We start from the raw sequence: 56,093 nt of genomic DNA on the forward strand, positions 1-56,093 counted from the left end.
AGACGGCGACACGCTGACACTGCGCGGCAGCGCAAAGGGAGACGGCTATACCATCGGCTTCGGCGACTGCATCGGAACCGTCCAACCACCGATCGAAAACCCGTTCAAACGGTGATGGAAATGGGCCAAGGCGTATCGTATGTCGGATACATCGCAATGAGCCTCGACGGGTTCATCGCAAATGAGAACGGCAGCGTCGACTGGCTCAACCCTTTCAACGAGAAGCTGGCCGCCGACGGGGACGACGGCGGCTATGGTGACTTCATCAGCGGAATTGACGCGCTGATCATGGGCCGGTCAACCTATGAGCAAGTGCTTGGCTGGGGCTGGCCCTACGAAGACCGCGCTGGATACGTGCTGACGCGGCAAATGGGTTATCAGGGAAAGCACGTTGCTGCTGCAGGGAATATCGATGCGCTGCGAAATGCCATTGAACAGGCCGGGCATCAGCGCGTCTGGGTTATGGGCGGCGGTGAAACGCAACGTGCGGCTCTGGAAGCCGGGATGTTCGATAAAGTGCGTGTTTTCATTATGCCTATCCTTTTGGGTCGGGGTCTTCCCTGCTTTGCGCCCGGAGATCAGCGATATCTGGATCTGAACGAAGTCTCGCAACACCCAGGCGGCATTTTACAAATCGACTACAGCATCAAGCATTGAACTGAATGGCCAATACCTGTGCGTCCCAGTGGCGGGGACATGTAGGAAAAGACAGTCTTTTTTTTCGAAATCGGCAGCGGGCAGTTCGTCGATTGGTGTAATCAAAAACACGCGCGACTTCGTAGACAGCACCTATCGGCTGGTGCGATCCCGAGATGTGGGAGGCCCTGCACGGCTGAAGAAGTCGTGTAAACTTGATCCAGATCGTTTTGCGCCGCGGAAATAGGTGGAATCATGACCTGAAGCCCTCGGCATGACCATGCCGAAGGACAGGATCGTGTGCGCCGTCGGCGCCAGAGTATCGGGGGAGAACCCATGAACAAGATCTTCGAAGTTCCACTCTATGCCTATGAACGCAGCCCGGATCAGGATGCGGCAAGCTCGGTGCGGCACAAAGTGATCGTGATCGGTGCGGGGCCAATTGGCCTGGCCGCGGCAATCGATCTGGCCCAGCAAGGGGTCGAGGTCGTTGTGCTGGACGACAATGACAAGGTCAGTTTCGGCAGCCGCGCGATCTGCTTCTCGCAACGCACGCTTGACATCGCAGACCGTCTGGGCGCGGGCCAGCCGATGGTCGAAAAAGGCGTATTCTGGGATGCCGGAAAGGTCTATTTCGACGACCGGCAGGTCTATGAATTCAACCTGCAACCGGACACGGGCTACGCCAACCCGGCTTTCATAAACCTGCAGCAGTATTACTTCGAAAAAGCCCTCGTCGATCGTATTCGGGAATTGCAGGCCGAGGGCGCGCCTGTTGAAATCCGCGGACGCAACAAGGTCGAAGCCATTGGCACCCACGACGACCACGTCAAGCTTGAAGTCCAAACGCCAGAAGGCCCTTACAACATTGAAGCTGATTGGCTGATCGCCTGCGACGGAGCGAATTCGCCGACCCGCCGCATGCTGGGTCTGGATTTCGAAGGCCGCGTGTTCGAAGACAATTTCCTGATCGCCGATGTGGTGATGGAGGCCGATTTCCCAAGCGAGCGCTGGTTCTGGTTCGATCCGCCTTTCAACCGGGGACAATCCGCATTGCTGCACAAACAGCCTGACAATGTCTGGCGCATCGATCTGCAATTGGGCTGGGACATCGACAAAGAGCAGGAAAAGCGGCCCGAAAATGTCATCCCCCGCCTCAAGGCGATGCTGGGCGAAGACGTCAAGTTCGATCTGGAATGGGTGTCGATCTACACCTTCCAATGCCGCCGGATGGAACGGTTCCGTTACGGGCGTGTGCTGTTCGCCGGTGACAGCGCCCATCAGGTCAGCCCGTTCGGGGCCCGTGGCGCCAATTCCGGACTGCAGGACACGGACAACCTCTGTTGGAAGCTGAAACTTGTAATCGACGGACAAGCGCCCGAGCTTTTGCTGGATAGCTACAGCCGCGAGAGGGTGGAGGCCGCAGATGAGAACATCCGCATGTCCACACGCTCGACCGAGTTCATCACGCCGAAATCCGATATGTCCCGTCTGTTGCGCGACGCGGTTCTGGACCTCAGCGAACATTACGAATTTGCGCGACCGCTGGTAAATTCAGGCCGGCTAAGCACCCCTTGCGCCTATAGCGCATCGTCGCTCAGCTCGGCGGATGCGTTGAACGGGCCGGACATCACGCGCCCCGGCTCGGCCTGCCCGGACGCGCCGTTGGGCGATGAGTTCCTGTTGCCGAAACTGGCGGGTAAATTCACGCTGCTGACAATTGATGCGGATGCTCCGGACAGCATCGAAGAAGGCGGGATCAAGGCCACGCGTCTGGCGCTCTCGGTCAAAGACGATCCGACGCTGGAACTGAAACGCCGATATCTGGGTGATGCTACCAGCGCGGTTTATCTGATCCGTCCGGATCAACACGTTGCCGCGCGGCGTGACACGTTCGAGGAAAACGCATTCCGGCAGGCAATCCGCCGGGCAACCGGTAAGGAGTAAGCGACATGACCGATCTGATCCTCACCCCCAATCTGGACAATGCCGATGGGTTCTATGCCGATCTGGTAGCAGCCCATGAGGGGCTGGACAGGCCTGAAAGCGACGCCCTGAATGCGCGTCTGGTGCTGATCCTGGCCAATCACATCGGCAACGAGGACGTCTTGTCACAAGCTCTGAAAGCCGCCACGCTGAAAGACAGCTGATGGATTAAGGAGAACGGCCTGGGTGGCGTGGTGCTGTATGATTTCTGGCGGTCATCGGCCAGTTACCGGGTCCGAATTGCGCGAAACATCCTGCCTTTATCGCAGCACACCCAGATGCCAATGCACCGCCTTGAACAACGCACAGCGTCTGTGTTTGGGCGCAAGTGGTAATGCCCGTCGTACCAGCCTAAATTCGTCGAAACGAAGGCAGGAGGTCTTTATGCCTGAAATCACCGGCTATCACGCCCACATCTATTTCGACGCCGAAACTCAGGACATCGCCCAGCAGGTCTGCGAAGAGGCGGCGCGCCAGTTTCCCGTGCAAATGGGACGGATGCACGCCCGCAATGTCGGTCCGCATCCCCGGTGGAGTTGCCAACTGGGCTTTGGCCCAGACGCATTCGATCAGGTGATTCCGTGGTTGATGCTGAACCGGCAGGGCCTGACAATCTTCACCCACCCGGAAACCGGCGACCATCTTGCGGATCACCGGGATCGGGCCATCTGGATGGGTGAAATGCTGGAACTTGATCTGTCGATCTTTGACAAGTTGGGCGCTTAAGTCAGCGCCCGCGCCTGATCCCGCAGTTTGAATTTTTGAATCTTACCGGTCGAGGTCTTAGGCAAAGGTCCGAACACCACCGTTTTTGGGGCCTTGAAATGGGCCATGTTATCCCGGCAGAACGCGATGATCTCAGCATCGGTCGCCTGCGCATTTGGCTTTAACTCGATGAACGCACAGGGCGTTTCGCCCCATTTCTCATCCGGACGCGCGACCACGGCGGCTTCCATCACGGCAGGATGCTTATAAAGAATATCCTCGACCTCGACCGATGAGATATTCTCGCCCCCCGAGATGATGATGTCCTTTGAGCGATCCTTAAGCGCGATATAGCCGTCCGGGTGCATCACACCCAGGTCGCCCGACGCAAACCAGCCGCCCCTGAATGCCTTGTCCGTGGCATCGGCATTCTTCAGGTAGCCTTTCATGACGACGTTGCCCTGCATGAAAATCTCACCCATCGTCTCGCCATCCGCGGGCACAGGTTCGAGCGTGTCCGGATCGGCAACCATCAGCCCTGACAAAGCCGTGTAACGAACGCCCTGACGGACCTTTAGCGCAGCGCGTTCTTCGGCCGCTTTGTCGTTCCACTCGTCTTTCCAAGCGCAGACGACGGAGGGACCATACGTCTCGGTCAGACCGTAAACGTGCGTGACCTCTACGCCCATGTTCTCCATGCTTTCGATAACGGCTGCGGGCGGAGGGGCACCGGCTGTCATCACTTTGATCTCATGATCGAAATCCTTGAGGTGATCGGGCGCATTTGCCAACATGTTCAGCACGATCGGCGCACCGCAGAAATGGGTCACTTTCTCGTCCCGGAACGCCGCATAAATCGGCTCGTCCCGAACGGCTCGCAGACAGACCGAAACGCCGGCGTTCGCGGCCATCGCCCACGGGAAACACCAACCATTGCAATGGAACATCGGCAGCGTCCATAGGTAGACCGAGTGCTTCGGCATGTTCCAGTCCAGTAGGTCCGACTGCGCATTCAACGTGGCCCCCCTGTGGTGGTACACGACTCCCTTCGGGTTGCCTGTGGTGCCGGACGTGTAGTTCAGCGTGATTGCGTCCCACTCATCCTTGGGAAGGGACCAGTTGAACTCAGGGTCGCCTTCGGCCAGCAACGCGTCATAGGTCAGGTTGCCGAGCCTCTCGCCTCCGTCAAAGCTTGGGTCCTCAATATCGATAACCAACAGGTCGTGATCGACCTGTACCAGCGCCTCTTTTACCACCCCTGAAAACTCGGGATCGACGAACAGAATCTTTGATTCTGCGTGATTCAGGATGAAGGCAATGATAGGTGCGTCCAATCGGGTGTTGATGGCATTCAGAACAGCACCTGCCATCGGCACTCCAAAATGCGCCTCATACATTTCCGGAATGTTGGCCGCGATAATTGAAACCGTGTCGCCCGCGCTGATTCCACGTGCGGACAATGCGCCTGCTAGTCGGCGACAGCGGGCATAGGTTTCAGCCCATGTATAGCGACGCGCGCCGTAAACCACGGAAGGATAATCCGGGTAAATGTGCGCGGTCCGCTCGATAAAACTCAGCGGCGACAGCGGCGTGTAATTTGCCCGGCATTTGTCCAAATGACGCTCATAGATGTTGGCTAGTGTCATTTGCTGATCCTCCCTCTTCAATTCCGGCGAATTGAGCACAAAGTCGTTCATCTGACAAACCCGTAAAAATACGTCGCGGCCATGGACTGGAATTACGGGATGGTGCAATCTGGCCCTATCTCCGACAGTGCTTTCGCGGTGATCTGAGCCATCGAAAACAAAAGGCCGGGACCGCCGATTTATGGCAACCCGCGCACCAGCCATTCTGAAAGGACATGTCATGGACGGCACGTTCAACGAAAACGATCTTTCCCACGTAGTCGAAGCAGACCGCGCCCATATCTGGCACCACCTGCTGCAGCATAAGCCATTGGAAACCAATGATCCGAAGATCATTGTTGAAGGCAAAGGCATGCGTGTCTGGGACCAGAACGGCAAAGAGCACCTGGATGCCGTGTCCGGTGGTGTCTGGACCGTAAACGTCGGCTATGGCCGCGAATCGATCTGTAAGGCGGTTCACGACCAGCTGATGAAACTGTGCTATTTCGCCAATACCGCGGGTTCGATCCCTGGTTCGATCTTTGCTGAAAAGCTGATCGACAAGATGCCGGGCATGAGCCGGGTGTACTACACCAACTCCGGTTCTGAAGCCAACGAGAAGGCCTTCAAGATGGTTCGCCAGATCGCGCACAAGCGCTATGGCGGCAAGAAAACCAAGATCCTGTATCGTGACCGCGACTATCACGGCTCGACCCTGGCAACCATGTCGGCAGGCGGTCAGGACGAGCGTACGGCGCAGTATGGCCCCTTCGCACCCGACTTCGTCCGCGTTCCGCACTGCATGGAATACCGCAAGCACGAGCTGGGTATGGAAGACCTGTCCGGCGAGGCATTCGGCAAAGCAGCCGCTGACGCCATCGAAGAGGTGATCCTGCGCGAAGGTCCGGAAACCGTTGGTGCGCTGTGCCTTGAGCCGGTAACCGCAGGCGGCGGCGTGATTGAAGCGCCAGCAGGCTACTGGGAGCGGGTACAAGAGATCTGCAAAAAGTACGACATCCTGCTGCACATCGATGAAGTTGTTTGCGGCGTGGGTCGTACCGGCACGTGGTTCGGCTATCAGCAGTACGGCATCAAGCCCGACTTCGTGACCATGGCCAAAGGCGTTGCCTCGGGCTATGCCGCAATCGCCGTTATGGTCACCACCGAAGAAGTCTTTGACATGTTCAAAGACGACATGTCGGATCCGCTGAGCTATTTCCGCGACATCTCGACCTTTGGTGGCTGCACCGCCGGTCCGGCTGCCGCGATCGAGAACATGCGTATCATCGAAGACGAAAATCTGCTGCAGAACTGCACCGACATGGGCAATCGCATGATGGGCAACCTGCAGGCGCTGATGGAAAAGCACAAAGTCATCGGCGACGTGCGCGGCAAGGGTCTGTTCCTGGGCGCAGAACTGGTCGCTGACCGTGCCACCAAAGAGCCGATGGACGAGAAAAAGGTTCAGGCGGTTGTGGCTGACTGTATGGCGCAGGGCGTCATCATCGGAGCCACCAACCGCTCGATCCCAAGCCGCAATAACACGCTGTGCTTCTCGCCTGCGCTGATCGCCACTGCGGACGATATCGACCAGATCACCGACGCGGTCGATGGCGCACTGGGTCGCGTATTCGGCTGAACCTAACTGAATACATCTGCCACCACTCACGCACTTCCGGCAGATGAACTTGAACCGGCGCGCCCACCGCGCCGGTTTTTTTGTGTTTTCTGACACGGGTTTGCCAATTCCCACACCTCGAGTACCCTATACCGACCACACCCCATGCAGGAGACGTGTCCAATGGTACTCAATCTAATCCGGAGCCTTGCCACCCTTGCCCTTATCGCGGTCGCCGCCCCAGCCAGCGCCGATGATGGCAGTGGCTTCCCCCAGATCGTCGGCACTTGGCACGGCACTTACCTGGTGGCCTTCGCCAAATCGAACCCGAACCACGAGAAAGGTCTGTTGAAGACAGAAATGGAGCTGGAGATCACCAAACTGGACGGCAACCTGATCACCGCCACCAACCGCTGGCGGCGGATTGGCGACACGGAATGGATTGTGGAAGAAGCCATGGGTACGTTCAGCCTGGACGAACCGACCCGCTTTGTGTTGGCCGAAGCTGGGATTTCAGGCGAGGACGTTTCGGCCGGGATTTTCAACGGCGTTTATCTGGATGACGTGATCATGGGCACCTATGCCGGACCGGGAACCGGCGTGTCCTTCGCTGCGCAGTTGGTGAAGAAAGGCGCGGATCAGTAATCCGTCTTGACGAAACACATCAGTTTGAACAGATCACGGCAGCGCGTCAGACGCTTGATAGAATACAGTTTAACCCTGGATTTAGCCCGCAGCAGCGACGGCTGACTATTGAGTGATTGGCGTTTCCACCGCTTCACCGGCGCCCCGAATTGCCTCCAACGCCTGTTGATAGGCTGGTTGATCTCTGATCACATCCATATAGGTCTCGCCCAAAACCTGGCCGGAAACAACGTCCATAGGATAGTGCACGCCTCCGATAACACGTCCGTAACCGATTTCGCGTCCTAGCTTCTCAAGCGTCTCTGAATGCTCGGGGAAGACATCCGAGAGGACCGACGTATAGACAATGGCGCGGATTGTATGCCCGCTGGGATATGACGTGACCGGGAATGCCGTAGCGACAGGTTCAACAGCGTCGTTGATCACGAAAGGCCGCGGTATGTCATATGTCGCCTTAACCAAGTTGTAGTCGTCACGAACTTCATTGATAATTTGATCCAGCGTCTCACTCAAAAGCTGTGTGTCGACGTCCAAAAGTCCCGTTGCAACGATGGATGCAAAGCGCTCCAGATCTACCGATTGTTGGACAAAGTCAATTTGTTCGGCCGTCCGGCTTTCCTGCAGCCACATGACGGTGAACATTTCCTTTTCGAACGCCGGCGAGCCGGGTTCGGCAGGCGGGCCAATCAGCCCCACGGTATCGACGCTGTTCGCAGGGTAGAACTCGCCTGATATGGCGGGGCCGGACAGGGCAACGAACGCAACTACTGCAATAGTACTCTTGAACATCGTTACTTCCCCCTCAGGCTAAACAACGCGTACATCTGAAAAAGTATCAGGCTTCGGCGATCAGGGTTCCCCAGACCGAGGTTTCACCGCCCGTTTCACAGATGATTGTCTCCATACCTGTCACTTCATCAGTTCCGAAAGTACAGGCTGCAGACGCAGGGTTGCTTAGAAAAGCTAAATTTAGGGCCACAAGGCCCAAAGCAGCGGTGCGTATCATCACATCAACTCCAGATAGGTGACCTTCACGTGTTGATGGATTCTGGCTTCAAAAACTGTGCTTCGATTAAGTTTGCTTAACGTACTGATCGTCAGCCCGACTTAGCGTGTAACCAAGAACCCAACCTGCAGGGCCGGATGTCGGGAACAAGCAGGCGAAAGTACAAAAGCCCACGACAGATACACACAACAAAAAAGCCGCCCCAAGCGGGACGGCCCTTCTTTCACTGTCTCTTTTCAGAGGATCAGGCAGTCAGAGCAGCCTGAGCTTTGGCGACGATCGCGCCGAACGCTTCCGGTTCGTGCACGGCCAGATCGGCCAGAACTTTGCGGTCCACTTCGATACCGGCCAGGTTCAGGCCGTTGATGAAGCGGGAATATGTCAGTGCTTCGTCATGCGAACGGACAGCAGCGTTGATACGCTGGATCCACAGCGCGCGGAAGTTGCGCTTGCGGTTCTTACGGTCGCGGGTTGCGTACTGATTGGCCTTGTCGACGGCCTGACGGGCAACCTTGAAGGTGCTCTTGCGGCGGCCATAGTAACCTTTGGCGGCCTTGATGACCTTCTTGTGACGGGCGTGAGTTACGGTTCCACCTTTAACGCGGGACATCTCTTAATCTCCTCTTAGCGGTCGTAGGGCATGTAGCCCTTGACGATCTTGGCGTCGGGGGCGGACAGGGTGGTGTTGCCACGGGCATCGCGGATGAACTTCTTGGTCCGCTTGATCATGCCGTGCCGTTTGCCGGCTTGGCCAGCAAGGACCTTACCGGTCGCAGTCACCTTAAAGCGCTTCTTGGCGCTCGACTTGGTCTTCATCTTAGGCATTTCCGTCTCCTTTCAGGGTTCGGTACTAAACGCGACTCGGCATGCCATCTCGGCCGGTCACGCGATCAGAAGCGCCGTTTACGCAAGTTCAGTCATACTGGCAAGGGGGTTTGGACCAGAATCTGCGCTTTTCGCAGCTTGGTCTGGCACCGGGGCGACATCGCCGCCCCGGTGGATTGGTTTAATGTTCGAATTTGCGGATTTCACCGCTCTTCAGCCGCGATGCGTAAGATGCCAGTTCTTCGCGTACCACTTTCATCAGGAAGTAGAGCGCAAAGACATTCACGACAGCCATCGCAAAGATCGCCGCATCCGAGAAGTCGATGACCGGGCCGAGGTTGGCGGCCGCGCCGATGACAACGAAAATGCAGAAGATCACCTTGAACACCAGCTCCTTGGTGTGACCTTCGCCGAACAGGTAGGTCCAGGCCTTGAGGCCATAGTAGGACCAGCTGATCATGGTCGAGAAGGCAAACAAGACCACCGCAATCGCCAGCACATATGGGAACCAGCTAAAGGCGCTGGCAAAGGCCGCCGAGGTCAGGCTGACGCCCGAGTTACCGTCGACAGTTGCAATCGCGCTGCCATCTTCGGTCAGCATGTAGAGACCGGTTTCCGGATCGATGATCAACTGCTGGGTGATGATGATCACCAGTGCGGTCATGGTACAGATCACGACCGTATCGATGAACGGTTCCAGCAGGGACACAAAGCCTTCTGTGATCGGCTCACTGGTCCGCACGGCCGAGTGCGCGATCGCCGCAGAACCCACGCCCGCTTCGTTCGAGAATGCCGCACGACGGAAGCCTTGGATCAGCGCGCCGACCATACCGCCAGCCACGCCAAGCCCCGTGAAGGCGCCCTCGAAAATCTGACCAAAGGCCCAGCCGATCTGGTCTGCGTGCATGATGATAATCACCAAAGCGGCCAGCACGTACATGACGCCCATGAACGGAACGACCTTTTCGGTCACGCGTGCGATGGACTTCAGGCCACCGACGATCACTGCAAACACGATACCGGCGAAGACAAGGCCTGTGATCCAGCCGGGATAGTCGCCGGTGATACCCGCGATCTGCTGGTGCGCCTGATTGGCCTGGAACATGTTGCCGCCGCCCAGCGCGCCAAGGATACAGAAGATCGAGAACAGAACCGCCAGAATCTTACCGCCCGGCAGGCCCAGTTCTTTAAACCCTTTGGACATATAATACATCGGGCCACCCGAAACGGTGCCATCCTCGTATTCATTTCGATATTTCACACCCAGCGTACATTCGGTGAATTTCGACGCCATGCCCAACAGGCCGGCGACGATCATCCAGAAGGTCGCGCCTGGCCCGCCGATACCGACGGCCACCGCCACGCCGGCGATGTTGCCCAGGCCGACCGTACCCGACAGCGCCGTGGCCAGAGCCTGAAAGTGGCTGACCTCTCCCGCGTCGTTGGGATCAGAATAATCACCTTTCACAAGGCTGATTGCGTGGCCAAAGAACCTAAGCTGCACAAAGGCAAAATATAACGTGAAAACAGAAGCGGCGATCACCAGCCAACACACGATCCACGGCACGCTGGTGCCGGGAAACGGGGCAAAGATGAAACTGACGAACGGCCCGGTGAAGTCGGCGAATGCCTGATTGATTTTGTCGTCCAGACCGACGGCCTCTTGTGCCATTGCGGGGCTGGTAAACAGGGCGGCCGCCGCAGCCAGACCAAGATGTTTAAGCATGTTCATTCTTGTCCCTCCCCTCAGTTGACGACGGTGACCGGCACGTCGGCGTGCATGACCAGATTCTGGGTCGAGCTGCCAAACAGGCGTTTTTTGAATCCATCCGCCGAGGCGCGCCCGACGATGATCTGCGAACCGCCGTTGTCGACCGTGATCGTGTTTAAGGTTTCAGCGACGTCGCCGTGGCGCACTATGCCCTTTGCCGTAAACCCGTCCGCAGTCAGCCCATCGACGACAGGAGTGACGATGCGGTTGGTCGCCAAGGCGACCTCTTCTTCACGCCGCTTGTGCCGAAGCGCGTTTTCTTCCGGCGTCTGAAATGTGAATGGGGACCATTCGATGACGTAGACCACCAGCAATTCACACGTTCCGATGCGTTTTGCCAGATCCTTGGCGAAGGCAACGGCGCGTTCGCCGGTTTCTGTCCCGTCCAGTCCAATGACAATTTTTGTTGTCATGTCGTTCCTCCAATATTTTTTTGGTTGTCCGGGGCCCGTGCCCCCGGCAGGGCAGCCGGAACCTGGAACTTATTGAGTAGACCGCCCTGTGGTTAAGTATCCCGGAAAAACACGAAAAAATAGAGGGTTATCTTCCAAATTCAACCAAGAATTCGGTTTTACTTTGAAATTATTGTATATTTTCTGCGTAAAAAATAGGCGCGCCATTAAAGGCACAGGCTTGTGGCGCACCTAAATTCTCTCAGATCAGCCGGGATCTGTATTGTAGATCAGACGCTCATCGCAGGGTGCGATGCGCAGAATATTGGTCGTTCCCGGGACGTTGAAAGGCACGCCAGCGGTTACAACGATCTGATCGGCTTCGGATGCGAACCCACCGGCACGGGCCGCACGGGCCGCGTTGACGACAGCCCCTTTGAACCGCTCCAGTTCAGGCGTCATCACGCAATGGCACCCCCAGCTCAGACACAGACGCCGCGCAGTTCCGGTGGCTGGCGTCATCGCGATGATAGGCACGCCGGGACGTTCCCGAGCAGTCAGCAATGCGGTGGTGCCGCTTTGTGTAAAGCAGCAAATCGCTTTGATATCCGTCTTTTCCGCGATCTCACGCGCAGCGGCCACAATGCCATCCGCGACGGAGTGCCCCTTGGCCGTGCGGGAGGCCGCGATGATCTGCGTATAGGTCGGGTCGGCCTCGACCTCGATGGCGACCTTGTTCATGGTCTGCACTGCTTCGATGGGATAGGAACCAGCGGCCGATTCAGCACTGAGCATGATCGCATCGGTACCTTCATAGATCGCCGTTGCGACGTCCGAAACCTCAGCCCGGGTGGGCATCGGGCTTTCGATCATGCTCTCCAGCATCTGGGTGGCGACGATGACCGGCTTTGCCGCTGCACGGCATTTCCGGACCAACCGTTTCTGAATCGGCGGCACCGCAGAAACCGGCAGCTCAACACCGAGATCGCCGCGAGCGACCATGATCCCATCCGACGCATCCAGAATGTCGTCAAACGCCTCAACTGCGGCAGGCTTTTCGATCTTGGAAAGGATAGAGGCGCGGCCATCCGCCAACGCGCGGGCTTCGAACACGTCCTTGGCACGCTGCACAAAGCTCAGCGCCAACCAATCCACACCCAGTTGGCAAACAAATTCCAGATCGTCGCGGTCCTTGGCGGACAAGGCCGCCAGCGGCAGCACCACGTCGGGTACGTTCACGCCCTTGCGGTTCGAAATCGTGCCGCCGACCTCAACCGTGCAATTGGCGAAATCCTGGCCACAGTCTTTCACGATCAGGCGGATTTTGCCGTCATTGACCAACAGACGCGCACCCGGCTCCAGTGCGGCGAAGATCTCGGGATGTGGCAGGCACACGCGGCTGACGTCGCCGGGCACAGGGTCGAGATCCAGGCGAAATTCAGCCCCCTCCTCCAGTTCCTCGGCATCATTGGCAAAGACACCAACCCGCAATTTTGGACCCTGCAGGTCAGCCAGAATCGCAATCGGGCTTTCCAAGTCCTTTTCAACCTGCCGGATAATACGGTGCCGTTCACGGATCTCGTCATGGCTGCCGTGGCTCATGTTCAGGCGGAACACATCCGCTCCGGCCTCGTGCAAAGCACGAATGGTGTCATAATCGTTCGACGCCGGTCCCAGCGTCGCCACGATTTTCACATTTCTCAGGCGTCGCATCGGTCTTGCTCTCCTAACGTCTTATCTTGAGTCGGCAACAATGTTACCGCAAACATTGCTCAGGCCGCTTATTGCGCAATTCCCTTTTCAAAGCAACTGCCCTACACCTGCGACAAACTAGATGACAGGCTTATGACGTATTCCCCGTTTTTTATCCACGGCGCCGATCGCCCCTCGCGCTGGCTGATCACATGCGACCACGCAACCAACACGGTTCCGCCCGAAATCAACGGCGGCGACCTGGGACTGCCGCGCGAGGATATGGAGCGCCATATCGCTTATGACGTCGGGGCCTATGAGGTGTCGAAACATCTGGGAGAGATCCTGAACGCCCCGGTGATCGCCGCCAATTTTTCTCGGCTCGTGATCGACCCGAACCGAGGTGAAGATGACCCGACCCTGCTGATGAAGCTTTATGACGGTTCGATCATTCCCGGCAACCGCCACGCCGACGCGGCCGAGCGTGAACGACGTCTGAATATGTGCTACCGCCCCTATCATGAAGCACTGGCACAGATGGCCGCGCTGCCCCATGCGGTGATCGTTTCCATGCACTCGTTCACACGGCAGCTGCGGGGACGAGAACCGCGCCCATGGCACATCGGAATTCTGCACACGCCGGACGAACGCTTCTCGCGCCCCCTGATCAACCGGCTGAAGGCCGAGGGCGATCTGTCCGTCGGCGTCAATGAGCCGTATACCGGTGTTCTGCCGGGTGATGCGATTGACAAGCACTGCACCAGCTTTGGACGGCCTAATGCGTTGATAGAACTGAGAAATGACCTGATTGCAGATAATGCAGGGCAGCGAGAATGGGCAGAGCGTCTGGCACCGATCCTGCAGGACGCACTGGACGAAAGCAGGTTGTGACGTAAGGTCAATGCAGGTCGTTTTCGGCGCTCACGTCATTGTGAGCGCATCTCCTGATCCCCATATATTTCAGGAAAGGAGACGACCATGACTCAGGAATTCCTGACGACCGTCTTCGGCTGGATGACGGTTCTAAACATCGCCCTTCTGCTTTTTACCACGCTGATGATCATAGGCTTTCGGGACTGGATCGCCGGAATACACAGCAGAATGTTCCAAATGGAACGTGCAGAGGTCAAAAGGGCCTACTTTAGGTATCTTGCCAACTACAAGATCCTGACAATCGTGTTCTGCATGATGCCATGGCTGGCACTTAAACTGGCATAGGACCAATGTCCAAAGCCGCGAAGGGCCGCAAGGCCCTTCGTGTTTGTTGTAAGACCGCGTTTGGATCGTTAAGTCAGGCTCAGAACGCCAGAAAACCAGTCGGAGCCAGACCATGGACAAGCAAACCGAAATCGAACTTCAGGCCGCCGCGTTCCGCCGGTTGCAAAAGCACCTGATGGAAGACCGCAAGGATGTGCAGAACATCGACATGATGAATCTGGCCGGGTTCTGCCGCAACTGCCTGTCGCGGTGGTATCAGGAAGCCGCCAATGAAAAAGGCATTGAGATGGGCAAAGACGAGGCCCGCGAGATTTTCTATGGCATGACGATGGATGAGTGGAAGGCCAAATACCAGACCGAGGCGAGTCCCGAAAAACAGGCCGCTTTCAAGGTCGCGTTCGAAGAGAACGTCACTGATAAGGGCTAGTCCTGAAACGAAGAAGGCCCGCCAGATCGGCGGGCCTCTTTCTTTAGATTGCGGCCTTGCGGCTTTCGTCCAGGTAAATCTCGCGCAACCGTTTCGCGATTGGGCCGGGCGTTCCGTCGCCCAAGGTCACGCCGTCGATCTCAACCACCGGCATGACAAAGGCGCTGGCCGAGGTGGTGAAGGCCTCGTCTGCCTCTTTCGCCTCTTCAATGGTGAACAGGCGTTCTTCCACTTCCATTTGGGCCTCTGCCGCCATGCGCAGAACCGCCTTGCGGGTGATACCGTGCAGAATGTCGTTCGACAGCGGGCGGGTGACAATCTTGCCGCCTTTGACGAAGTATGCGTTGTTGCTGGTGCCTTCGGTCACATAACCGTCTTCAACCAGCCACGCGTCGTCACAACCTGCCTTCTTGGCCATCATCTTGCCCATCGACGGGTACAGCAACTGCACGGTCTTAATGTCGCGACGGCCCCAGCGAATATCCTCGATCGAGATGATCTTGGCACCCTTCTTGGCTGCGGGGCTATCGGCCAGGCCCGGCTTGTTCTGAGTGAACAGAACGAGGCTGGGCTTGGTATCCGCCGACGGGAATACAAAGTCCCGATCGCCATCCGAGCCACGGCTGACCTGCAGATAGACCAGACCTTCTTCGATGCCGTTCAGCTCCACCAGTTTGCGGTGAATCTCCAGCAGTTCTTCCTTGGTGCAGGGCTCGGCCATCTCCAGCTCGTCCAGCGACCGCTTCAGGCGCACGGCGTGGCCTTCGAAATCGATCAGCTTGCCGTCCAGAACGCTAGTGACTTCGTAAACGGCGTCTGCGAACAGAAAACCACGGTCAAAGATGGATACCTTGGCCTCGGTCTCGGGCAGGTAGTCGCCGTTTACGTAAACGGTGCGGGTCATGTCTTGTCTCCTCAGCCCCAAAGTGCCGCCACAGGCGGGTGCACTCCGGCGTCATCAAAAATCAGCGGGGTGTCGCGGTCTTCGGCCAGCAACAGCGGGCCGTCAAGGTCTGTAACCATTGCGCCCTGTGCCAACAGTGTCGCAGGGGCCATAGCCAAAGAGCTGCCGACCATACAGCCGACCATGACTTTGTAGCCTTCTGCCAAGGCAGCTTCACGCAATGCCAGCGCCTCGGTCAGGCCGCCGGTTTTATCCAGCTTGATGTTGACCACATCATATTTGCCTTTCAGCTTTGGCAGGCTGGTGCGGTCGTGACAGGACTCGTCCGCACATACAGGCACCGGACGATCCATCCCGATCAGCGCGTCGTCTTCCCCTGCAGGCAGAGGTTGTTCCACCAATGCAACGCCCAGTCGCACCAGGTGCGGAGCCAGATCGGCATAAACCTCGGCCGACCAGCCCTCGTTGGCGTCCACGATGATCTTGGCGTCCGGCGCGCCTGCGCGCACGGCCTCGAGCCGGGGCATGTCATCCGGAGTACCAAGCTTGATCTTCAGCAAGGGACGATGCGCATTCGCGGCCGCCTGCGCCTGCATTTTCTCGGGCGTGTCGAGCGACAGAGTATACGCCGTGATCTCGGGACCCGGCACCGGCAATCCAGCCAGTTCCCAGGCCCGTTTTCCAGCCCGTTTGGCCTCCAGGTCCCACAGCGCACAGTCCACCGCATTCCGCGCAGCACCTGCAGGCAACAGGTCCATCAAGCTGTCTCGGGTGAACTCGGCAGGCAGCGCGTCGATCTCGGCCACGACCGATTCCAGCGTTTCGTCATATCGGGCATAGGGCACACATTCGCCCCACCCCTGATGCATTCCGTCAGACACCCGTACCGTCAGCACTTTTGCTTCGGTCCGAGACCCGCGCGAGATGGTGAACACCTGCGCCAGCCGAAACACGTCACGAGAGACTTCTACCTGCACGCGCCAGCTCCTTCATCTTTTTAAAAATACTCCCGCCGGAGGCGGACAACCCCGCCTCCGGCGCACCGCTTAGATCACATTGCGGCCAGTGCATCCACCAGTTTGCCCGAACCAAAGCGGAATGGGTCTGTGGCAGGCAGTCCCATATCGGCTTCGATCTTCGCCAGATAGGCAGTGGCGTCGGCTTCACTCATGTGCTGCGTGTTGACCGAAACGCCCACAACCTGACAGTCCGGGTTGGCCACCTTGGCCAGTGCCAGCGCCGTATCCCGCAGGGCTTCCAGTGTCGGCAACTGATACGTCGGCAGACCGCGCATATGCTCGCGGGTCGGTTCGTGCGACAGGATCAGGGCATCCGGTTGGCCGCCGTGGATCAGCGCCATGGTCACGCCCGAATAGGACACGTGGAACAACGAGCCCTGCCCTTCGATCAGGTCCCAGTGGTCATCGTCATTGTCAGGTGTCAGCCATTCGACCGAGCCTGCCATGAAGTCCGCGATGACAGCGTCCAGCGGCACGCCGTCACCAGTTATCAGGATGCCGGTCTGTCCGGTGGCGCGGAAAGTCGACTTCATGCCGCGCTTGCGCATCTCGGCATCCATCGCCATGGCCGTGTACATCTTGCCAACCGAGCAGTCGGTGCCCACGGCCAGACAACGCTTTCCCTTGCGCTTGATGCCATTTGCGATCGGATATTCGACTTCGGGAACGCGAACATCGTGCAGCTTTCGGCCGGTAGCTTCGGCGACGGCAACCAGATCGGGCTCGTCGCGCAGCAGGTTGTGCAGGCCCGAGGCCAAGTCAAAACCTTCCTCCAGCGCCATCACCAGAACCTTTTTCCACTCTTGGCTGATGACGCCGCCACGGTTGGCCACGCCGATGACCAGAGTCTTTGCGCCAGCTTCTTTCGCTTCGGTCAGGCTCATGTCGGTCAGGCCCAGATCAGCCTTGCAACCGTCCATACGGTACTGGCCCACGGCATTTTCAGGACGCCAGTCCTTGATGCCAACTGCCACTTTGGCCGCCAATTGGTCGGGCGCATCGCCCAAAAACAGCAGGTACGGTGTCTCGATCATTGCGGTTCACTCCTTTGATTCCGACGCAGCCTAGGGGACGAATTCCACGAGTGTTTCGCGTTTTCGACCATCGACGCCCCATCGTGCGGGAAAATTTTGCGCAGTTTACATATTTCGCGCATCAATTTTTCAAGTTTTCAAAGCGATTAAACTTTAATCACTGTTTTGCTCCTGTTTTTCGGCGATTGCTGCGATTGCAATGCCGCAGCTGCACAAAGATACTTGCCATGCCCTGCGCAATTTAATACCTCATGAGGCAAGAAAATCGTAATTTCCTTTCTCGCACGAGGTCCAGATGAGCTTTCGCATTCAACCCGCCGCCCCCGCGCGCCCCAATCGCTGCCAATTGTTCGGACCCGGATCAAACACCAAGCTTTTCCCGAAAATGGCTGCTTCGACTGCGGATGTGATCAACCTTGATCTGGAAGACTCGGTCGCGCCTTCGGACAAGGATGTGGCGCGCGCGAACGTGATCGAAGCGCTGAATACCGTCGACTGGGGCAACAAGTACATGTCGGTCCGCATCAACGGGCTGGACACACCCTATTGGTACCGCGACGTGGTTGATCTACTGGAACAGGCTGGCGACCGTCTGGATCAGATCATGATCCCCAAAGTGGGATGCGCGGCGGATGTCTACGCCGTCGACGCGCTGGTCACGGCCATCGAACGCGCCAAGGGCCGCACCAAACCAGTCAGCTTTGAGGTCATCATCGAATCCGCTGCGGGTATCGCCCATGTCGAAGAAATCGCAGCCTCTTCCCCCCGTATGCAGGCGATGAGCCTCGGTGCGGCGGATTTCGCGGCCTCGATGGGTATGCAGACCACCGGGATCGGTGGAACGCAGGAAAACTATTACATGCTGCGCGAAGGCGAAAAACACTGGTCTGATCCGTGGCATTGGGCGCAGGCGGCCATCGTTGCCGCCTGTCGCACTCACGGTGTGCTGCCGGTGGACGGTCCGTTTGGCGACTTCTCGGATGACGAAGGCTATATCGCGCAGGCAAAACGCTCGGCCACACTGGGAATGGTCGGCAAATGGGCAATTCACCCCAAGCAGATCGCGCTGGCCAATCAGGTCTTTACCCCGTCAGAAGAAGCCGTGTCCGAAGCGCGCGAAATTCTGGCCGCGATGGAACAGGCCAAGGCCAACGGAGAGGGCGCGACAGTCTACAAAGGCCGCCTGGTCGATATTGCGTCGATCAAACAAGCTGAGGTCATCGTGGCACAGGCCGAGCTGATCGCAGCAAGCTAAACACAAAATAAAGGCGCCCACCGGGCGCCTTTATTCTTAGCGGCCAAACACGTCGTTGGGCGTCCAGGTGACCCGCTCGCCCTGCTTGCCCCATTTCATCATCAGGCAGGATGTTCCGTATTTCTGAAAATACTTGATGTTCAGCGGATACCACCCGGCCTGCGGAACCTCGACCTCAGTGCGCTGGTTGGCCTCGCATCCCTGACGCCCATTGACATATCCGATCTGCTGGCCTCCGACATAGGCGTCGATACCGTCATTGGACCAGGTTTCCAGCTCGTAAATTCCGGGCGAGTCAAAACGGATGTAGCCCGTGATCTCAGCAGCAACGTTATAGGCTTCGTTGAACGTCAGGACCGGGTCGCCCTCAGCAGTGTCGCGGTAGTCCAAACCGCGCAAAGGCTGGCCAGCCTGCGCCTTTTTCAGCAAGTGCTTAACCTTGGCAAGGTTTTGAATCTTGCGCGGCGGGTTTCCTTCCCACGCATATTTCACATTCAATCCCGCTTTGGGGCTGGGCTGCGGGTTAGCAGGTTGCAATTTCAGCGGCGCGGACATGGCCACGCCTGCGATCAACGCCATAGCCGTAGCCAGCGTCCCGATCCGAATGAGTTTCATAGTCTTCTCCCTGTGTGCGGCCCATTGAGGTTTCCCCTCACTTCAACCGGACCCTTGAGAAGACACTAGGCCCTGAAAATTCACCCTGCAAGGCAGTTAAGGTTCACAATCCCAACGTCAGGCGCGCGTATCCTTCGGCGAATCCATCACCACGTATGAGGTAATCGAGGTCACATGCGGCAGCGTGCCGAGTATTTCAGTGTGGAAGGTTTTGTATGACGGAAGGTCGGCACATTCCACACGCAGCAGATACTCGATCGTGCCCGTGATGTTGTGACACTCGACCACTTCGGGCGACAACTGCAGAGCACGCTCGAACCCCTCCTGCGCGGCCTTGGTATGTTCGCCGAGCCCAACACCGATATAGGCCACAAAACCGACGCCCAGCGCCGTCGCGTTCAAAACCGCACGATAGCCCGAGATAACGCCCGAACGCTCCAGTTCCTGAACGCGGCGCAGGCAGGCAGACGGCGACAACCCTACCCGATCCGCCAGATCCAGATTGCTGATGCGGCCATCATGCGAGAGCTCTCGCAATATTTGCCGATTTATATGGTCAATTTTCGTCATTAATTGCGACATTAGCGAAGAAGCGCACTAAAACGCAATTTCATTTGTTGAATTTAAGGCAATTATCCCGCTCATGACCTATGATATCCTTCTGGCCCTGATCACCTTTGCCTTTGTCTCCTCCATTACGCCGGGCCCAAACAACCTGATGCTGATGGCATCGGGGGCGAATTTCGGATTCCGCAAAAGCATCCCGCACATGCTGGGGATCGGGCTGGGGTTCACATTCATGGTGCTTTTGGTCGGTACAGGTTTGGTACAGCTGTTCGATATGTATCCGGTCAGCTATACGTTGCTGAAGGTCGCCTCGGTCGCGTATCTGTTACTTCTTGCGTGGAAAATCGCAAACGCTGCCCCGGCCAAGGGGGCAAGCGACACGGGCACTCCGATGACGTTCCTTCAAGCGGCCGCATTTCAGTGGGTCAATCCCAAGGCCTGGGCCATGGCCCTGACGGCAACCACAGCCTACACGCCGGATCAGACCTTGCAGGCCATCGTCGTTGTCGCCCTGGTGTTCGGAGCAGTCAACCTTCCCTCTGTCAGCACATGGACCGTCCTGGGACAACAGATGGCGCGCGTCCTGACGAACCCGCGCCGGTTGGTTGTGTTCAACTGGACAATGGCGGCGCTGCTGGTGGGCTCGCTTTACCCGGTCCTGTGGCCAAACTGAGTTACTTCAGCGGCAGGCAGATTTCCGTCAGCAAATCTTCGGGCGCCGTATCACGCGGGTTGTTCAGGTAGATTTCGTAGCACGGCTGATCCGCGGGTTCTTCACCCGACTGGGGCAACCAGTTGCCAAACAAGCTGTGGTAAGCGGCGCGAATGCCAAAGTACGGGCCCTTATAGGTCAGAACCGCGGTTCTCCCGCCCGGAATTTCCAGGCTTTCCATACCTTCGGGCGTTCCGTCGCCATGATATTCGGCACCGGCCAAGCTGCGCAATTGCTCCTCTGGCGTGTCGTCCGGGCTATCCAGATACACAGCAAGAACCGGGCCAACCTTGGGCCACAATTGCCGGGACTCACACAGAGCGCCAAAGGCCTCAAAACTTTTGCCGATTTGCGAATAATCACCCTTGTGCGGCAGAGCGATAACACGTCGGGCTGGTTCAGTGCGGGTTTCAACGGGGTGCATTGGATAATCTCCGGTTTTGAATCGTGGATTGGCCGGAAGGAACTGTCCGGCTTGACGAAAAGCGGCGGGGCTACTGCCGTAGGCCTCAGCAAAGGCCCGCGCAAATGATTTCAGGTTTGGATAGCCGACATCGGTCGCGATCTGCACCACAGGTTTATCGGTCATCACCAACCAGCTTGCGGCGCGATGAAGCCGAACCCGACGCACTGCCTGCGCGCAGGTCTCGCCAGTAATCGCCCGAAACACGCGGTGCCAGTGGAACCGGGACATCGCCGCGACATCCGCCAACGCGTCCAGCGACAGGTCTCCGGCGGGGTTGTCGTGAATATGGACCAACACGCGCAATACGCGGTCTTCATAGCTGGCTGCCATCTACATCCTCCCTTCGCTCTGCCCTCATGAAGATGCATATTTCCCAGCCACAAATCTTGCTGAATTTGCATCGGAATGCCCATGCAAAAATGTTACACTTGACGCGTTACGCACATAGACAAATCACTATTCAACACGTGAACTGAGGACTGTCATGATCACCCTGTCTTTCCCGCTCCGCCACATTATGATTGCTGCCTTCATTACTTTAATGCCTGCAATTGCGCAGGCCGATGACGTCCAATCCCAAACCATGATTGCCGAACGCGTCAGCCAGCACAGCCCGACCGCTGAAACCTACATCAAGGATCGGCCAATCCTTGGCTGGCAACTGACCAGCGATGATTTCGACGCAATTCCCCAAGCGATCCGCGACAACCTCGGTTCGGTCGATGGCACAAGCTACGATCAGGCGTATCTGGCCGAGAACACCGGTTCGATCATAGCTCTCCAGTTCCGCAAGGATGGCCCGGACTTCTACATCATTGGCAAGAACACGTTTGACGAGGCTTACGAGCTTGTTTCACTGGACGATGTCGCACTGAAAAATACGCGACTGATTGAGCGGCTGGATATGGCCCCTGCGGTCAAGGCGATGTTCGAGGATCAAACGCCCGGTATTGTCGGTGCGCTCAAGACAACACCGGTTGAAATGCTGCGCGTGTCCGATCTGGGATATGCGACAAACGAAGCTTTGACCATTCAGGCCCCCTGGGGCGAACAGACCAAACCTGAAGGGGCTGACGCCTTTCTAGTTTGGGACAGCGGCGAAAACCAATACTACATGGTCAACGCGGATGCGGACGGATTGCCGTCCAGTTATGTCCCGGCAAAGTGACCTATACCGGCGCAGCCGCCGAACGGGGCTGCTTTGCCTTGTGTTGCATTCCTCCGACAGCAAGTTCATATAGCGAAGAACTTCCGCGTTGAGAGGCGTCATGACCCAGTATCTGGATTTCGAAAAACCCCTGGCCGAGATCGAAGGCAAGGCCGAGGAATTGCGCGCGCTGGCTCGCGCTAACGAAGAAATGGACGTGGCCGAAGAAGCCGCCGCGCTGGACGCCAAGGCCGCCAAGCTGCTGGACGAACTGTATGGTGAGCTCACCCCGTGGAGAAAATGCCAAGTGGCGCGCCATCCCGAGAGGCCGCACTGCAAGGATTATGTCGAGGCTCTGTTCACCGAATTCACTCCGCTGGCGGGTGACCGGAACTTTGCCGACGATCTGGCGGTGATCGGCGGTCTGGCCCGGTTCAATGACCAGCCCGTTATGGTGATCGGGCACGAAAAAGGTTCCGACACCAAGTCGCGGATCGAACGGAATTTCGGCATGGCCCGACCCGAAGGCTATCGTAAGGCCGTACGCCTGATGGAAATGGCGGGCCGGTTTGGACTGCCAGTCATCACCCTGATTGATACAGCGGGCGCCTACCCCGGCAAGGGCGCCGAAGAACGTGGCCAATCTGAAGCCATCGCGCGATCGACCGAAATGTGCCTTAAGATCGGCGTGCCGCTGGTGTCCGTGATTATCGGCGAAGGTGGCTCGGGTGGTGCGGTCGCGTTTGCAACGGCAAACCGTGTCGCGATGCTGGAGCATTCGGTTTACTCGGTGATCTCGCCCGAGGGCTGCGCCTCGATCCTTTGGAAGGACTCGGAAAAGATGCGTGAGGCGGCCGAAGCCCTGCGTCTGACGGCACAGGACCTGCACAAGCTGGGTGTCTGCGATCACATTATCACCGAACCCAAGGGGGGTGCGCATCGGGATCGCGAAGCCACCGTCGAATCCGTGCGGAACGCCATCGATGCCATGCTCAAAGAGCTGGACGGCAAAGATGCAGCGGCCCTGATCAAGGACCGCCGTCAGAAATTCCTGGATATCGGCTCGAAAGGGCTGGCGGCCTAAACCGTCAGCCGCCAAGCTGGCGCAACAACGCCGCCGAAGGCTCTCCGGTCACAGCCTGCCCATTGGCGCGCTGATACGCACTGATGGCGGATTTCGTGTTGTTGCCGATGACACCGTCCGCGCCTTGTGTGTCGTGGCCTGCGGATGTCAGGCGTCGCTGAAGCTCCTTACGATCCTCAAGCGTCAAACCGGTCGCGTCCGGCCCGAATGACGCCTGGAATGGCGTGGCGCCCGCAATCCGGTCGGACAGATGTCCGACGCCAATCGCGTAACTGTCCGAGTTGTTGTAGCGCTTGATCACCTGAAAATTGCGGAACACCGCAATGCGAGGCCCGGGTGTCTGCGGCTGTAACACCGCGGTCGGGGTGCCGGACACGGTGCCAACTTCTCCGCCCCACGGCTGCCCGCGCACCCATCCGGCACGCGCCAGGTAGGAAGCTGTTGAGGCCAGCGAATCCGTCGGGTCTTCGGACCAAATGTCTCTCCGCCCGTCTCCGGTGAAATCGACCGCGTAGGCCAGATAGGACGTGGGAATAAACTGGGTGTGCCCCATGGCCCCGGCCCAACTGCCGGTCATATTCGAGGGTGTCGTATCGCCCTCCTGAATAATCTTCAGGGCAGCTACCAGTTGCTTTTCAAAAAACGCACCGCGGCGACCGTCATAGGCCAGTGTCGATACGGCCGACACCACCGGGACGTCCCCGCGGCGGGCTCCATAGCGGCTTTCCAGGCCCCAGACGGCCACGATGACCTCTTTGTCGACACCATATTGCGCCTCGATCGCCGAAAGGGTGCCAGCATGGCGCACCATCATCTGTTTGCCCGTGTTGATCCGTTCATCTGACGCCGCAATCGCCAGATAGTCCTCTAACGAGCGTTTGAATTCGACCTGATTGCGGTCACGCTCGATCACGTCAGGCAAGTACCCTGCCCCCTGAAAGGCTCGACTCATGGTCGTCTGCGAAATTCCTTGCGAGGCTGCACGCGATTTGAAACCGGCGACCCAGGCGTCCCAGCCTGCATTGGGGACGGTCCGCATCCGCGTTGCAGGGGCACTGGTCGGAGTTCCTCCTGAACACGCGGCCAGAAAGGTCGATCCGAGTCCAAGCGAAAACAGGCGTCGATTGATCATGTTTGAAATCTGCTCTTGTTGTGATTTGGCTCAGAGTATCGCAGACGCGACGCTCAAGCCAGCGCGGCGACACCCCACAAAAGCAATCCGAGCCATTCGGCAACAAGCCGCTCAGCTGACCAGCATCCGAAGCCCCTGGGTCACATCCGAGCGCACCGCCAGACGCAGCCCGGGTTCGTCCCCTGCTTTCAACGCGGCAATGATCAGCTTGTGGTAATGCGGCGGCTCTGTCCGCCGCAACCGCCCGTAAAGCGCACGCATGGTTGGCCCCAATTGCAGCCAAACAGTCTCGACAATGGCCAGCATCGCGGGCGCCTGCGCGCGCAGATACAGTGTCCGATGAAATTCCAGGTTGGACCGGATATAGCCGACCGCATCCCGCTTGGTGACCATTTCAGCAACGTTCATGTTGATGCTTTGCAACCGGTCAATCAATGCCATGTGCGCGCGGGGCAAAGCGCGGCTGGCCAGTTCGACTTCCAACAGGGCGCGTAATGCCGCTAGTTCTTCAATACGGTCATTGGTCAGCTCGGGCGTGGAAACGCGGCCGGACGAAGACAGGAACAGTGCCCCTTCGGCCACCAACCGCCGAACAGCCTCACGCGCGGGCGTCATCGAGACGTCGAACTCCTTGCCGATCCCTCGCAGGGTCAACGCCTGCCCCGGTGCCATCTCACCGTGCATGATACGTGAACGCAGGGCTCGATAGACCTGATCATGGGCGGCGGGCTGAGAGTCGGTTGGACGGGCACTTAACATACCCCCATGTGATCACATACTACCCCGGGGTCAACTCGCGTCAGCACCAAATCTGTACTGGTGAAGCTGCGCCCCGTTGTCGCGCAGCCAGCGCCTCTGGTCTTTGCACGGGCCGAACAACCGCTCAACCTGCGCCCAAAACGCGGGCGAATGGTTCATCTCAGCCAGATGCGCGACCTCGTGAGCAGCGACATAGTGCAGAATGTCCGGTGGGGCGAGGATCAGACGCCACGAAAACATCAACCCACCGGTCGAACTGCAAGACCCCCAGCGCGAACGCGTGTCGCGCAAGGTCAGGCTGGAATAGGGCCGGCCTAGCATCGCCGCGTAATCGTCGCAGGCCTCGGTCAGACGATCCCGCGCCAGTTCTTTGAGGAACCGGGCCAACCGCCGGGCTTCGGCTCTTTCGGGGACCGCAACCTCTGTATCCCGCAGCAGGACACGCCGACCTTCGGCGGGTACGATTCGCCTGTCCTTGCCCTCAACGGGGATCGTTTGGCCGAATTCCACAGCTGATGGACTTGGGCGGTCCTGAAGATGTTGGCGGATCCAGTCCTCTTTTACCTTGGCGAAATTCAACGCCTCAGACTCGGCCACGCCCTTTGGGTAGGTCAGCGTAACCCGCCCGTCCAATTGGGAAATCCGCAGACTGATGCGCCGCGCCCTGGCCGATTTGCGCAGCGTCAGCGGCACCGGCGGTTTTCCGGGCAATGCATGATCCCCCATATGCCTGTTTCTCCTGCTCAAAGGCTTTGACAGTGCCCGCTGCATGTGGCACGTGACCTGAATCATTATTACGACTCACCTGATATCAAGGGGATTTGACATGCCCAAGGAAGAATGGGGCGTAAAGCGCGTTTGCCCGACCACCGGAAAGCGCTTTTACGACCTGAACAAGGACCCGATCATCAGCCCCTACACTGGCGAGATCGTGGAGCTTGAAACCGGCAAAAGCCGGATGATCGCCGCAGACGCGGAAGATGCCGCATCGGCCAAAGCACGCGAGAACGCGTCGGATGACGATCTGGTTCTGGATGATGACGACAATGTCGACGTCGATCTGGACGATGATCTGCTGGACGATGATGACGACAGCGACGACAACGTCTCGTTGGACGATATCACCGACATGTCGTCGGAAGACGAAAACTAAAAGCGGTCCGGGGCGGCCCTGTCGCCGCCTCAAACCACCCTCAGATGCGGGTCAGAAACTTTTTGGCAAAATCCAATTTTGGACTTGCACTCATCGCCGCCGTCTCATAAACGTCCGTCCACCGCAGCAGCGGCACTTGGAAGGGGCCTTAGCTCAGTTGGGAGAGCGCTTGCATGGCATGCAAGAGGTCAGGGGTTCGACTCCCCTAGGCTCCACCAAATCTCCATAAGTTGTTGATTTGACCTTATCCCCTTAAATTACAAGGGCTTAAAAACGAGTCTGTTACAGTGAGGTGTTACAGTGAAGGCGCTTGAGAAGATGCCCGGACACCCCCGACTCTATCGACGTGGCGACGTCTATTATCACCGTGCAGCCATCCCTGCAGACATCGCAGCCACCTACCCGAAGACCGAAGAAACGTTTTCGCTGAGGACTAAGGACCACGCGGAAGCCGTGCGTAACCGCCACCCGTGGCTGAAGCTGATTGTTCCCTTTGTTCGTACCCCCACCAACATCATCGTCCAGTTTGCCCAGACCACACCGGGCCTGCAGTACGCTTCCAAGACGTGGCGCGAAGAACTGGCGGCGGGCGGGTCTCGTGCAGCTACAGCTCGCGGGAAACAAGTCGTTGGCGGTCTGATCTGGGGTAGCGCCATCATGGCCGCACTGGACGGGCGTATCACTGGAACCGGGCCGAAAGACCCGCAACAGCGAGCGCGGTTGATGGAAACCGGATGGCGTCCCTACAGCTTCCGCATTCAGAACGACGACGGCGGCATCAAGTATGTTGAATACAAACGATTGGACCCGTTCGCTATGATCTTCGGCATCGCGGCTGACGTCGCGGAGATCGGCGGCGAGCTGGACGAGATGACCATGAAAGACGTCGCTCTCGCTGCTACTGTCGGTTTGATGCAGAACCTCGGGTCCAAGTCTTACCTGACAGGTATCCAGACCGCTGTTAAGGCAATGGAAGACCCGACCCGGTGGGGTCAGTCCACAGTCAACAGCTACGGCTCGTCAATGATCCCGTTCTCGTGTGCCATGCGGGAAGCGCGAAAGCAGCACGACCCTTACATGCGGGAAGTTCGCAGCCTAGTGGACAGCTTGCGCAACACAGTGCCGGGTTTGTCCGAGGACCTGCCAGCGCGGCGCTCGTGGATCACTGGCGAACCCATTGCGTACCCGTCAGGCTGGGGTCCGTCCAGCTTGTCAGCGATTGGTGAAGCTGTTGCCGCATCCAACCCGTTCATCACCAGTGACTGGAAACAGGACAAGGTGCTGGATGGGCTGGCGGGGTTGCAATACGGCTTCAGCGCTCCCACAAGGAAGGTGCAGGGCGTCGAACTGGACAGCGAGCAGTATGCACGGCTCAATGAGCTGCACGGTACTCTCAAGATCGGCGGTGACACACTGCATGGGCGGCTGCAAAAACTGTTCGAGAGCGACAGGTATCGGCGGCTTCCCACAGACGTGTCTGACCCCACTGTCGATCCGCGCATCCGGTTGGTTCAGAAGGTCATCACGGGTTATCGAGAGAAAGCCAGAGCTGAGCTACTGAAGGAGTATCCTGAGATAAGGCAACAGGTGCGGTCGCAGCAGCAGGAGCTGTCACGCAATGCGCGACGACGGCATTCAGGAATGGAAGCCTACGGCAACCTCGCCAATCAGTGACCCAATGCGGCCACGATAACAACAGGGCCTCCCGCTTTTCGGCGGGGGGCTTCAGCTCATCGCAGGTGGTTTTCGACGGCGGAACACGGCGGGAATTCGGGCGCAGAATTGAGGAGAGTAAAATCGTTTAAAAACAATGCTTTGCAAATAGGTTCCACCATTGATAAATGCCGCCGCTATACTATAGCTATCCCAACGCCTTGAGTGTAGCTGTCTGTGGCTAACCCCCTCCCCCGTTATATCCCATAGTCGTAGTCCCTATAGCTACAGCCATAGGGGATGACCTAGCCTCCGTGGCTGGGTATTGGCATTTAGCTACACCCTCCAGCGTTTTTCGTTGGGGGGCTTTTTGTTTGATGTGGTGGGTGTCTTGTCGCCTGCACCAGCTTCAGCCCGTACGCGCCGCTTGGCGATGAGGCGAAGACCAAAGTGAAACGGTCTCACTTAGGTATGACGCTGTGTGCTACGCCTGTGAACCGGATGAGTTCAAACAGGTCAGCCGCTCTAATGTCGTTTCAACTGACGTTAGCTTCCCCAACCGTGGGATGCTTTGCGTCACTGAGCGCCACATAGCTACCGACCCAGTCAACACTTCTCGGATAAGTGTTAAGGCCCCGACAAATGGGAAATGCACTGACCACCTTTGATTTCAACAGCAACAGCATCCGCGTTATCGACATGGATGGCGAGCCTTGGTTCATCCTGCGTGATGTGCTGACTGTGCTTGGTGTCTACCTCGGACGGACCTCGAAAGCCCCGAACGTATCAATGGCAATCAAGGCGCTGGCTCCCGATCAATTCCAGTTAAATCCGATTGAACTGAACAAAGGCAACGGCACCCGGAAGGTCATGCTTGTTTCTGAGAGCGGCCTGTACCGCTTTGTCATGCGCTCGGACAAACCCGAAGCCCGCGCGTTCCAAGACTGGGTCACTCGTGTGGTTCTTCCCGCCATACGCAAGGACGGGGCGTATATCGCAGGCGAGGAGAAGGTAGCGTCAGGGGAGCTGAGCGAGGACCCGGTATTTTGGGGGTCAAAAATCTGAACGCCTCAATATACATCCGGTGACAAAACGTTCCCCCCTTCGCCTCCGCGCCATGGGTGTGGCTGGGAGAATTAACCAGAGGTGGGGGTAGCGTGGCGGTCTATTGCCAGCCACCCACGAGGGCTGTTACGGACTTGAGGGAGAGGGGAAGCGCACCACCCCTCACAGCCTCTATGCGCCTCAGACAGCGCGTTGATAAGCCAACCAGTGAGTCAGGTGCAGCTTCACTTTCCCAGTGCACAGCGTCAGCTCTCCAGCGCTTGAACGCTCCACCTGCGGGCGACAGTACGGCAGCAGTGAACTGTTGTTTTCAATCGTGATGGCACCAATGAATGGCAGCGCGACAGTGTAGGTATTCATGGGTCTTCCTTCGTTCGAGTTCGATTGCTTTGGACGCTATGTCGCACGGTCCAGAACTGCACTGAGTCAGAGTGACTCACCCTCAGTCTAAGAAAGTGAATGCCTCTGTTACAGCTATCAAGTCATTGACACTCCAGTGAATGCTGTGTTCTCCCTAGAGCATTGCAGTCGCATGATTTTTCACAAGCATATTGAGATGAACTGGCGGGATGCGGTCGAGCTAGCGTTGAAGAACTTGGACGGTAGTGCCAGCCTAAATCACCTGTATGACGAAGTTCGCACAATACGCCAAACTCACAAAGACTCGCTTCCCAAATCCTTCAAAGCTATTGTTCGAAGGGAGCTTGAACATAACTCTTCAGACTCTACGAATTGGCTGGGTGAGAGAGACCTATTCTATAGCGTTCATGGGATAGGCATGGGTGTTTGGGGTCTCAGATCGTTCATTTCGGAATCTCCGTTGGCCTTCGACATTGAACTGCCGAATCCTGCTGGCAAAGCAGACCGCTCTGAAGTCACATCCAACCGCATCATCCGCGATACAAAAATGACCAAGAAGGTGAAGGCGCTGCATCGCAACGAATGCCAGATTTGCGGTGGCTTCATCGAGTTACCAAACGGGAAGAAATACGTCGAAGCGCATCACATTGTCCCCTTAGGCACCCCCCACAATGGGCCGGACACTCCAGAGAACATCATTGTGGTTTGTCCTAACCACCACGCCATGCTCGACTTTGGGTGCGTTACTCTGTCGAAGTCACTCTTGAGACAAGCAGTCGGCCATAGCATTTCCGACGAAAGCCTCAGCTATCATAACAATACTATTGTCGGGCCTGCCTGATAGCTAATCAACGGCCAACTTTTGTCCGCAAGGGTATACCTCCACGTACACCATCGGCATTGCGAGAAAGGCCGTCCGTAAGGGTTGACTTATATCAACGTACACCCCTATCAACGTACAGCACCCAAACGGACACGAGGACACCATGAGCAAGACCATCCTGTACGCACGAGTTTCGACCACTGACCAGACGCTTGACCATCAGCGAGCGCAAGCTGAGGCTGCTGGGTTTGAGATCGACGAGGTAGTATCCGACCACGGGGTTTCGGGTGTCAGCACTACGCTGCAAGAAAGACCTGAGGGGAAGCGACTGTACGACAAGCTGCGCCACGGGGATACGCTGGTGGTCCGCTGGGTGGATCGCTTGGGACGTAACTACCAAGATGTAACTGACACGATCAGACACTTCATGCGACAGGGTGTTGTCGTACGAACAGTGATCAATAACCTCACCTTCGACGGGGCAACAACAGACCCAATGCAGGAAGCCGTGAGGGACGCACTGATAGCCTTTATGGCCGCGACCGCTCAAGCTCAGGCTGAAGCTACAAAGGAAGCCCAGAAGGCGGGTATAGAGGCTGCACGGCAGGACGAAACCAAGTACCGGGGCAAGAAACCCAGCTACGACAGGGAAACGCTCACAGACGTTGTAGACATGCTGTCAAAAGGTGCAGGTGCGTCGGAGATCGCCAAGGCAACCAAGCTAACTCGGCAGACCATCCTTCGCATCAGGAAAGACCCAGCTGCTGCGGAAACAGCTTTGGCTAAATGGGGTCTGTGATCTTGTGTTTGTCTTCTGATTTGTACTTTCGGCGCTTAGAAAACGGCTGCTAGGGAGTATCGCTTTTCGCGGCCTTCTTTAGCGCCCTGTCTTGATACACCTGCACTCTCTTGTACCAAAGGGAGAAACCAAAATACGCCAACAGCGCCCCAAAACTCGCACAAAGAAAGCCGCTGACCTGCAGGATCAAAGCCCATGTGTTCTCGTTGGCTGCCAGCAATCTGTTCTCTTCGGCTTTGGTAAGCCTAATGCTGAGGGTCGCGTTTTTCGCTGCAATTCTCGCGTGTTCATCCCTCAATCTCGAAAGCGCACGTTCGCTTACCTCGCTGTCCTCTTCCGCTAACGCAACTCTCTCCTCCAGCCGCGCTATCCAGCTCTCGACCCTGTCTTGCTCTAAGTCAAGCATACGCGTCTCTGTCAGTCGCTGCCAAAGAGCCGCTTGACTGTCCCGAACGCTGGTGACGAATGTGTAACCACCAAACAGGAAAACTACCAATCCAGCTATCGCCATGAATTTGTAGAGGTTATCCGTCGGGAGGGAGGAATTTATCAATTTTGTCTCCAGCGCTCTAGCATCTCACAAGCAAGAGTTGCATGTTTGCTCGTGTTTACAACAAAATGACAAACTCAGATCAAGCACATGGACCCATCAGACCCCGATTTCTTCATCTCACCAGACAACCCCTTGGCTCAGCTAGTTGCGCTGGTGATCGCAGTAGGTCTCCTGACCGTGCTTTGGTCAGCCTTCAGGTCAACCGTAAGAAAAGCTGGGCTCGCCAAAGCCATCTTCTTCTGGGCTTGGAACGCTGCGTTTTTCCCTGTGGTCTTCGTGGCGGCTAAGAGCTTCGGCTGGTGGGCTTTAGCTGTAATGGCTGTTTGGTTCGTTCCGCTGGCGGCATTCGACCACCATACACTACCCGACATTGACCACGACGAAGCCTAGGGCGTTTTTGGCCAAAATGCCGCTAGCAGTCACAGGTTGTCACAGGTAGGAATTGCCTCACCACGAAGAAACGCGCCTATCTGATATAGGACGTATAAAAAGGATCGTGTTAGCTGATGATCACCTCCTTCGCCGAATTTCTCGAACAGCTCCAAGCCAAAGAAGTAACGATCCTATCAGAAGAGCAAGTCAAACACGGGCCGACTATAGGTGATATGTACGAGGGCCTGACCCGCGAGTTGTTGGAACGAGCAATACCCGAAGCTCTAAACCTAAAGCTTTTGGACGGCTTCGTGATGGGTACAGACGGCACGTACAGCAATCAAACCGACGCAATGCTTGTCATGGGTGACAGTGGTCACAGGATTCCAAAGACGGACAAGTGGGCGTGGCCAATTAATGATGTCTTGGCAGTCTTTGAGGTGAAGAAGAACTTATACGCGACCGAACTGGCCGACAGCATCGCCAAGATGTCTCGTGTGTCTGAGCTACAGATGGAGCTGTTGCGCTCCTCAAACATGCAAGCTCACCTCGGCCCATCAGTGCAAGCCTTTGCAAGAACAATGGGTCGCTCTCCATATCCCAACGAATTGGAAGACTTAGAAAGTCAGGGAGGCGAGATACTGCGGATAATTGCGCATGAGCAATTGGCACCTGTACGGGTTGTCTTCGGCTACGAAGGCTACGTTGATGAGTCAGGCCTCAGGGCAGCATTTCTCGATGTGGTAGAGGCAATACGGGGTGGTGTTGCAGGCCCCGGTCTGCTCCCCAACCTGATCATCTGCCGCAAAAACGCTATCATCAAGCTAACCGGGCATCCGTATTTGGCTCCGATCCGTGATTCCGGCGAATGGGACTTATTTGGCTCCACGTCCAAAGCACCATTTGAACTGCTTCTGGAGTTGATTTGGACGCGGTTGGCCAACCATTTTCGTGCTAAGTTTCCTGTAGATGACAACCTTAGTGTCGAAGCTATCGCACCGTTGCTTACAGGCAAGTTCGTTGTCCGAGGACAACAGCGTGGATGGATGTATTACGCTAAGTCGCTCTCCAGTAAGCAACTTGCCGAGCGGGAAAAGAGCGAGTGGTCTCCTTTCGCGCTATCGGTGGAGCAGAGCGCTCTGCTCCAATTGTCTATTGTAGAAGGAAGCCTCGATTTAGATAACGAAAAGTTACTCGAAGCGGCTAAGGAAGCTGAGGTGGACTTGGAGGCATTTGCAGCCCAGTTGGTCGATGCGCGGCTTTTTTCTTGGGTCTCATCGCGTGTGGCTCGTTCTATCTGCGATACAATACATACTGTGGTGACACCCGACGGACAGATTTGGGCATCGGATAACTCTGACTTATTAAATTTGTGGGTTTCTGAAAGAGCCTAAAACCCTTCCGAGCGTAGAGCTTAATTTAAGCGGAGAATCTGATTGGAGCTTGCTTCGGTTCAATTGTGTACGACAGCGGCTTTAGAAATATTGAGTACCGCTGACTGAACGGAACGAAGGTGCCTCTCCACGTCAACACTTGTCAAAGTGAGTTGCCTACCCAGTGCGAGGCTCTCACCAGTTTGCGCCAAGTAATGCTCATCGACAACACCCCTGTTGTGAACGAAAAGGTTGCGTCTCTGATTTAGTATCCAAAGATCGCTACTAAGATTTTTTTGGACTTCTTCGTCGTTGAATATCGCCTTCATCACTCCTTTGATCGCCTTGAGGTTGTCAAGACGCCTCCCGTGGAAAAGCACTGACCCCATCGACTGAGAAAGGTTGAAACCGTGGTCGCCAATCGTTTTGAAATCCACAGTCTGTTTGCCGAAGAAATCGCGTAAGTCTGGCGATGAAATGACAGGGGCTGCTCTTGACGGGTCTTCATTAATCCAATGGATAGCAAAAGATCGGGCGAAACTCTCGAACACGGTCCATGTAGAAATTAGAGTTTGGACAAGCTGTTCTCTAGCGGCGGCCTTTACCTCATCTGATTGCAAATGCTGAAACATTTCAAGAAGGGTCGCATTGCGTAACGTCTCACCACCAAGACTGCTATTGGCGAACTCGTCCATTTGTTGCTTAGCTTCAGCCCAAGCTGTTTCCTCGTGCGCCTTTGTAAGCCCGCTGCCCGGAGGTATGCCTTTCAGACTGCTAATGCGCTGTGCCATGTGCAGACGATCAAAGTGACGCTCAAACACAGAGTGATTTATGAGCCAAAATGGAAGCGATGCCGCACTGATTACGCTTCGCAGTCCGGCCTCTGCTGCTAAAATACTATCTCGCCACGGTTCCCCACCCTTCGAGGCTGACGCAAGTGGCTCCAGAATTGGCTCAGGCGTAATTACCAAGACCTGTTCAAATACTGTATCGAGGACTTTTTGGGGTGGACGAGGAATGGTGCCATCTTCAGTTTCCGCATTTCCGGCCACTTAACTGCTCCCGTCAAATCTTATCTCAATCAAAATGTGGTTAGCGACATTCAATCTACGAGGACAGTAGGAAAGCAAATTTGGCAGATTTGCAAACCGCATTGCACACCACTAGCCGGAGACCACAGCTGCGTTTCATTCGGGCCAGTTGAACGGATTGCACATGTAACTCAGGTGGTTGATACAGGCAATTGCAAGCACAAGTTGCCGAGCCTCGCCTCGAACAGGCTGGAAATTATGGAACGAGAAACAGGCATGACATTTACAAAACTAGGATCAATAATCGCATGGCTCTTGCTGGTACTCGGGGGATTTCGGGTGGTAGTAGGGTTTCTGTTGGCATTTGGAGCAGAAGACAACGAAGCCGCAGCCCGACAAATTCTGGCCGCTGCAAACACTGGTGAGGCAATCAACGAGGGAATGATCGCTATTTTCGTTGGCGTGGCGCTGGGTATCTTAGTTGAGATCAGCAAGTCGCTACGCTCAAAACAGGAAAGTGGACAGTGAGAAAGTCTCGGGTGGTTGGTGCTATCACAGGCGGGTTGATCGGCTTCTTGATAGGCGGTGGGACAGGTATCGTCGGAGGCCCGTTTGTGGCCGTTCCCGGGGTCTTCGTTTTTGTCGGGATCGGGGTCCTCTGGGGGCTAAGTGCCGGTCCCGATTTTAATGACAAGGTGAGAGCTTGGCGTTCCAGCAGATAAGCAGTGGTGATCGGAAAGTGCTACAGTGACTTGTTACAGCGCAAGAAATTGAATACATGTAACTCACTGATTTAATTGAAACCTATCACCTCAGGATCGCATCCCCTAGGCTCCACCAAATCTTACCTGATCCGCCAACCATAGTTCTTCCTTTTCGGCAGCAGAACTTTCCTTTGTGGCCGAAACGGAACTAAGTTCGCTGTGCAGTGAACTAAAGAGAACCCCATGCCACCATTGCTGCACCTGCGGAACTCTATCGTTGCATTCATAGCTCTGCGCACCGCGAGTTGGCATTTGTCAGATTCCTCATCTAAATTTGCCACGAATGGCATTGAGGTTCGCGGGTGTGAGCAACATCTTCCCTTATCGCCGCAAGATAACCCGTTGCCTTTCGGTAGCGGGTTTTATCTTTTTCGCAGAGGTCAGAAAGCCAAAGGAGAATGTTGAACCGTAGGGCTTACCTAAAGTCTACTCGTACACTGCCGCCGCTTGAAGCAACTTATACAAGTCGGCCCACGTGATGTATTCCTCGCAAGGCTGATCGAAGAGGCTATTGCGCCCCTCGAAAGCTAGCAGCCATGCCTGCATTGCCTCCACAAAAGACTTGGTATTCAAGTTTTCTTCAGGAAACTCAGGATCACGCAACAAAATATTCAGTGCATTACAGAAGTCTCTTGCGGTTTTGATTTCGACAGCACGGTTATTTTCTTCTGACTTAAATTTCCTGCCCTTCATTAATTATCAAAATTTAAACCTAGAATCTTTCTAATCAGGAGGGTTTGGCTCGTTTGGCTGGGATCCTCACACCGGCCTCAAATTGCTTTCCTACCCATCCCGACGACACAGTTTTTTACCCAGAGCACATCGTCAATTACAAACTGTATTCGATCAAACAACTCGGGGACTTCAATCTGAAACGCTTTCAACAAATTCACGCCTTCTTCAATTCTGTAAGTTGTTTTGTGTATGTCGTAGAAAGTATTAAACAAAACCATTAAATTAGCTTTGTTTTCAACTTTCGCAGCTTTAAATTGATCGAACAAGATGTCAGCAGCAGCACTGGGTTCAACGTAATAGATGGCTGACAAAACCAGGCCGGAGACTTCCTCATCGGTCAGACCTTTCTCCAGTAAGGCCGATTTAATTTCGTTTAGTGATCGTTTGGTAGGTGTTTCGTACTTCATTTTATTGGCTTACCATTTGGCTTGAACAAACTGGCTTTGATCAGAGCATTTTTTGAGCTTTGAGGTAGATCTGACCAACTTCTTTCACAGAAACTGGAAGTTTCCCCCACCGCTTATAGGTTTCGCTCTTCAAAGTGTTCTGACATAGTTTTTAGATACATCATGCATTCGTTGTAATCTGGTGAAAAGTCAGCTGTCTTCCTTACCTCGCCGTATTTGCTTACAACGATGGCACATTTACGCATATTAGCGTGCTCAGGAATCTCAATGTCCGAGTGACGAAAGAACATCCACGCGCGACCGTAGCCGATACATTGAGTCCCAAGTATTTCTTGCTGGTTCGTGATAAATTCACACCATTCATTTTCTCCAGCGTGTATTGCTAGAGTTCGGATTTCCGAAAAAGTTAGTTCGCGTCGTTCCATCAACGATAACCTGGTATAACTGTTAAGTTTGACTTTAGATCAACAATGCTACCGAGCTGCGGGTCAATGTAATGTACCGTGCCTCCTCTATTGACGCCAACGATGACACGCTCAAAATTGAGAACAGAAGCACAACGATCAAGCCAATGATATGACGCAGAAAACCCATATGTGTGCTAAGCAGTTAGCGGTCACAAAAGCCATCCTCGCCACCTTCATCGGCAAATCATACGCTGTCAATATCAACCACGCACACCAAGAAATCCAAGATTTGGTCGAATGCATCACAATTGAACTGAAGCTGATGAACGTGGCACAGGAGTTGGAGCGGTGAGTGGTGACTGCCTCTGCCATCTCATAGTCATTTCAAATTCGGATGGGCTTCTTTCAGCTTTTTCAGGTGATTTTTGAAGATTTGATCCGCTTTGGATGAACGCAACCATTCCTGCCGTATTCCCTCAGCATCCGTAGCATCAACGGCTTTCCCAACGGCTTTACGGTCAAGTGCGCCAAGCCATTTCGAATGAGCCGTTCGGAAAAGCTCATATCCCAACTCAGTTAAGTCACTTTTGCGCAACTCAAATGTTTCTGAAATGCTCTCCGGCCCATCTACAAGCCTCCGCGTCAAAAGTGCGTTTTCTTGCAAGAACTTTGTGGGAACATACAGATAGTAGATGACTTGATCGAAAGTGTAGAGCGGTTTCGTGATGCGCTCTTTGGTTTCTTTATCAACGCGAATGAGCTCTTTGCGAGACAGATAACGCTTTGCCGAAATCAAGGTAAGGTCTCGTTCAGCCATTTTATTCCAACCTTATTACTTCTGAAGTGTTTTCCACTTCAACTAACTCGCCTGTTCTTGGGTTTTGAACATATACGCCGCCCGCATCACGAATATTTTCCTCTTTGGCAATTTGCGCACCCTTGTCCGCTGTCGGACTAGTCACTTCCGCAGCATATCCACACTGTCCATTGACGACAACGCAATCCAAGCGCCGCCCTTCACCTGTCACCGGATCACGTACAACATCTCCATTCGCGTCGCGTAGAAAGCGCTCTGTCAAAACGTTTTCTTCACCATGGATATCGGCCATTTCCTGTCGATACTGCTCTTGTCGACGGGTTCCATCTGCACGATTTTGATCCAACTGCTGGCGCCTTTGAACGTAATCCTCTGGTGAGCGTGGGGTTTCACCTGCATCCAACTTTCGCTGAACATAAGCGTCGTAGTCCGCTTGAGAATAAGGACTACCACTTGGCATCGTTCTATTTGTAGCTGAAGATATCTGGTCGGGTGTAGCAGGAGCAACCTCCAGTTTCCCGTCTCCCTTGCGTACAACCGCAATAACCTCGTCACCCTTTTTTAGCAGAACCGCGCCTACGTCGCCTACTCCTGGAACCAGGCCAACAAAGGCTCCTCCACACGTTGTTGCAGAAGGGGACGAGATGCATTCGTATGCCCCCTTTACGTCCCCGATAACAGGAATGAAGTCGACAAGTGCTTTGGCTGTTTCAGCTGAAACGTCGGCTGTTGTCTCGATGAGGTCCATTGCAACCTGATCACCAAGGGCACCGCAAGCCGCGGAAGCTCCTCCGGCGGCTAGGCATTCCTGTTCCGCCTTGTCGCTCAGAACAACGATAGCCATGCCCCATCCCTCGAAATTGTTTTGGAAATCGAGTTGGGCTGCATTGCTGGTCGCGTATACATTTTCGGCTTCGCCACCGGAGAAAAGCACACCAATAATAGCTGCTGAAACTTCGATGCGCTTGTCTAGGTCATCATCTGCCGTCAACGGGTTTTGCCCATCAGTGAGCAGGTCGGTTACAATTGTGCCCACGGCACCAGATGCGCAGTCAGCACCATTTGCTTCGGCAGCAACGCAGTTGATAAGCGCTTTTGCCACAGTTTTCTCAACCGAGAAGCCAACATGACCGTACTTCGTGGAAACCTCTTCAATTGCAGATCCCGCGACACCATTGGCGACATAGCTAACAACAGTATTCAGCACACCATCGCCAAAGTCTGTCCCGTATGCTGCCGAGTTGATCCCGGACGTGATGACACCATCCAGTCCTGTTTCAAGCAAACCTTCGACCGATATCTGTCCACTTCCAAAATTTGGAATAAGGCTACCGTTCGCACCTTCTCCCAGATTTATTCCAAGATCACTAATATCGATTGCGGTTGTTAGCCCTGCCGACAATGCCTGGATTGATGCGGTTTCAAGAATTTCTCCGAGATCGAACTCACCTGACACAACGCCGTCAACAGAGCCAAGCAGGACAGAATTCCCAAATGCGTTTAACGAACCGACCGCGAACGTCCCCTCTGCGAAACCCAAGGATGTGCCAAGGCCCGGAACGTAGGCACTTACAACTATCGCAACGAGCGCCTTGAACGCGGGCGAGAGCTGAGTTTTCTCTTCGTAGAAATACTCATCCGCCAGTTCCTGGCTGATCAGCTCCAGACCGTCGATGGCTAGAAGTTCCTCAGGATAGAGATCCTGCGGGTTGGGCGCATCAACACCTGCGGTTTGATACACCACCAACTCAGCATCACCGCCGATGTCGTAACTCATCCCTTGCCCGGCAAGCAATTCGGTCAACACGGCCGTTTCCGTAAAGATGGTCTCGGTGATCGTGGTCATGGTGACCAGACCCATGTCGGTCTCGAAGAACTCGGAACGGTGGCTGTCGATGGCGGCCTGAACCGAGAAATTACCACCGGTTGTGATGTTCAGGTTCTGACCAGCTGAAAGCGTTGCGCCGACCAAAGTGGTGTCTGAGCCGGACACGATGCTGAGATCGAGCGCTGCCAACGCATCTGTGCCGGTGTTGATGTGATCGACTGTGTGCAGCTGGCTGGATTTGCTCAGCAGCCCACCGAGGTAACTCTTCTCTTTGGTATGCGTCTCTTCAAACACATCGGTGTAGGTTCCGACAAGGATGTTGCCTTCAGTCGCAGTGAGGTTGATATCACCTGATGCGCTGGCGAACTCTGTCCCTGCAGTGGTCAGGTCACCTGTCTCGGCGATAACCTCGATGTCACCACCTGCTGTGATCCCGACTCCGCGGTTGGTGACGGCAAGCGTAGATCGCGTCTCCTTCTTCTTCGACAGGAACCCTCTGCTGGTTTTGCGGGTTTCCGATTTAGCTATGTCCTGCGCCGCAGCCAGAACTACATCGCCAGCCGCTGCCAGATGTGCCTTTCCACCCGCATCAATCTGTGTACCGACCAGTACTGCGTCTCCGCCCGCATTGGCGCTAAAGTCCCCACCTGTAGACAGTTGTGTAACCTGGGCGGTCAGGGTCAGGCGATCCGTGCCATTCTTCGCATCGCCCTCACTGTATTGCACGCCGGATTGCTCGGCGAGCAGGTAAAGGCTGCCACCCGCAGTCAGCCGCGTGTCCCCTGTGACCTGGGCCTGAACACCGGCCAGTGTCATGTCAGCAGAGGAGATGATCGACAGGTCACCACCCACGTCAAAGCGCGAGGCAAGATTCTCGGTGATCTTAGTGACGCTTGTGTTGGTGTAATATTCTTCTGTTTGCGCCAGTCCTTCGATGGTGACGTTTCCGGCGGCAAATATCGATGTGTCAGAGCTTGATCTGATCACCAGCGCTTTGCCGGAGAAATCTCCGCCTGTGAGGATATTAATCAGGTCTCCACCAAGTTCGGTGTCTTCAAAATCAATGTTGCCGAACGACGTCAGGGACAGAGAGCCGCCTTCTGCAATCAGCGACCCACCTGAACCCGTGATGCTGCCGGCCGTAATCTTCAGATCACCACTTTCGGATGCATTGGCTTTATCCAGCGATGCCAACACTCCGCTTTCGGACAAGCCAAACCGGTCGCCGAACCCGACAAACTCTGAGCCAGGTGTTTGGACTGCGTTTTCACCGTCAAAGCTTACGCCGTCGCTTTGATATCCATTCCATTCGGTGGGCCGGTTGATGTTTTGGAACAGCTCATTCTGAATCTGTAAACGGTCCAGGAAATAGTCAGAGGAGAGCAATTCCTCATAGGAAACCGGTGTTGTTCCAAAACTGGTGCGACCCTCACCAATCAAGGCATCCAGATTTGCCAGTGTCTGAAGCTCAGGTTGCACCGGGTCGAGAGACGGCAAGTTCACCACATTCGGTTGAACCGGTGCCAGCGCCGGCAGGTCCAGAACATCCGGCTGAACTGGTGTCAGGGATGAAGCCGGGACGATCAGATCGGGTAGAGGCGCCTTGCTTACGTTGGAGTTTTCTCTAGGAGAAATGACACTTGTGGTTCCGGATCGGATATCGCCATTCGCAACCGCTGTCGCGCTGCTGATATTGACGGCTCCACCCGCCAGAATCGTACCTGTTACTGCGTTTGCGCCATCCGCCTCTGCCCGATCCACCGGAGAATAAACAACAGTCTCCGTCCTGCGTGTCAGGCACCCGCAGCCATTGTCTCCGCCTAAGTTCTCCTCGACCGTTTCCTGGCGTGTGTACGTGGCTGTATGAGTAACCTTGTCGTCCTCATATGCCCTGTTCTCAAAGCGGTTACTTTCAATTTCCACCCCAGCTTCCGCGGAGATCAGCCCTGCATCGTTGATGACCGTGTTCGCTTGGATGACAATACCAGCACCAGAAAGGAGTTCCGGCTCGGGGCCGGATGTTGTGACTGTGCTGCCGGAGCTCCACGTCACGCCGCCGGTGTTTGATCTGACTCCGTTGAAATCGAAGATCGTCGCACAACTTCCCCCTAACACTGCACCAGAGTTGTTCTGGCGGCTTTGACTACAGCTGGATAGTTTCAGGTCAGCCGGATCAATGAAAAGATTTTCGGTAAGTGTCTTGTTGTCCGGAGTGCCTGCGAAAACTTCAACACCGGGCTGTGAAGGCTCAATCAGCAATCCATCGTAACGGTTGACGAAGGTTTCGGCCTCGATGCCCAGACCACCATCTGCTTCAATACGCCCGGACTGGTTCAGCACCGTTCCATCACGGGCTACTAGTTGCATTGTCTCGCCGGACTTAAGCAAACCACCGCGGTTGTTCAGATCAGACCCACTGCGCAGTTGAAGATTACCGCTCGCTTTGATCGTACCCCGGTTCTCCAGGTCACCATCGAGATCGAGCAGAAGGTCTCCATCGAACTCAACCCTTTCTGACGCGGCGACAGTAAGCCCACCGGTTTCCAACGTGACCGCAAGACCATCGCCCGCGCGCAACTGATCAAAATGCGAGTCTCTCAGACCTCCATTCAGCGACCCGGATTGCAGCTCCAGTACCGACTGCCCCACCGCCAGCGCCTCCGCACCAAGGCTGGTCTGTCCGGAGATTGTGATATTGGTGTTGCGGGCGTTTATCTGCCCTTGAAGATCAAGGTCTCCAGCTGTCACGGAAAGATTGGCCCTTTGGCCTGCAATCATGGTGCCATCAATGACCGCCCGATCCGTTGCTGTTACCTGCACATCTGCAATGGCTGCAATTTGCGAGCTATCCCCGGTTTGCACACGATCACCGGACAGGGTGACTGACCGCCCACGAGATCTGCCCGAGTGCTCCAGTGTGCCATCACGAGCTTCGATGGAAACACTGTCCTGTGCTTCGGCTTGCCCCCCGATCTGAGCCGTGGTCCCGGAGAAAGTAATGGATCCGGCCACAAGCTCGGATGTGTCTCCGGTTGTGAGTGAGGCTCCGGCCTTGAGTTCGGCTCGGTTCTGAACCGCAGCACGTCCGTTTAGAGCGACTTGGGTCTGAGCGTCTACATCGAGCGAATCCGCCACCAGTTCGGCACCATCTTCGATGGTTACCGACGCGCCGGTCGATGTGATTGCAAGCTCTGCCCCCGATGCGAGTTCGCCATCGAGGAGGATCTGATCTCTTGCCGTCACCGTGAGGCCATCCACCGCAGCAATCTGCGATGTATCGCCAGTCTCAACAGTGTCGCCAATTATCGAGACATTCTGCCCACGAGACACGCCGCTATGCTCAACCGCGCCAACCGTTGCCTCAATCGTCAGCCCATCAACGGCCCGAAGTTCACCAGATAGCTGCGCAGTTTCCCCCGTGAGCGCCACGCTGTCGGCCAGCAGCTCTGAATCCGCCCCTGTGGCCAGCTCGGTTCCCGCCGACACAGAAGCTGCCTCAAGAGCGGCGGCCTTGCCATCAAAATCAATACGAGTCTGTGCCTCAATATTCAGGGACTCGCCCAGAATCTCGGCATTTGCTTCAACGGCTATCCCGGCTGCTGTGGATTTGAGCGTCAGCCCCTTCCCGGCGACGAGCTCTCCGCTGATCTTAGCTTGATCTGCAGCGGTCACGCTCAAATCACCTACTGCGGCGATCTGTGATCCATCGCTCGTTTGAACGTCTTCACCTGTTATTGTGACAGCTTGCCCGCGAGAAGTGCCCCTGTGGTCGACGCTCCCGTCTGTCGCTTCAATGGTCAGGTTTTCAAGTGCCTGCACCTGGCCTTCAATCCGAGCGTCACCCCCGGTAAGAGCCGCAGATTCCGCGACCAGTTCTGAGCTGGCACCTGTTCTAAGCTCGGTTCCGGCCGTCAGCGAAGCTGTTTCAAGGGCAGCTGCCTTTCCGTCGAATGTCAGCTGTGTCAGCGCATTCACATCAATGGACTGTGCGAAGATTTCCGACGTGCCGTTCAGCGCTACGGAAGCACCGGTTGATGCTGCCTCAAACGCCTCGCGCGCAACAATCGCGCCGGAGATGTTCAGCATACCGGCGCTTTCCAGACGGATTGCACCGCCCGCTGCCTGACCGTTGAAGGTCAGGTCTCCGTTGCTGGTTCTGATGTCGATCAGAGCGCCGCTCTCGGAAGTGATCGCGCCTTCAAGAAGGATTGGTCCCTGGTTGCGGACCTGAATGCGACCGCCCGCACGAATTTGCGGTGTGTGACCACCAGCAGGAGCACCCAGCGTCAGCTGCCCGTCAGCCCGCAGCGCGATATTGGTCGAGGAGGCCATGTCCCCGTTCAGACGCACACCCACGCCGTTCTCGGTGGCAATCAAACGGATCGCATTGGCATACATGCCACCAAGAGCGGCGACATCCACAGCCAACACCGGGGCCGCACCTTCTCCGGCCTGCTCGGTGATCCCTGTTACGGCGCCGGTCTCAGGATCGTAGGACCAATTATAGTCCACCTGATTGGCACCGGCGACGACATTGAGCTGATCCGCACGCATCTTGCCGTAAATCGCGGCCGCTCGTGCAATCACATCGACACGGCTGGTGTCGGTCAGACCTATCCGGTTTTCCGGGTTCAGACCTCCGGCCCCGATTGTAACCGTGCCTCGGCGTACATCGAACCCAGTCAGTGCTCCATTGCTGCCGAAATGCGGCTTTCCGGTCGTCAGGGTCGCACGTCCTGTGTTGATGAAACCACAGCCGTTGCAGGTGATGCCAAACTCGTTGGCGACCACCACATCCATGCGCTTTCCGGCCACTTCGAGAATGCCGCCCAGCTGGGTCTGATTGCCGCCGACAACCTCACCGATCCACAGATTGGCCTCTTGTCCCGGCGTCAGATTCCCGTTGCCTTCGATCACGCCGCCCAGTTGCGTATTGGTAATCGTGGCCGAGTTGTTCAGGATAAGGTCATTAGCCTGAAAGTTGGTGTAGACATCGTGGCTGACGCCCGCACCATTCGGAGTCGAGATGTTGATTACGGAGGTGCCGTTCAGAGACTGGTCGACATGTGGACGCGGACCTGTATTTGGGTTCACAGGTTGGATGTTCTGCGCATGTAGCAGGGCGGGTTGTATCGTCAGCGCCAGCGTCAGAATTGAAGAAACGACTTTCTCAAAATCACTTCTACGCATGGACAACACTTCCCAAATTACTTTGAACGGCCGGAAATCTCATCAGAATTGCAACCTCAGACTGACATACCCAACGGTCTTGTCGGACTCGAAGGCTGGATTGTTGTTGGGTGGGGAATCTTCAGGTCGGCTTAACGCGTGCGCCACCTGCATCTGCAACGTGACCTGACTGTTCATGATAATATCCGCGCCGAGACTGACACCTGCCAGATGATCCTGTGACCAGCGGCGCAAGGTCGACGGCTTGATATACCCAAGATCGAGGCCAGCATTCATGCGCACCTCAAATCTGGGTGCCTTGTAAGCACCCCATTCTACGGTGTTGCGCAGATAGATACCGGTATCGCCATAGAGGCTATTGTCGTGAAAGCCGCGAACCGTGCTCCAGCCACCGATACCGAACTGCTCAATCCCCGGCAGGATATCGTCCGAATATTGCCCGGCCAGCGTACCCCGATAGGTCAAACCGCTTTCCCCAATCGGAGTAGAGAAATCAGCGCGGAGTTTTACCAGTCTGAAATCCTGATCAATGACGCTCCGTTCTGGAATGTCAGCTCCCAGCGCATCGAGTCCGGCCTTTAAGCCTATGTTCCAGAACAGCCGCCCCTGTCCGATGGTCTGTTCACCTCTCAGGCCCAGCGAGGCGATTGTCAGGCGCTGGCGCTGACTGGTGATCTCAATGCCATTGATCGAGGTTTTGGTTCTGTTCAGCTTCAGATCGCCATAGGCATAAACCTTGGATGTCTGGTTTCGCATCAATAGCCGTTCGGTCAGAAGGATCAGGTACTGGCTGCGCCCCTCTGTGACAAAGGATTGATTGATGCCCTGGGTGATGAAGCGATAGTCACTGGCTCCAAGATCCGCATTGAACAACCAGTTGCCCACCGGCAGACCCCAGTCGAGAGAAACAGAATCCGAATAACGCTCACCGCGTTCTTCAAAGGGGGTGGTGGTGATCCCAATCCGCAGCTGGTCATTAAGATTCAATGCATTGTCGAGACCAAAGGTGCTGGTACCTTTTATCCGGCCGGTGGATTCGAAACCGGAATTGTCGAATTGGAAATCCAAGTACCATGGGCGGCGGTCCTGCACGTCAACCTGGATGAACGAACCACCAGGCGTCTCTCCGGGCACTAGCTGGAATTGTCCGCTCGCCGACCGGGGCGCGTTAATATTCTCTAACCCCTGTTCCAGATCGCGCAGGTTCAAGAGGTCTCCGCGTGCAGTCGGAAAGGCCGTATTCAGACGCACATCCGCAGGCTTGCCAGTTCCGTAGACATAGCCTTCGATGCGGCCCGGCACGATGGTGATCGCAAGAGACCCGTCTGCAATATCCTGTTCTGGCACGTAAGCGCGGGTCGTGATGAACCCCAGCTCCTGATAGAATGTATTGATCAGGTTCAATGTCTGCGCGATGTCGGCCGCTGTCGCACAGGTGCCAATCAGATTGCGATAGCCTACCGGCTTACGTTTGAACGCTTCAAAACCCTCGAGGTCAATGCTGCGGATCTCAAAGCACGGCCCGCCCGGAGGAGGGACATAGAGTTCCGCTCCAGCAGTTTGATCCTGCACCACATCCTCACGTTCTTCGAATTCCCGGCGACGACGTTCCTGTTCTTCCGTCTGCTGAGTTTGCTGTTGAAGAATATCGTTGCCGATGCGCTGCAAATCACCCGGCGCGACGCCTTGCGCTGAAACAGCTGCTGCCATCAGCAAGATCGCTTTGAGACCGAGTGCTGTTGTCAGGAAGAGGGATCGCAAACCCATCAGTTGTCCCCCGCCGTTCTGATCCGATTGTAAGCAGCGGTGAACCCGCGCAGAGAAACCGGGAAATCAACCGCCTTGTCGCGGGCTGTCCAAACTCGGGCTTTGACTTCCAGTCCCTTCCGGAATGCCGCCAGGACATCGCCGTCCATCCGAAACCCCGCGTGACAACCAAGTTGGTCGCAGACCTCGTACAGAACCTTGAAGGGACGGCGTTTGTCCACGTGCAACTCGATGCCCGGAGCCAGATAGACACCAACAGGCACCGTTATGACCGCATAGCTTTGGCCCGTGTCCTCATCGTCAGAAACACTCAGCAGGAATACAGGAGGGCCATTCTCTTCGGCGGCAACACTTTGGAGCATCTGGCATGCGGAACCTTGCTTCACGGACTGACACAATACCCGCCAGTCCGAAAACACCTCTTCCGTAGACTGGGGCTCAGCCACTTGTGCCAAAGCCGTCGACTGGAAGAGGGCGAGACCCACACTCATCGCCAACCGGCATAGAGATCCGCTCCTCATGCGCATTCAAACCTGTAGGTTATGCGAACATGCGGCGTGTTTACGGGAAAGCTCGCCGTCTGGACCAATTGCCCGGCAGCTGCATTCCATGTCTTTTGTGTGTATGTGGTTTGTTTGTCGAATGGCGCCGAAACGCTTCGGGACGTGATGGTCGCGGGTCCCGCACAAATCTCGTTGAATGCGTTCTGGCTGAACGTACCCTGCTGATCGGCATGGTTTGCGCGCACTTCTATGGATGCCGCATAGTCGCCGTCGCTTGACGGAGAAACGCTATCAATCTCCTTCAGCCGTTCTGGTGAAGTTTCTGAACAACCGCTCAGGAGGCACACAACAGCCACGGAGAATAGAAGTGGGGTTTTCATAACAGATGAACCAATCTGAACCGACGAGAACTCAAAGCCTGAAAGCGCGCTACTGCGCAGCCTGATCCAGCGGCATTGCTTCCCATTCGCGGGCAAAACTCTGTGCTGCCTCCAGATCATCACGATCCAGCTGTGCACTCAGCGTATCTCGCAGCACACGGGCCTCTTCCATGCCCCGCGCAGACGCCAGATTGGCATAGCCATGCGCTTTAATCAGATCCCTCTCCACGCCGTTGCCTGACTGATAGGCTTTGGCCAGCTCGAAGAGACCCAGAGGATTGCCAGCCCCTCCGGTGCGCGAGAAGTTCTTGAAGGCGGTTTCATAGCTCTGCGCAACGCCGTCACCATCGTAATAGGCTTGACCGAGGTAGTTGATTGCCGCCACGTGGTTCTGCTCTGCGGCTTGCTGCCAATAGGTCACGGCTTTGACCGCATCCTGCTCCACGCCTTGTCCACCTGTGAATAGCAACCCGCAGTTGAATGCGCTGTTGGCATCTCCAGACTCAGCCGCCGCACAAATTAACTCTGCAGCGCGCTTGTAGTCCTGCAAGACAAGTTCACCGTTCAGGTACATTAAACCGAGCCGGTTCTGCGCCAGCGCGCTCCCCTGATCAGCGGCCGCGCTATAGAGCTCGACAGCACGGCGCATGTCGCGCTCAGTTCCCAGACCCATCTCAAACAGGCGCCCGATGAAAAACGCACCATCCGCGTCACCGTCATCAAAACCAGCCTGGAACTCCTCGACTGCGCCCGAAACATTACCAGCTTCAAGGGCGGCTATGCCCGCGGGAACGTCAGCAAATGCAGCACACGCAATAGATGCGGAAGCAGCTCCGCCAAAAGCGGTCTTCAAAATACGCATTCCGTAACCTTTTGTTTATTTTATTAGCTTCTCGCTAACAAAGGTCACAGCACACGTTAAGGGGGAAAATCAGATCAAACTTCACTAATAAGTTATGCACCTTTGGTCTGTGGCCGCAATGTGGCAACTCGCGTCGATTGGAGAGGTGCCCGGCCTGTTTGACGCCACATTTGTATCCATGAAAACAAAATGTCTGAGCTTTTTAACGTTTCCGAACTGACCCGGGAGACAGGTGATCCAGCTTCAGAGCTTCTAAACGACGAATCGGTTTACTTGCCCCGACACCCAAATCAGCCACAACGCTTTGTGATCCAAGGCACTAGCCACGGTTGGTGAGGGACACCCCGACAAGCACCATTGCGCCGCCGACCAGCATGGCAAGGCTCAACGGCTCTTGCAAAAGTGTGGCGCCGAGCAACACCCCAAATACAGGGACGAGATTGGTAAAGACCGCAGTACGTTCAGGTCCAAGCGCGCTCACCCCGTGGCAAAACCAAACAAAAGGCACCACAGTACCGCCGATAGCCAGATAGACGATGGCTAAGGCGCAAGTTGGCGTCGGAAGCTGCGGCACCTGAGCCGGACCGGTGAACAACAGCCCCAACATCAGCAACAGAAAACCGATCAGCGCCGCCCAGGTGGTAGCCGCCAGAGGTGAGATATCCCCAAGTACCCTTCGTCCCAGAAGGGTAAAGGCTACCCAGCTGCCCACTGCGGCCAGCATAAACATCTCTCCTTGCCCAAAACTTTGCCGAACGCCAGCTAGCACTCCGACAACATTTCCCTGGGTGAGGACTATGAGCGCCCCGACAAAAGCCACTGAAATCCCGGCAACCTGCCCAAACGGTAAGAGCCGACGTGCGATTACACCGCCAGTCAAAGCCACAGCGATAGGATTGAAAGCCACGAACAGAGCCGTTCTGGAGGCGGGCATCTCTGACAAAGCGGCAAAGAAGAACAGGTTGTAAAGGCAAACACCGGTCAGCCCAAGCAGCCCTATCAATACGGCCTGCCGCCAGGTGAGCCGCGGCAAACGGCCTTCGATCCTCCACAAGATCGACAACAACACCATTGCGGCCAAGCCAAACCGAGCCGTTGCAGCCACCAGAGGGGATAGTTCGTTTGCAACTATGCGTCCGGCGACAAAGGTGCCGCCCCAGAGGAAAGCCATCATGGTGAGCCGGAGATAGAGCAGGAAGTTCAGCGGGCTGATTGAGTGTGACAGGGTTTGGGACATACGGGCCACCTGATAGATCCAATTGCCTGCACCTGATTTCAGTTATACAGTAGTATAGTCAAATAAGGATTTACTTATGACTTTCGGGCAGCTTAAAATCTTCGCCACATTGGCTGAGACACGCGGTTTCACCGCGGCGGCCCTCAGACTGGGCGTCAGTCAGCCAGCAGTGTCGCTTGCGCTCAAAAATCTCGAAGAAGAGCTTGGCGTCATTCTGTTCGATCGCAGTTCCTCGCCGATCGCACTGACACCACTGGGCAAGAGCCTTTTGGCCCGCGCCCGCCAGATTCTCGGGCTGTCGGATGCCATGCTGCAAGAGGCGTCCGAATATCGCGGTGTTCAGACCGGCAGTTTGCGCATCGGGTCCTTCGGCGCGACATCTTCATTGCAAATCTTGCCGCGCCTTCTCGAAACATTTCACAAAGCCCACCCAGGCATCGAGGTGATGGTCGAAGAAGCTGCCGACGAAGAGGTCATCCGGTGGATCGAAGATAGGCGTGTCGACCTTGGTTTTGTCGTTTTGCCTGATGACCGTTTTCGGACATGGCCCGTTGCGAAAGACCAGTTTGTCGCCTTGGTTGCCGCTGAAAGCCCATTGGCGCGGCAACCCTCCATCCGGCTGAACGAATTGTGCGAAGCGCCCTTCATAATGCCAGAATCTGGTTCCGCCGGTATCATCCGTCGTCTGTTCACCCAATCTCGCCTAAGCCCCAAGGTCCGTTATCGGACCTCTCAGGTCCTAAGCACCCTGACTATGGTGGCTCGCGGGCAAGGCGTGTCGGTCGTGGCCGAAATGGCTCTGCCACCCTGGACCGAAAAGGAAGGTTGGATCAGAAAACCATTGAGTCCGGTCAGAACACGCACCATCGGTCTCGCGATGCATCCCCATGCAACGCCATCCCCGGCAGCGGTTGCCTTTGTGGAAATGGTAGAGAAGAACCTAAGCGTCGCCTGACAGGGATCACAAAAGGACGTCCACCATCACGAGTTGAACCGTTTGAGTTCAATGCGCACGTCAGAGTGTTAAGCGACAAATGACAACTATCCGCCTTAGGTGGCCCGGCCGAGTATCTTCTTTGGGCTGATAATGCCTAACGTACTGATAGCGCGCATACTGCACCGCAACACGTTTAAGGGCGTTAATCGACGCAAGCGGCAGCGATGCTGCAAATAGCGGGCTTTGTAGTTTTCGTGCCACGTTCCTGAAAACCGAGCCTCTCCGTTCACCCTTTTTGCAGAAACCGGAATGTCGAGCATTCAAATTTTTCGTTGCCGAAACCGGTTTCGGAACGAACAATTGGCAAGATGAGACCGAATCCTAGTCTACCACAGCCTCAAACTCAGCTCCGGCGCCACTCGGCGTCCGGCCGGGTGAAGTTGGACGAACTGGCTGATCATCTCGGTCTTTCAAAGAGCACAGTGTCACGCGCTTTGAACGGGTATTCCGATATCTCTGAGTCCACGAGGAAGAGGGTTGAAGCCACTGCGCGAAAGATGGGCTATCGCCCGCTCAGCCACGCGCAGGCGATCCGCACAGGAAAAGTGCGTGCCATTGCGATGGTTATCAACAGCGGAGAACCGGACCGGCACAATCCGTTTCTTCAGGACTTTCTGGCAGGTGCTTGCGAAGCCGCCAGCGTATTCGATTGGACGATGACCATATCAACGGCCAAGTCCGAAAAAGATATGCTCGACGTTCTGGGACGGCTTGTGGAAGAGCGCAAGGCGGATGGGTTTATCCTGCCCAGAACCGAAGTCGACGACGCCCGTGTCGAGTACCTGAGGGCGTTGAAGGTTCCATTCATTCTCTATGGTCGAACAGGGTATGGTCAGGGCGACCTTCACGGCGATACGTCATGGTTTGATATCTCCGGCGAAACGGCAATCCGCAGTGCGGTCAGCCGTTTGAGCGGGTTTGGCCATCGTCGCATCGGCTTTGTCGGTAGCGATCCGAAATTCAACTACAGCCACCTCCGCCGCGATGGGTATCTTGACGGCCTGAAGGCCGCTGGTTTGCCTATCGATCCTGATCTGATCCGTGAAGGCGCGCGCACCCGCGATGAAGGGGCAACCCAAGCGCGGGCCTTGTTGGAGCTTGAGAACCCGCCTACCGGAATCGTCTTTGCGACAGATCTGGCTGCGTTGGGGTCTTATTCTGTTTGCGCCGAATTTGGCCTGCAGATCGGACGGGATGTTTCGATCCTTGGCTATGATGGCATACCTGAATGCCAATATGTCAGCCCGGGGCTTACGACATTCAGCGTCGACTCACAGCGGGCCGGAGAGCGTCTTGCTGAAATGCTCATACGGCAGACCCGTGGTGAAGCGCCTGAAAGCCTGCGTGAGCTTGGCGAAGCCGTTCTTTTGGAACGGGAATCTGATGGACCACCGCGCCTGACACCCGAGGAACTGGCGCAAAAAATTACGCAATTCAAAAATGGTAACCGGGGAGGAGACCGACCATGAAACTCACACCCAAGGCATCTCGACTGATGCTGGGAACATCACTTGCACTGGCTTTGGCAGCAATGTCCGCACAGGCAGATACAATTCGCTTTTGGACAACCGAAGAACAGCCAGAGCGGCTTGCAAAGCAGCAGGAAATGGCGGACCAGTTCAAGGCGGAAACCGGCACCACGGTTGAAGTGATCCCGGTGACAGAAACCGATCTCGGTACCCGAGCCACTGCTGCATTCGCTGCCGGAGACCTGCCTGACGTGGTCTACCACCCGCTGCAATACGCCCTGCCCTGGGCCGAAGCAGGCATCCTTGACACCGAAGCTGCAACCGAAGTGATCGAGGAACTGGGTGCCGACACTTTCGCCCCCGGTGCGCTGGGGATGGCTGCATTCAATGGCGAAACGGCCTCGGTTCCGGTTGATGGCTGGACCCAGATGGTTGTCTATCGCAAAGACCTGTTTGACGAGGCGGGATTGGAAGCGCCGAATTCTTTCGACAACGTATTGGCCGCGCTGGAAAAACTGCACAACCCGCCCGAAATGTATGGCTTTGTTGCCGCGACCAAGGTCGATGAGAACTTCATGAGCCAGGTGCTGGAGCATGTGTTCCTTGCCAACGGCGTCTCGCCGGTTGGCGCGGATGGTTTCCAGCCGCTGGATGAGGCCAAGACAACCGAAGTTCTGGATTTCTACAAGGCGATCTCGAAAGCCTCGCCTCCGGGTGAGCTTTACTGGAAGCAGTCGCGCGAACTTTATTTCGACGGCAAGGCCGCGATGATCATCTGGTCGCCCTTCATTCTGGATGAACTTGCCGGATTGCGTGACAGCGCGCCGCCAACAATTTCAGACGATCCGACCTCAAGCGAACTGGCGAGCAAAACCGGTATCGTGACCAATTTCGCGGGCCCATCTAACCCGGATGGCGCAGCGTGGGGCGACGTGCGGTATTTCGGCATTACCAACGATGCGGATACGGATGCCGCGATGGAGTTCGTGAAATTCGCGATGGATGATGGATACACGCAAACCCTGGCGATTGCGCCCGAGGGCAAGTTCCCGGTTCGTCGCGGCAACGCCGACAATCCGACGGCCTTTGCCGAAGCATGGGCCGAGCTGCCTGTAGGCGTTGACCGCAAAGCACCTTTGGGTGAGCTTTATGACCAAGCGATGATCGACGAGATCGTAGGCGGCCTGGACGTTGCACAGCGCTGGGGCGTGGCCGAAGGTCAGTTGGCGCTGGCGTCGAAGATGATCAACAGTCAGGCCATCAACCGCGTTGTCCGCCAATATATCGATGACGAAATCGACGCAGCAGCAGCCGTTGCCGCGATGAATGAAGAACTCGCCAAGGTCGAGTAACGCCACCAATTATTGGCATCTGCAGCGGCGTTCGTGCCGCTGCACCCAAACCTTCGAGGTAACTCATGTCTTCGGCCACCCCACCGACCGGAACCGGGGCTCTTGCCAAACGCGAGGCGCGTCTGGCCTGGGCGCTGCTGGCTCCGACCGTGATCAGCGTGTCGCTTGTGGTGATTTTGCCCTTGCTGGCGATCATCTGGATCAGCTTCAAACCGTTTACCCTGTCCGACCTCCGCCCGCCTGCTCCGGTCGTTCGCGAAAGCCTGCGCGGCTCTGGTGACGATCTGCGGATTGAATACCGGCTGCGCAATTCCAGTCAGGAAATCGCCATCGACGGCGTAACCCTGACTGATGTGCTACCCGACGGTGTTGCCGTCGGAGAAATTGCCGCGCCGTGCGTTTTAGACGGGCAGGAATTGTTTTGCGATTTCGGCACTTTAAACGGCGGCCAGCGTGAGCGTGTCCGCATCCCGGTCACGATCAACAGCGATCCCGACGCATTCGAGGAAATCGTCGAAGACTCCGAACCTCGCCTCACGGGCAGTGGGCCAAACGTTCTGACCAACTTTGAATTCAGCCTCGAGAACTTTGCTCGTGTCTTTGATGGGTCAGAGTTCTGGGGCGTCCTCTGGGTCACGCTGTTCTATACAGTCTTCGGCACGATTGGCGCTTTGGTCATGGGCTTGTTCGCAGCTTTGCTGTTGAACAAGAGCTTCAGGGGACAAGGCTTCATCCGCGGCCTTTACCTGTTCCCTTATGTCGCCCCCGTCATCGCCGTCGCTTTCACATGGGTGACGCTGTTTGACCCCTTCTCGGGTTCCGCTAACGCTTTGCTGGTGCAGATGGGGCTGAGCGGCGAGCCGATCAATTTCTTCGGTGAACGCCCGCTAGCGCTGATCATGGTCACCGTGTTTGAGATCTGGCGCTATTTCCCGCTGTCGTTCCTGTTCATCCTGGCGCGAATGCAGTCCATAGACTCCAGCATGTACGAGGCGGCGGATATGGACGGGGCCTCTCCGTTCCAGAAGTTCTGGCTGCTGAGCATCCCGCAACTGTTGGGCATCCTGTCGGTCTTGTTCCTGCTGCGCTTCATTTGGACGTTCAACAAGTTCGACGACATTTTCCTGCTGACCGGCGGCAATGCGGGCACCCGCACGTTGACCGTGAACGTCTATGAGCAGGCCTTTGCGATCTCGAATATTGGTGCCGGTGCGGCGGTGGCCGTCGTGATCCTGGTGTGCCTGATCGCCTTCAGCTTTGTCTTCTTCCGTTTCATCAGCCGAGAGGAGGGCCTGTGATGCGCAAAGGGTATCTTACTGCCCCGGTTCTGGGCGCTCTGTGGCTTGTCGTGGTTGCCACCACCGTTGCCATCACCATGTCGTTCTCAACCGGGGCCGCTTTTCGCCCGCAAGTTCTGCTCAGTCTGATCTGGGGTTCAGTCGCCGGTTTAGTCTATGTCCGCTTTCCCGCGCAGCGTGCTCCGGCCCGTCTGGGGATATCGGCGTTGCTGGGGCTGTCCGGGTTGACCGGATTTGGTCCGGTTCTGATCGGCTCAGACACATCTCTGCAGGCTGTTGTGGTCACGGTTATCGCCATGGCCGTCGTCATGCACCTTTCCTTGGGGGCGATCCTGAAAGAAACACCATTCGGGGAGCTCACGCGCCATGAATACGAAGAGGCGGTGATCCGCTTCTGCACAGGGTTCGGCTATATCTTTTTCACGGCAATCGTCGTGATCCCCTTCTACGTGATGGTGATGACCAGCCTGAAATCCCAGCAGGCGCTATTGCAGAACCCGCTGGACTTCTCGGTCGACCTGTCTCAGGGCACCGAACTGTTCCGCAGCTACACCGAACTGTTCCGGGACTTCAACTTCGGTACATACCTATGGACCTCGCTTTACGTCTCGGTCCTGACCGTGTTTATCACGCTGCTGTTCAGCGTCCCCGGCGCTTATGCGGTGGCGCGGTTCCGGTTTCAGGGTCAAAAGGCGTTCTCGCGTTCGATCTTGTTGATCTACATGGTGCCGATGATCGTTCTGGCGCTGCCGATCTATATCGCTTTCTCACTGACCGGCTTGCGCAACTCGATCCTCGGCATCGTCATGATCTATCCGGTCACCACGATCCCGGTCGCGCTGTACATGCTGCAAGGCTATTTCCGGGGTCTGCCGACCGAGGTGGAAGAGGCCGGGCTGATGGATGGCCTGTCGCGTCTGGCGGTGATCTGGAAGATCACCCTGCCCCTCAGTCTGCCGGCGCTGGCGTCGGTCTCGCTTTACGTTTTCATGATCGCCTGGAATGAATTCCTGCTGGCTTTCATGCTGCTGGACGACCCGTCGAAATTCACCCTGACCCGAGGGGTCACGATGCTGAACTCCTCAGAAATTCCCCGTCAGCACCTGATGGCCGGTGCGGTGATCGCCACCGTTCCGATCATGGCGCTGTTCCTGGGGCTTGAACGTTTCATGACCAAAGGCCTCACAGCGGGGTCTGTCAAAGGATGACACAGATGAACCAACATACAAACCCCGACCGCGAAGCGCGCAATATCCTGATTGCCAATGATCGCGGAGGCTACACCATCCCGACCGAGGGGCTGTACCCATACCAGTGGAACTGGGACAGCGCGATTGCCGCGCTTGGCTTTGCCCAATTCGACCTCGACCGCGCCTGGACTGAGATCGAGACGCTGTTCACCGGACAATGGGAAGACGGCATGGTCCCGCATATCCTGTTCCACCAGCAGGATGACGGGTATTTCCCCGGCCCCGACGTTTGGGGGTGCAATGGTCCAATTCCGTCTTCGGGTATCATACAGCCCCCGATCGCCGCGACGATGGCCCGCAAAATCTGGGAACAGGATACCGCATTCGGGGATACTCGCATGAAGGCGTTGTTCCCCAAACTTCTGGCTTGGCATCGCTGGATCATGAAATGGCGCCTTGATGATTTCG

Annotated in this window: 56 protein-coding genes and 1 tRNA gene (1 of these 57 running past the window's edge); 29 read left to right on the top strand and 28 right to left on the bottom strand. The window is 56.1% G+C overall.

From position 1 onward, the window contains the following. Positions 1-120: 120 nt before the first annotated feature. The 4 genes from ACR0AA_RS21330 (at position 121) to ACR0AA_RS21345 (ending at position 3,348) form a co-directional block, all read left to right on the top strand. Positions 121-657, top strand: a complete 537-nt coding sequence (locus ACR0AA_RS21330) for a dihydrofolate reductase family protein (protein ID WP_480665816.1) — start codon at positions 121-123, stop codon at positions 655-657. A 315-nt stretch (positions 658-972) separates the two neighbouring features. After that, on the top strand, positions 973-2,583 hold the full coding sequence (locus tag ACR0AA_RS21335; RefSeq protein ID WP_480665818.1) for an FAD-dependent oxidoreductase: 1,611 nt from the start codon (positions 973-975) through the stop codon (positions 2,581-2,583). Between the two features lie 5 nt (positions 2,584-2,588). Further along, the gene (locus ACR0AA_RS21340) at positions 2,589-2,786 is read left to right on the top strand and encodes a DUF2783 domain-containing protein (protein WP_480757277.1); all 198 of its coding nucleotides are present in this window, start codon (positions 2,589-2,591) and stop codon (positions 2,784-2,786) included. Positions 2,787-3,006: 220 nt separating this feature from the next. Further along, positions 3,007-3,348: a DOPA 4,5-dioxygenase family protein gene (locus ACR0AA_RS21345; RefSeq protein ID WP_480665820.1), complete on the top strand. Its 342-nt coding sequence runs from the start codon at positions 3,007-3,009 to the stop codon at positions 3,346-3,348. On the opposite strand, the gene ACR0AA_RS21350 is transcribed toward ACR0AA_RS21345, so the two are convergent. Beyond that, entirely contained in the window at positions 3,345-4,973 is a 1,629-nt protein-coding gene (locus ACR0AA_RS21350) for an acyl-CoA synthetase (RefSeq protein WP_480757280.1), read from the bottom strand. The genes ACR0AA_RS21345 and ACR0AA_RS21350 overlap by 4 nt on opposite strands. A 220-nt stretch (positions 4,974-5,193) precedes the next feature. On the opposite strand from ACR0AA_RS21350, the gene ACR0AA_RS21355 reads away from it, so the two are divergent. Beyond that, the gene (locus tag ACR0AA_RS21355) at positions 5,194-6,591 is read left to right on the top strand and encodes an aminotransferase family protein (protein WP_480665879.1); all 1,398 of its coding nucleotides are present in this window, start codon (positions 5,194-5,196) and stop codon (positions 6,589-6,591) included. 162 nt (positions 6,592-6,753) lie between these two features. Further along, positions 6,754-7,215: a hypothetical protein gene (locus ACR0AA_RS21360; protein WP_480757282.1), complete on the top strand. Its 462-nt coding sequence runs from the start codon at positions 6,754-6,756 to the stop codon at positions 7,213-7,215. 105 nt (positions 7,216-7,320) lie between these two features. On the opposite strand, the gene ACR0AA_RS21365 is transcribed toward ACR0AA_RS21360, so the two are convergent. From ACR0AA_RS21365 to pyk, 7 genes are all read right to left on the bottom strand, one after another. After that, the gene (locus ACR0AA_RS21365) at positions 7,321-8,004 is read right to left on the bottom strand and encodes a phosphatase PAP2 family protein (RefSeq protein WP_480665823.1); all 684 of its coding nucleotides are present in this window, start codon (positions 8,002-8,004) and stop codon (positions 7,321-7,323) included. Between the two features lie 46 nt (positions 8,005-8,050). Beyond that, a complete protein-coding gene (locus ACR0AA_RS21370) occupies positions 8,051-8,221 on the bottom strand; it encodes a hypothetical protein (protein ID WP_480757285.1) in 171 nt (56 codons plus the stop codon). Between the two features lie 244 nt (positions 8,222-8,465). Then, positions 8,466-8,831, bottom strand: a complete 366-nt coding sequence (gene rplT / locus ACR0AA_RS21375) for a 50S ribosomal protein L20 (RefSeq protein WP_152457001.1) — start codon at positions 8,829-8,831, stop codon at positions 8,466-8,468. A gap of 14 nt (positions 8,832-8,845) precedes the next feature. Continuing rightward, positions 8,846-9,046: a 50S ribosomal protein L35 gene (gene rpmI / locus ACR0AA_RS21380; RefSeq protein ID WP_010443552.1), complete on the bottom strand. Its 201-nt coding sequence runs from the start codon at positions 9,044-9,046 to the stop codon at positions 8,846-8,848. Positions 9,047-9,227: 181 nt separating this feature from the next. After that, positions 9,228-10,778 carry an alanine/glycine:cation symporter family protein gene (locus ACR0AA_RS21385; protein WP_480665825.1) on the bottom strand — a complete coding sequence of 517 codons (1,551 nt, stop codon included), beginning with the start codon at positions 10,776-10,778 and terminating at the stop codon, positions 9,228-9,230. Positions 10,779-10,792: 14 nt separating this feature from the next. Beyond that, positions 10,793-11,230 carry a universal stress protein gene (locus tag ACR0AA_RS21390; protein ID WP_480665826.1) on the bottom strand — a complete coding sequence of 146 codons (438 nt, stop codon included), beginning with the start codon at positions 11,228-11,230 and terminating at the stop codon, positions 10,793-10,795. A 246-nt stretch (positions 11,231-11,476) separates the two neighbouring features. Then, on the bottom strand, positions 11,477-12,922 hold the full coding sequence (pyk, locus tag ACR0AA_RS21395) for a pyruvate kinase (protein WP_480665827.1): 1,446 nt from the start codon (positions 12,920-12,922) through the stop codon (positions 11,477-11,479). Between the two features lie 132 nt (positions 12,923-13,054). Between pyk and ACR0AA_RS21400 the strand changes: the two genes are divergently transcribed. From ACR0AA_RS21400 to ACR0AA_RS21410, 3 genes are all read left to right on the top strand, one after another. Beyond that, positions 13,055-13,792: an N-formylglutamate amidohydrolase gene (locus tag ACR0AA_RS21400; protein WP_480665828.1), complete on the top strand. Its 738-nt coding sequence runs from the start codon at positions 13,055-13,057 to the stop codon at positions 13,790-13,792. A gap of 87 nt (positions 13,793-13,879) precedes the next feature. After that, the gene (locus ACR0AA_RS21405; RefSeq protein ID WP_480665829.1) at positions 13,880-14,119 is read left to right on the top strand and encodes a DUF6868 family protein; all 240 of its coding nucleotides are present in this window, start codon (positions 13,880-13,882) and stop codon (positions 14,117-14,119) included. 112 nt (positions 14,120-14,231) lie between these two features. Continuing rightward, entirely contained in the window at positions 14,232-14,546 is a 315-nt protein-coding gene (locus tag ACR0AA_RS21410; protein ID WP_480665830.1) for a DUF1244 domain-containing protein, read from the top strand. 43 nt (positions 14,547-14,589) lie between these two features. Here ACR0AA_RS21410 and ACR0AA_RS21415 read toward each other — a convergent pair whose 3' ends face one another. The 3 genes from ACR0AA_RS21415 to dgcN all read right to left on the bottom strand — a co-directional run bounded on the left by ACR0AA_RS21415 (position 14,590) and on the right by dgcN (position 17,503). Beyond that, positions 14,590-15,450, bottom strand: coding sequence for a D-amino-acid transaminase (locus ACR0AA_RS21415; protein ID WP_480665831.1), 861 nt, complete (start codon positions 15,448-15,450; stop codon positions 14,590-14,592). Between the two features lie 11 nt (positions 15,451-15,461). Then, positions 15,462-16,427 (bottom strand): N-acetyl-D-Glu racemase DgcA, encoded by a 966-nt coding sequence (dgcA, locus tag ACR0AA_RS21420; protein WP_480665832.1) that lies wholly within the window; start codon positions 16,425-16,427, stop codon positions 15,462-15,464. Between the two features lie 74 nt (positions 16,428-16,501). Then, complete coding sequence (gene dgcN, locus ACR0AA_RS21425) at positions 16,502-17,503, bottom strand: N-acetyltransferase DgcN (protein ID WP_480757291.1); 1,002 nt, start codon at positions 17,501-17,503, stop codon at positions 16,502-16,504. A gap of 295 nt (positions 17,504-17,798) precedes the next feature. Between dgcN and ACR0AA_RS21430 the strand changes: the two genes are divergently transcribed. Continuing rightward, positions 17,799-18,758, top strand: coding sequence for an L-malyl-CoA/beta-methylmalyl-CoA lyase (locus ACR0AA_RS21430; protein WP_480757294.1), 960 nt, complete (start codon positions 17,799-17,801; stop codon positions 18,756-18,758). Positions 18,759-18,794: 36 nt separating this feature from the next. Here ACR0AA_RS21430 and ACR0AA_RS21435 read toward each other — a convergent pair whose 3' ends face one another. Continuing rightward, positions 18,795-19,373: a PA14 domain-containing protein gene (locus ACR0AA_RS21435; protein ID WP_480665835.1), complete on the bottom strand. Its 579-nt coding sequence runs from the start codon at positions 19,371-19,373 to the stop codon at positions 18,795-18,797. A gap of 117 nt (positions 19,374-19,490) precedes the next feature. Beyond that, positions 19,491-19,943, bottom strand: coding sequence for an Lrp/AsnC family transcriptional regulator (locus ACR0AA_RS21440; RefSeq protein ID WP_480757298.1), 453 nt, complete (start codon positions 19,941-19,943; stop codon positions 19,491-19,493). A 73-nt stretch (positions 19,944-20,016) separates the two neighbouring features. Here ACR0AA_RS21440 and ACR0AA_RS21445 point away from each other — a divergent pair, with 73 nt between their 5' ends. Continuing rightward, positions 20,017-20,613: a LysE family translocator gene (locus ACR0AA_RS21445; protein WP_480665837.1), complete on the top strand. Its 597-nt coding sequence runs from the start codon at positions 20,017-20,019 to the stop codon at positions 20,611-20,613. A gap of 1 nt (position 20,614) precedes the next feature. On the opposite strand, the gene ACR0AA_RS21450 is transcribed toward ACR0AA_RS21445, so the two are convergent. Next, positions 20,615-21,448, bottom strand: a complete 834-nt coding sequence (locus tag ACR0AA_RS21450; RefSeq protein ID WP_480757301.1) for an AraC family transcriptional regulator — start codon at positions 21,446-21,448, stop codon at positions 20,615-20,617. 154 nt (positions 21,449-21,602) lie between these two features. On the opposite strand from ACR0AA_RS21450, the gene ACR0AA_RS21455 reads away from it, so the two are divergent. Both ACR0AA_RS21455 and ACR0AA_RS21460 read left to right on the top strand, forming a co-directional pair. Beyond that, positions 21,603-22,286, top strand: coding sequence for a hypothetical protein (locus tag ACR0AA_RS21455; RefSeq protein WP_480665839.1), 684 nt, complete (start codon positions 21,603-21,605; stop codon positions 22,284-22,286). A gap of 100 nt (positions 22,287-22,386) precedes the next feature. Then, on the top strand, positions 22,387-23,349 hold the full coding sequence (locus tag ACR0AA_RS21460; RefSeq protein ID WP_480665840.1) for an acetyl-CoA carboxylase carboxyltransferase subunit alpha: 963 nt from the start codon (positions 22,387-22,389) through the stop codon (positions 23,347-23,349). A gap of 4 nt (positions 23,350-23,353) precedes the next feature. On the opposite strand, the gene ACR0AA_RS21465 is transcribed toward ACR0AA_RS21460, so the two are convergent. From ACR0AA_RS21465 to ACR0AA_RS21475, 3 genes are all read right to left on the bottom strand, one after another. After that, complete coding sequence (locus tag ACR0AA_RS21465; RefSeq protein ID WP_480757303.1) at positions 23,354-24,481, bottom strand: lytic murein transglycosylase; 1,128 nt, start codon at positions 24,479-24,481, stop codon at positions 23,354-23,356. Between the two features lie 111 nt (positions 24,482-24,592). Next, on the bottom strand, positions 24,593-25,240 hold the full coding sequence (locus ACR0AA_RS21470; protein WP_480665842.1) for a GntR family transcriptional regulator: 648 nt from the start codon (positions 25,238-25,240) through the stop codon (positions 24,593-24,595). A 30-nt stretch (positions 25,241-25,270) separates the two neighbouring features. Further along, a complete protein-coding gene (locus ACR0AA_RS21475) occupies positions 25,271-25,966 on the bottom strand; it encodes a M48 family metallopeptidase (protein WP_480757305.1) in 696 nt (231 codons plus the stop codon). A gap of 100 nt (positions 25,967-26,066) precedes the next feature. Here ACR0AA_RS21475 and ACR0AA_RS21480 point away from each other — a divergent pair, with 100 nt between their 5' ends. From ACR0AA_RS21480 to ACR0AA_RS21495, 4 genes are all read left to right on the top strand, one after another. Continuing rightward, complete coding sequence (locus ACR0AA_RS21480; protein WP_480665844.1) at positions 26,067-26,393, top strand: TIGR02300 family protein; 327 nt, start codon at positions 26,067-26,069, stop codon at positions 26,391-26,393. Positions 26,394-26,535: 142 nt separating this feature from the next. Then, positions 26,536-26,611 (top strand) — tRNA-Ala (locus ACR0AA_RS21485). 100 nt (positions 26,612-26,711) lie between these two features. Beyond that, the gene (locus ACR0AA_RS21490; RefSeq protein ID WP_480757306.1) at positions 26,712-28,067 is read left to right on the top strand and encodes a DUF6538 domain-containing protein; all 1,356 of its coding nucleotides are present in this window, start codon (positions 26,712-26,714) and stop codon (positions 28,065-28,067) included. 621 nt (positions 28,068-28,688) lie between these two features. Next, a complete protein-coding gene (locus ACR0AA_RS21495; protein WP_480757309.1) occupies positions 28,689-29,111 on the top strand; it encodes a BRO-N domain-containing protein in 423 nt (140 codons plus the stop codon). Between the two features lie 180 nt (positions 29,112-29,291). Here the strand turns inward: ACR0AA_RS21495 and ACR0AA_RS21500 are convergent, their stop codons facing one another. Beyond that, a complete protein-coding gene (locus tag ACR0AA_RS21500; RefSeq protein WP_480757311.1) occupies positions 29,292-29,471 on the bottom strand; it encodes a hypothetical protein in 180 nt (59 codons plus the stop codon). Between the two features lie 460 nt (positions 29,472-29,931). On the opposite strand from ACR0AA_RS21500, the gene ACR0AA_RS21505 reads away from it, so the two are divergent. Then, positions 29,932-30,312, top strand: a complete 381-nt coding sequence (locus ACR0AA_RS21505) for an HNH endonuclease (protein ID WP_480757313.1) — start codon at positions 29,932-29,934, stop codon at positions 30,310-30,312. A 145-nt stretch (positions 30,313-30,457) separates the two neighbouring features. Further along, positions 30,458-31,093, top strand: a complete 636-nt coding sequence (locus ACR0AA_RS21510; RefSeq protein ID WP_480757315.1) for a recombinase family protein — start codon at positions 30,458-30,460, stop codon at positions 31,091-31,093. A gap of 49 nt (positions 31,094-31,142) precedes the next feature. Here the strand turns inward: ACR0AA_RS21510 and ACR0AA_RS21515 are convergent, their stop codons facing one another. Beyond that, the gene (locus tag ACR0AA_RS21515; protein ID WP_480757317.1) at positions 31,143-31,646 is read right to left on the bottom strand and encodes a hypothetical protein; all 504 of its coding nucleotides are present in this window, start codon (positions 31,644-31,646) and stop codon (positions 31,143-31,145) included. 87 nt (positions 31,647-31,733) lie between these two features. Between ACR0AA_RS21515 and ACR0AA_RS21520 the strand changes: the two genes are divergently transcribed. Further along, positions 31,734-32,036 (top strand): hypothetical protein, encoded by a 303-nt coding sequence (locus tag ACR0AA_RS21520; protein ID WP_480757319.1) that lies wholly within the window; start codon positions 31,734-31,736, stop codon positions 32,034-32,036. A 116-nt stretch (positions 32,037-32,152) separates the two neighbouring features. Beyond that, complete coding sequence (locus ACR0AA_RS21525; protein ID WP_480757321.1) at positions 32,153-33,412, top strand: DUF6602 domain-containing protein; 1,260 nt, start codon at positions 32,153-32,155, stop codon at positions 33,410-33,412. 59 nt (positions 33,413-33,471) lie between these two features. Here the strand turns inward: ACR0AA_RS21525 and ACR0AA_RS21530 are convergent, their stop codons facing one another. Continuing rightward, complete coding sequence (locus ACR0AA_RS21530) at positions 33,472-34,443, bottom strand: hypothetical protein (RefSeq protein ID WP_480757323.1); 972 nt, start codon at positions 34,441-34,443, stop codon at positions 33,472-33,474. Positions 34,444-34,698: 255 nt separating this feature from the next. Between ACR0AA_RS21530 and ACR0AA_RS21535 the strand changes: the two genes are divergently transcribed. Next, positions 34,699-34,950: a hypothetical protein gene (locus ACR0AA_RS21535; protein WP_480757325.1), complete on the top strand. Its 252-nt coding sequence runs from the start codon at positions 34,699-34,701 to the stop codon at positions 34,948-34,950. Positions 34,951-35,612: 662 nt separating this feature from the next. Here the strand turns inward: ACR0AA_RS21535 and ACR0AA_RS21540 are convergent. Beyond that, the gene (locus ACR0AA_RS21540) at positions 35,613-35,879 is read right to left on the bottom strand and encodes a DUF7660 family protein (protein WP_480757328.1); all 267 of its coding nucleotides are present in this window, start codon (positions 35,877-35,879) and stop codon (positions 35,613-35,615) included. A gap of 77 nt (positions 35,880-35,956) precedes the next feature. Further along, a complete protein-coding gene (locus tag ACR0AA_RS21545) occupies positions 35,957-36,328 on the bottom strand; it encodes a hypothetical protein (RefSeq protein ID WP_480665854.1) in 372 nt (123 codons plus the stop codon). Positions 36,329-36,904: 576 nt separating this feature from the next. Here ACR0AA_RS21545 and ACR0AA_RS21550 point away from each other — a divergent pair. After that, on the top strand, positions 36,905-37,087 hold the full coding sequence (locus ACR0AA_RS21550) for a hypothetical protein (RefSeq protein ID WP_480665855.1): 183 nt from the start codon (positions 36,905-36,907) through the stop codon (positions 37,085-37,087). A gap of 27 nt (positions 37,088-37,114) precedes the next feature. Here ACR0AA_RS21550 and ACR0AA_RS21555 read toward each other — a convergent pair whose 3' ends face one another. The 6 genes from ACR0AA_RS21555 to ACR0AA_RS21580 all read right to left on the bottom strand — a co-directional run bounded on the left by ACR0AA_RS21555 (position 37,115) and on the right by ACR0AA_RS21580 (position 49,319). After that, positions 37,115-37,552, bottom strand: coding sequence for a hypothetical protein (locus ACR0AA_RS21555; RefSeq protein WP_480665856.1), 438 nt, complete (start codon positions 37,550-37,552; stop codon positions 37,115-37,117). Position 37,553: 1 nt separating this feature from the next. Continuing rightward, positions 37,554-44,570, bottom strand: coding sequence for a two-partner secretion domain-containing protein (locus ACR0AA_RS21560; RefSeq protein ID WP_480757331.1), 7,017 nt, complete (start codon positions 44,568-44,570; stop codon positions 37,554-37,556). Positions 44,571-44,612: 42 nt separating this feature from the next. Next, the gene (locus ACR0AA_RS21565; RefSeq protein ID WP_480757334.1) at positions 44,613-46,337 is read right to left on the bottom strand and encodes a ShlB/FhaC/HecB family hemolysin secretion/activation protein; all 1,725 of its coding nucleotides are present in this window, start codon (positions 46,335-46,337) and stop codon (positions 44,613-44,615) included. Beyond that, positions 46,337-46,822: an invasion associated locus B family protein gene (locus tag ACR0AA_RS21570; protein WP_480665859.1), complete on the bottom strand. Its 486-nt coding sequence runs from the start codon at positions 46,820-46,822 to the stop codon at positions 46,337-46,339. Before ACR0AA_RS21570 ends, ACR0AA_RS21565 begins: the two co-directional genes overlap by 1 nt. A 447-nt stretch (positions 46,823-47,269) precedes the next feature. Then, the gene (locus ACR0AA_RS21575) at positions 47,270-48,082 is read right to left on the bottom strand and encodes a tetratricopeptide repeat protein (RefSeq protein WP_480665860.1); all 813 of its coding nucleotides are present in this window, start codon (positions 48,080-48,082) and stop codon (positions 47,270-47,272) included. A gap of 319 nt (positions 48,083-48,401) precedes the next feature. After that, positions 48,402-49,319, bottom strand: coding sequence for a DMT family transporter (locus ACR0AA_RS21580; RefSeq protein WP_480665861.1), 918 nt, complete (start codon positions 49,317-49,319; stop codon positions 48,402-48,404). Positions 49,320-49,395: 76 nt separating this feature from the next. On the opposite strand from ACR0AA_RS21580, the gene ACR0AA_RS21585 reads away from it, so the two are divergent. The 6 genes from ACR0AA_RS21585 to ACR0AA_RS21610 all read left to right on the top strand — a co-directional run. After that, positions 49,396-50,274 carry a LysR family transcriptional regulator gene (locus tag ACR0AA_RS21585; protein ID WP_480665862.1) on the top strand — a complete coding sequence of 293 codons (879 nt, stop codon included), beginning with the start codon at positions 49,396-49,398 and terminating at the stop codon, positions 50,272-50,274. Between the two features lie 350 nt (positions 50,275-50,624). Continuing rightward, the gene (locus tag ACR0AA_RS21590) at positions 50,625-51,785 is read left to right on the top strand and encodes a LacI family DNA-binding transcriptional regulator (RefSeq protein WP_480665863.1); all 1,161 of its coding nucleotides are present in this window, start codon (positions 50,625-50,627) and stop codon (positions 51,783-51,785) included. Further along, complete coding sequence (locus tag ACR0AA_RS21595) at positions 51,782-53,137, top strand: ABC transporter substrate-binding protein (protein ID WP_480665864.1); 1,356 nt, start codon at positions 51,782-51,784, stop codon at positions 53,135-53,137. Before ACR0AA_RS21590 ends, ACR0AA_RS21595 begins: the two co-directional genes overlap by 4 nt. Before the next feature lie 65 nt (positions 53,138-53,202). Continuing rightward, positions 53,203-54,435, top strand: coding sequence for a carbohydrate ABC transporter permease (locus ACR0AA_RS21600; protein WP_480665865.1), 1,233 nt, complete (start codon positions 53,203-53,205; stop codon positions 54,433-54,435). Continuing rightward, a complete protein-coding gene (locus ACR0AA_RS21605; protein WP_480665866.1) occupies positions 54,435-55,643 on the top strand; it encodes a carbohydrate ABC transporter permease in 1,209 nt (402 codons plus the stop codon). The genes ACR0AA_RS21600 and ACR0AA_RS21605 overlap by 1 nt, the downstream gene beginning before the upstream one ends. A 5-nt stretch (positions 55,644-55,648) precedes the next feature. Beyond that, positions 55,649-56,093: the 5' end (the start) of an MGH1-like glycoside hydrolase domain-containing protein gene (locus ACR0AA_RS21610; RefSeq protein WP_480757342.1), read on the top strand. The gene runs 803 nt beyond the window's last position; 445 of the gene's 1,248 nt are visible here — the first part of the coding sequence; its start codon is at positions 55,649-55,651; its stop codon lies beyond the right edge, outside the window.

This window comes from Ruegeria sp. CE8 (assembly GCF_056537465.1).

Excerpts from the sequence above, each read along its gene's own strand:
- ACR0AA_RS21550 (WP_480665855.1), top strand. The coding sequence starts at position 36,905 with ATGACGCAGAAAACCCATATGTGTGCTAAGCAGTTAGCGGTCACAAAA.
- ACR0AA_RS21385 (WP_480665825.1), bottom strand. The coding sequence starts at position 10,778 with ATGAACATGCTTAAACATCTTGGTCTGGCTGCGGCGGCCGCCCTGTTT.
- ACR0AA_RS21465 (WP_480757303.1), bottom strand. The coding sequence starts at position 24,481 with ATGATCAATCGACGCCTGTTTTCGCTTGGACTCGGATCGACCTTTCTG.
- ACR0AA_RS21595 (WP_480665864.1), top strand. The coding sequence starts at position 51,782 with ATGAAACTCACACCCAAGGCATCTCGACTGATGCTGGGAACATCACTT.
- ACR0AA_RS21535 (WP_480757325.1), top strand. The coding sequence starts at position 34,699 with ATGACATTTACAAAACTAGGATCAATAATCGCATGGCTCTTGCTGGTA.
- ACR0AA_RS21455 (WP_480665839.1), top strand. The coding sequence starts at position 21,603 with ATGATCACCCTGTCTTTCCCGCTCCGCCACATTATGATTGCTGCCTTC.
- ACR0AA_RS21370 (WP_480757285.1), bottom strand. The coding sequence starts at position 8,221 with ATGATACGCACCGCTGCTTTGGGCCTTGTGGCCCTAAATTTAGCTTTT.
- ACR0AA_RS21500 (WP_480757311.1), bottom strand. The coding sequence starts at position 29,471 with ATGAATACCTACACTGTCGCGCTGCCATTCATTGGTGCCATCACGATT.
- ACR0AA_RS21580 (WP_480665861.1), bottom strand. The coding sequence starts at position 49,319 with ATGTCCCAAACCCTGTCACACTCAATCAGCCCGCTGAACTTCCTGCTC.
- ACR0AA_RS21490 (WP_480757306.1), top strand. The coding sequence starts at position 26,712 with ATGCCCGGACACCCCCGACTCTATCGACGTGGCGACGTCTATTATCAC.
- rpmI (WP_010443552.1), bottom strand. The coding sequence starts at position 9,046 with ATGCCTAAGATGAAGACCAAGTCGAGCGCCAAGAAGCGCTTTAAGGTG.
- ACR0AA_RS21575 (WP_480665860.1), bottom strand. The coding sequence starts at position 48,082 with ATGCGTATTTTGAAGACCGCTTTTGGCGGAGCTGCTTCCGCATCTATT.
- ACR0AA_RS21555 (WP_480665856.1), bottom strand. The coding sequence starts at position 37,552 with ATGGCTGAACGAGACCTTACCTTGATTTCGGCAAAGCGTTATCTGTCT.
- ACR0AA_RS21470 (WP_480665842.1), bottom strand. The coding sequence starts at position 25,240 with ATGTTAAGTGCCCGTCCAACCGACTCTCAGCCCGCCGCCCATGATCAG.
- ACR0AA_RS21330 (WP_480665816.1), top strand. The coding sequence starts at position 121 with ATGGGCCAAGGCGTATCGTATGTCGGATACATCGCAATGAGCCTCGAC.
- ACR0AA_RS21600 (WP_480665865.1), top strand. The coding sequence starts at position 53,203 with ATGTCTTCGGCCACCCCACCGACCGGAACCGGGGCTCTTGCCAAACGC.
- ACR0AA_RS21415 (WP_480665831.1), bottom strand. The coding sequence starts at position 15,450 with ATGACCCGCACCGTTTACGTAAACGGCGACTACCTGCCCGAGACCGAG.
- ACR0AA_RS21335 (WP_480665818.1), top strand. The coding sequence starts at position 973 with ATGAACAAGATCTTCGAAGTTCCACTCTATGCCTATGAACGCAGCCCG.
- ACR0AA_RS21565 (WP_480757334.1), bottom strand. The coding sequence starts at position 46,337 with ATGGGTTTGCGATCCCTCTTCCTGACAACAGCACTCGGTCTCAAAGCG.
- ACR0AA_RS21340 (WP_480757277.1), top strand. The coding sequence starts at position 2,589 with ATGACCGATCTGATCCTCACCCCCAATCTGGACAATGCCGATGGGTTC.
- ACR0AA_RS21590 (WP_480665863.1), top strand. The coding sequence starts at position 50,625 with ATGAGACCGAATCCTAGTCTACCACAGCCTCAAACTCAGCTCCGGCGC.
- ACR0AA_RS21585 (WP_480665862.1), top strand. The coding sequence starts at position 49,396 with ATGACTTTCGGGCAGCTTAAAATCTTCGCCACATTGGCTGAGACACGC.
- ACR0AA_RS21560 (WP_480757331.1), bottom strand. The coding sequence starts at position 44,570 with ATGCGTAGAAGTGATTTTGAGAAAGTCGTTTCTTCAATTCTGACGCTG.
- ACR0AA_RS21545 (WP_480665854.1), bottom strand. The coding sequence starts at position 36,328 with ATGAAGTACGAAACACCTACCAAACGATCACTAAACGAAATTAAATCG.
- pyk (WP_480665827.1), bottom strand. The coding sequence starts at position 12,922 with ATGCGACGCCTGAGAAATGTGAAAATCGTGGCGACGCTGGGACCGGCG.
- ACR0AA_RS21460 (WP_480665840.1), top strand. The coding sequence starts at position 22,387 with ATGACCCAGTATCTGGATTTCGAAAAACCCCTGGCCGAGATCGAAGGC.
- ACR0AA_RS21345 (WP_480665820.1), top strand. The coding sequence starts at position 3,007 with ATGCCTGAAATCACCGGCTATCACGCCCACATCTATTTCGACGCCGAA.
- ACR0AA_RS21350 (WP_480757280.1), bottom strand. The coding sequence starts at position 4,973 with ATGACACTAGCCAACATCTATGAGCGTCATTTGGACAAATGCCGGGCA.
- ACR0AA_RS21430 (WP_480757294.1), top strand. The coding sequence starts at position 17,799 with ATGAGCTTTCGCATTCAACCCGCCGCCCCCGCGCGCCCCAATCGCTGC.
- ACR0AA_RS21440 (WP_480757298.1), bottom strand. The coding sequence starts at position 19,943 with ATGACGAAAATTGACCATATAAATCGGCAAATATTGCGAGAGCTCTCG.
- rplT (WP_152457001.1), bottom strand. The coding sequence starts at position 8,831 with ATGTCCCGCGTTAAAGGTGGAACCGTAACTCACGCCCGTCACAAGAAG.
- ACR0AA_RS21510 (WP_480757315.1), top strand. The coding sequence starts at position 30,458 with ATGAGCAAGACCATCCTGTACGCACGAGTTTCGACCACTGACCAGACG.
- ACR0AA_RS21365 (WP_480665823.1), bottom strand. The coding sequence starts at position 8,004 with ATGTTCAAGAGTACTATTGCAGTAGTTGCGTTCGTTGCCCTGTCCGGC.
- ACR0AA_RS21355 (WP_480665879.1), top strand. The coding sequence starts at position 5,194 with ATGGACGGCACGTTCAACGAAAACGATCTTTCCCACGTAGTCGAAGCA.
- ACR0AA_RS21495 (WP_480757309.1), top strand. The coding sequence starts at position 28,689 with ATGGGAAATGCACTGACCACCTTTGATTTCAACAGCAACAGCATCCGC.
- ACR0AA_RS21520 (WP_480757319.1), top strand. The coding sequence starts at position 31,734 with ATGGACCCATCAGACCCCGATTTCTTCATCTCACCAGACAACCCCTTG.
- ACR0AA_RS21540 (WP_480757328.1), bottom strand. The coding sequence starts at position 35,879 with ATGAAGGGCAGGAAATTTAAGTCAGAAGAAAATAACCGTGCTGTCGAA.
- dgcN (WP_480757291.1), bottom strand. The coding sequence starts at position 17,503 with ATGATCGAGACACCGTACCTGCTGTTTTTGGGCGATGCGCCCGACCAA.
- ACR0AA_RS21410 (WP_480665830.1), top strand. The coding sequence starts at position 14,232 with ATGGACAAGCAAACCGAAATCGAACTTCAGGCCGCCGCGTTCCGCCGG.
- ACR0AA_RS21390 (WP_480665826.1), bottom strand. The coding sequence starts at position 11,230 with ATGACAACAAAAATTGTCATTGGACTGGACGGGACAGAAACCGGCGAA.
- ACR0AA_RS21445 (WP_480665837.1), top strand. The coding sequence starts at position 20,017 with ATGACCTATGATATCCTTCTGGCCCTGATCACCTTTGCCTTTGTCTCC.
- ACR0AA_RS21475 (WP_480757305.1), bottom strand. The coding sequence starts at position 25,966 with ATGGGGGATCATGCATTGCCCGGAAAACCGCCGGTGCCGCTGACGCTG.
- ACR0AA_RS21405 (WP_480665829.1), top strand. The coding sequence starts at position 13,880 with ATGACTCAGGAATTCCTGACGACCGTCTTCGGCTGGATGACGGTTCTA.
- ACR0AA_RS21400 (WP_480665828.1), top strand. The coding sequence starts at position 13,055 with ATGACGTATTCCCCGTTTTTTATCCACGGCGCCGATCGCCCCTCGCGC.
- ACR0AA_RS21450 (WP_480757301.1), bottom strand. The coding sequence starts at position 21,448 with ATGGCAGCCAGCTATGAAGACCGCGTATTGCGCGTGTTGGTCCATATT.
- ACR0AA_RS21605 (WP_480665866.1), top strand. The coding sequence starts at position 54,435 with ATGCGCAAAGGGTATCTTACTGCCCCGGTTCTGGGCGCTCTGTGGCTT.
- ACR0AA_RS21480 (WP_480665844.1), top strand. The coding sequence starts at position 26,067 with ATGCCCAAGGAAGAATGGGGCGTAAAGCGCGTTTGCCCGACCACCGGA.
- ACR0AA_RS21435 (WP_480665835.1), bottom strand. The coding sequence starts at position 19,373 with ATGAAACTCATTCGGATCGGGACGCTGGCTACGGCTATGGCGTTGATC.
- ACR0AA_RS21360 (WP_480757282.1), top strand. The coding sequence starts at position 6,754 with ATGGTACTCAATCTAATCCGGAGCCTTGCCACCCTTGCCCTTATCGCG.
- ACR0AA_RS21525 (WP_480757321.1), top strand. The coding sequence starts at position 32,153 with ATGATCACCTCCTTCGCCGAATTTCTCGAACAGCTCCAAGCCAAAGAA.